This is a genomic window from Leptolyngbya sp. Cla-17 (assembly GCF_016807185.1).
GTDB lineage: Bacteria > Cyanobacteriota > Cyanobacteriia > Leptolyngbyales > Leptolyngbyaceae > ULC077BIN1.
In genome coordinates this window covers 517,639-575,309 of the sequence record NZ_JAEVYN010000001.1, presented here as the reverse complement: position 1 = coordinate 575,309, position 57,671 = coordinate 517,639, and the positions used below count along the sequence as shown (strand labels likewise).

The window sequence follows — 57,671 nt, the reverse complement described above, 5'->3', positions numbered from 1 at the left end:
CTGGAGAGCGCTGTTCCGATCTCAAGAAGTTGCTCAATCAACTCGGCGCGATCGGTTGCCACTTGAAAGACATTTTGACTGTCTGACATACTCAACCCCAAGCTGGCGAGTGGTAATTTCCCTAACATGCTGTGATAAATGGACAAAATATAGGATTAGATCATAAAAAATTTAGGAGGCATCTATAGAGCAATCATCTAGGCTGGTTAAAGCACCGCCTCTCTACAGCATTAACAGGCGACAGTATTAACAAGTAACTCAGTTTTTATTGTTTGTTCTATCCCAAGCATATCCGAGCAGTTCGGCATCCGGATCTCTCGGCGGAGTCAAAGCGATGTAGATATGAACAAGATTCGCTGGTATGGATGGTTCGGCTGTGGCGATCGCGTTCAAGCTAGTTACAAAACAGGATAAAACCATGACTATCCAGCAATCAACAATCGTGTGGGCATTCCTATCAGGGCTATTTCTGCTGTGGCTTCCCTGTGATGCCCGTGCGCTCAACCCAGAAGCTGGCTTAAAACCTACTATTCATCGCCCCAACCAGCAAGTTGAATCATCTGCTGTCGTTTTGCAAGATCTAGCGCAAGCAGAAGTGGTGTATTTGGCGGAAACCCACGATCGCCCAGAAGATCATCAAGCACAGCTTTATATTCTTCAAGAATTGCATCGGTTGCGCCCCAATCTGGCGATCGCCCTAGAAATGTTTCAGCGTCCTTACCAACCTGCGATTGATCGCTACTTAGCAGGAAATCTATCAGAAGCAGAGCTACAAAGCCAAACCCAATATCAACAACGATGGGGCTATCCCTGGGAATTTTACGCCCCCATTTTGCGATTTGCTAAAGAGCGGAAACTACCCGTTGTAGCACTGAACACACCCACGGAAATCACTCGAAAAGTGGCGCGCACTGGGCTAGATAGCTTAACCCTGGCAGAGCAACAGTGGATTCCACCGAAATCTGCCATTCGCTTGGAACCCGAAGCCTATCGCCAGCGCGTCCGCCAGATTTATGACGAGATTCATTCAGGAACAAGCCGCAGCGCCAATTTTGAGAAATTTTTCTTGGCGCAAGTGCTGTGGGATGAAACGATGGCAGATCGAATCGCTTTTACTCTGCAAAAACGCCCAGATAGTCTGATAGTAGTATTGGTAGGGCAAGGGCATGTGCTGTATGGAGACGGCATTCCCAATCGAGTAGCCCGCCGCACTGGAACCGAAGGCTTTTTGCGTCGCCCCGTGCAGCAACGATCAGTACTATTAAATCCACCTCAAGACATGCAGAAACAGGAAAATCCCGCGGCTGATTATTTTTGGAACTCCCATGCGGGCGATAGGAGTTAGCACCACCTACGCGGTTACGCCAGTGTTTTTCCTAACCTTAGCCCGTTCTTAAAACTCATATCGTTATTACAGTCACTATGAATTTGCCAACCTGGGTTACTGTCTCTCGCCTATTGGCTGTGCCACCGATTTTGTATGGACTTGCTCAATCTGGTGCCGCTCCCCGCTGGATTGTGTTGGTTCTTTTTTTGCTAAGCGCAGGAACCGATTGGCTCGATGGCTATCTGGCACGCAAACTGAACCAGGTAACAGAACTTGGGAAATTTCTTGATCCTTTAGTAGACAAGCTTTTGGTATTAGCGCCGCTGCTAGCTTTGGTAGAACTGGGGCAAGTTCCTGCTTGGGGGGTGTTTTTGATTTTGGCGCGAGAATTGACGATCGCAGGATGGCGCGTCACGCCTGCATTACAGGGAAGTACAGAAATTTTGGGTGCCAACTTTTGGGGCAAGCTGAAAACCGTCAGTCAAGTTGGCGCGATCGCTCTGCTAATTGCGCCGCTTCCCGCAGATTGGCAGGTTTGGGGACAGGTTGCCTTTTGGTTTTCGGTGGCCCTCACGTTGGTCTCTGGGCTGATTTATCTAGTGCCCTCAAAAGCGCGCCCAGATTACCCATCGGCAAGCTCATAAAAAAACCACAGTATTGCCTTTAGATGGGAATACTAGCCATAGGAAATGAGAATACCGCCGTGAACAACCCAGAGTGACTATGGATGATTGGCTGCCGGATGCCCACCCCACCGCTCAAACACCGAAACAAGATATCGTTTTATGTGAAGTTCTAGCCAAAACGGTACTGAAGTTTCGCGGACTGACAGCTCGCACCTTGGTGGAGGAACTGACGACCGTTCCGACGGTTTCAGCGATCGCAGCGACTGCAATGCACACGCTGGTCAAGCAGATCAGCATTCTGCGATCGCCCCAGGGCGGCTGGAACAAAACGAGTGAACCGACTCCCGAAACCTTAAACCCCTATCTAAGCGACGAAGTTCACGAAGTTTTGGAGAGCTTAGGGCAATCAACCCATTTAAGCCCTTTTTTAGCCCCTAGCTCCCAACCTTTTCTAACCCTTCTCGAAAGCTTGATCTCACCCCTTCTGTGGTCAGTTGCCCGCAATTCCTATCCCATCATGCAACTCATTGAAGGGGTTCGAGTGTGCGTTGGGCAACCGGAACAGTGGGTGCCAGGAATATTACGGCTAGCCGTGATATTGAATATCACCACTCCACAAGTTCAATGCGAGTGTGATCTGGTGACTCTCCGCACTCCAAGCCCAAGGATGGATCGAACCCTTCAGGTTCAAGCTGAACTGGATGATTTTCTGAGTGTTACGTCGAATGCAGATTCATCAAGCGGGTGGATAGACCATCAATTAACCGCGATCGCCGATCTCCTACAAACTATTCCTGCCCTCAAAGACCTACAGCAAGGACTTGCCGCGGATATACTCTTGCCTGGATGGGATTGGCAAGTTGGAAAGATTCAACTCAAGCTAGATTTCGAGTTTCTGCCCCAATCGCTTCAAGAATCCGGGTTGAATCAGCGGGAATACCTGAACTTGGTTGAAGCAGAATTGGTAGAAGAAATCGATTCTAAAACCTGCGTGAATCACTCTGATTGGGCCCATCCTCTTACCCAAATATCTGTGACGGCAATACCCGATCCGTCATTTATAGCAGCAGCCATCGTGCGGTTAGCCACAAATCACGAGGACTACGCCCAGTTTGCGCTTCAGCAAGCTTTCACTCAACCGCTTCATAGGATTCAACATGCTGAGCAAATTTCGCCAGAAAAACGGGCGATCGCGGTCATAAACGAAGCCTATCGCCTCTCAAACCTCACCTACAGTTCCGTTGGAAATAGCTTTTGTCTACTGCAACCAGAACTATTGATGGATGAATTGATTCCTAAACTTTTATGGCACATCACTCGTAGTGCTTACAGCACAGCCAATTGGATTGGAGGACTGACCTATCAATTGCTTCAGCCAAAATCAGATTGGGTTTTGGGAACATTGCGACTATTGGCGGTTTTGGAAGTTGCCGCGGGTGATACGCCTTGGTTTATTGATCTTGGAAGCGGTCGGTTTGTGACACGTGACAGCTGGCAGCCCCCTCTAGGCGCGATCTCCAAGTCATCAACTCAAGCACCCATTTTGCTCCAAACACTAGCGGATCAACTGATTCAAAATCTGCAATCAACCGCCCCTGAAATAGGGCAAATGATGGATGGAATGGCAGTTGAATGGCTAACTACAGAACAAGACTGGCAACCAGGGTATTTGCAACTTCATCTTGGCTTAGAATTTATTCCACAGAGTTTTTACAATCAAGCTAGCTAGAAAGTGGGTCAGTTTTTGGCAAGGTTTGCGGAATTTGGCAAAAGGTAGTGTTTCTACCACTGAAGCACTCATAGGTACATCAAACCCGCAACTCTATTAGCGGGTTTTTTTGTTGGCTATTTTTGTTGGCGTTGTTAATAAAATGGTTAAGGTCGAACGCTGAGAAACACGCTAGCCTGAAAGCATTGTGCTTTTAGACGGAAGAGTAATGAAAACGCTGCCAATTTTATTGATTGCACTGATCGTTGCTATGTGGATTGGCGCGATCGCAATTCTTTCTGTCCAAAACTTCACTTCAGTTCCTCTAAACTTATTGACCTTTCGGTCAATTGAGATTCCACTGGGTCTAGTTTTGGCCTTTAGTGTTGGGATTGGCGTAGTTGGCATGGCGATCGTTCAACTGTTGCTAACTTCTTCCCAAAGCCCCAGCAAAGACGATTAATTGAGTCATTAAAGACCTGAAGCAACACTTTTTACTTCCGCTCGTCTAGCTCAACTATTCTTCGCTAACAGTCAACGCATACACTCGTCCATCAATTAGCAGACGGGAAATACCTTTTGCTTTGAGATGAGAATAGGTTTTCTGTAAGATTTTGCCGTCCGGAAGCTTGATCACTCGTTGGGTTCGAGGATTGGAATACCGTTTTGCAATTCGATGATTGTCAAACACTGGCAGGATTTTATTCTGGGTCTCTTCTTCAGGAATTTGACCCAGATCGCCGAAATCTCGAAGAGGTGGCGCAATCAGTTCAGAAGCGCGATCGATCACCAGGTAGCAAGTGTGGGGAATCAGAGCCTCTGCTAGTGGCAAAATTTGGATGATTGCCCCATCTGCTAATTTGTTGGTTCCAAATAGAGGCTTGGGCAAACCATCCTCAAAATCATCGTCGTCTTCCAGATCGTCGTCTTCCTCTAGATCGTCATCAAGATCGTCTTCCTCGTCTAGATCAAGAATTTCTTCTGCAAGGATCTCCTTTAATACCTCAGCTTCAGACTCAAACGTTTTTCCTGTACTTGCTTCAACAGTCAGACCTAACGAATCTTCGCGTCTAGCAGACACATCCAATTCGCTTTCATCTTCATCGTTTGGCACAACTATTGGCGATCGCCGTTTTAGAATCGGACCACTCTTTAGATCGGATGGCTTAACTGCTACGGGCTGTTCAACGGGTGCAGCAATAGGCTCCTCAATGGATTCAATGATTGCAGATTCAACTACAGGCTGAGCATTGGCGGTTTCCAATACAATAGGCTGCTCCATTACCACCGTTTCTGACTCAGCAGCTTCTGGCTCAGCAGTTACAATTACAGGTTTCGATTTGATAAGTTTAGGCGACTCACTTAACCCATTTACCGCAGGTGTTTGCAGCAAGGGCAGATCTTCAGGTGAGCGAGCAGATTGGCGCTTTTGCTGAATGAGCGCTTCGTATTCATCTGGCGGCAATGTGCTTTTTAAGATGCGGCTAATGGTAGAAGTACTCACGCTATATCGACCCGCAACGGTTGAGGTTGTCTCACCCAATTGCCGATAAAGCTCAATTACTTCATGTTTCTCAGAGTCGGAAAGTTTTTTAGCAATCATTTAGAGCAAGCTATGAAAAAGCGGCGATCGCCTGTTTTATTGTATTCCGAATTTACAATCTAACAGGAGATTGACGGGCGAATTCGATAAAACTTAAGCGCGGCGACGAGAACCAGTCCGACGAGAGCGGCTGGAGAGATCGTACTCTAGCGCAGCACCGATCCCAAACAGCACCCCGCTAAATACCCAGAAGACTTCTGGCAATCCGCCGCTCTTGTAATCGGGCAAAATTGTCGTCGCATATTTAAACCAAATGTCTGCGATATATAGACAGAAAGCGGCAGCAGCGATCATTCGCCAAGACTGGGAGAATCGCCCTCCCCAAAACGCCAGCAGCAAAGTAGTTGCCAAAACTAGCAGCAGCACATCACAGAGCAGATAAAACCAGTTGATCGGCAATTCCACAGGTTTAAGCTGTTGTTCCAAACTGACCGCCCACTCAGGTGGCTGAGATTTTGGCTCTGTAGCAGGAGGAGATTGTGCTACCGCGTCTGTCAAAGACTCTGCCGTCATGTCAGGAAGCTTGAAAGCTGGAAAATTTAACGTTTGAGCAGTTGAAAAGAGCGCCGAGACAGGTTCTACAAATGGAAAGTCGATGCTTGCTTTGAGGCTTGGTGCTTCAGCCATGTACCCAGAATCTAGCTTTGAGGCTGGTGGCTCCGCAGGTTTTGCGGTGGAAAGCACAATTGCAATGGCGATGCCAACAATGGCGATCGCGCCAATGATTCCTTTCTGCCAAAGCTCCAAATTTAACCGCCTAGAAAACACTGCCTGAAACATACCCCAGAGCAAAAATACATAGGTCAGAATAAAGAACAAATCTGCTGGAGAAACTGTCGGCTCCAATCCTAAGCCCAATTCCCAGTAGCTGAACAGCAAATTTCCAAGGAAGTAAAAAAACATACCCAGCCCAATGCCCAGCCAGACCCCGCGTCCACTAACAATTTGGGAGCTTCGCCAGTTGCGAAAACAAAGTAATGCAGCAATGAGATAAGAAGTTGCCTCAAAAATGGAGGTTCCCAGTGAATACCAAAATGGACGCACTTCCCTTTCAGCCGTCACACCAAATAAGAGAAAAAATAACAAAGCTGAGACTGCCCAGCCAATCTCAGCTAGAACAATGGCTTGAACAGATAGAAATGGTTTATCAGATGACTTGTCTGCACTGCTCATAGATTAATTCCTGGGGGTAGCTGCGTCAGAAGCGGGACGACTTGCAAAAATAAAAACATATCCAGCAAGAGTCGCACAAAGTCGGATGTTTGCAGCACATTTATCAAAGATTCTTTAACCTATCGATAATTTATCGCCACAGCTTGCCCAGTGGGGATCGATTTAACCAAGCGGAAACTTGATTTTGTTCGATAGAGGGCAGATCCTGCAATGCATCAATTGACCGCTGAGCAAAACTAGTATTTCCGAAATACGATTTACCAATCCGATGGAGTTCTTGCAACAAAGTATTAAGATGGTGCTCCTGCCAAGCTGGAAGACTAGCTGCATTCAGAGGGTCTACGGTGATCAAATACTTCACTGCATCTGGAGTGTCTGCTTGGGGAAAGCGCCATTGCTTAAACATCTCAGAAATATCTTTTTGAAAAAGACCGGCTTGTCGATTGCCCAGCAGATCTTCAATGTCAATAAACACGGCTTGTAGCATGAGTAAAGCACCTTTAACATAAGCAGGATTTAGAGAAGTTTCATGTTCTGCTTCAGTTGCAAATTGCTCTAATCTAATCTTGCCCCAGACGCTATAGCGATCGGGTTCTTCCAATAAAACGCAGGCTTTTCCCTGGTTATCAGTCAAATCTCGCCAAAACGCTTTTGCATCTTCTTCCTGAGCAGCATTAAACACACTAATCAAGCGGAACGTTTGCCCCTGATAGGTCAGGATGGGGACTTGTTGATCTCGCTTGGGGTGCTGAACGCTAGAAATCTCAACATCCTGCCGCTTCAGAATAAACATGACGCTAGCAATTACTCCTGATCAGGGCTTCGTTGGCTTGTTTTAAGAGATGGGCAATCTTATCATACCGATGACCCGTCAAGGACAAAGGTTAGGTTTAGTTGAGGGGCTTATCCCAAGCTTTACCTCAAGGAATTCCCATTTTTTGGCACCAAACTTACAACAGGCTCAAAATCTTGGATGCATTGTGTTAATTTCTCCGAAATCCTGCTAATCGTAACGCAAGACTTTTCTAAAGACCTAAACTAAACGGCAATATTGTAAGCTGGTAAGCTGAGTGGATGGCTTTGTTAAAAGCAATTGATGTTTCAATAGATTTGACTATCTACCCAAGCAGGTTTAAACATCGCGTTTCTACAGTTTGATTAAATCCTTGATTAAACTCCTGCTGTTTAAATGGACGATTTAATATATTAAGACTACGTTTTTGAGTTCAGATGCAAAAGTTTATGTTTATTCTAACTTTGCTGATGAGTATGGATCCTTAGCTCAGTGGATAGAGCAATCGCCTTCTAAGCGATCGGTCACAGGTTCGAATCCTGTAGGATCCGTTAAAACTGGCTAATTACGCACAACGATTGGAGTTCCAACGCTTGCCCAATTGTAAATCCAGCGGGCATGGTTGACTGCAACGTTGGTGCAACCATGGCTGACTGGAGTACCAAAACTGTTATGCCAGTCAGCACCATGAATTGCATAGCCGCGATGATAGAACATGGCATAAGGCACAGATGGAATATCGTAGCCATCTCCGCTCATTCGAGTTGTGCGATAGCGTGTTTGGATGGAAAATACCCCTGTTGGTGTAGGGGTAGAAGCTTTGCCTGTAGATACGATGACGGCATAAACAGGGCGATTGCCTTCCCAGGCAATTAGCCGCTGCTTAGATAAATCAATTTCGATCCAGCGTTCTTCGGATTGCTTTAACTTCTTAAGCTGCGGGATGGGTGTCTGCTGGGCAAGTAAGAAAGAAGGCTCTTGCGTCCAAACGAGTTCGGCTGATAAAGGCACTAGACCGATCGCAATCAATGAACGAATCCAAACACCACAGCGTCGAAAAAATTGGCTATTCACAGGCTTGATTCATGGCTTCATGACTATCGTAGGCTAAGGGATCTAGCAGATGGTAGATGGCGATCGCAAAGCTTAAGAATTATCAAACAAATCGCGGTGATTCTCCGTTTGAAGTTGAATTCTTAAACTCAAACGGCGTAGTGGAATGCAAGTATGATTTGCCCTCTGAATAATATGCAACTAAATATGCGACAAGAAATTCTGAGCTATCCTTACGTTGAAACGATTGGGTAGTTTTCCGGTTGAACCGATGCAGGAATTTGATGTGGTGGTGGTAGGCGGTGGCCCAGCGGGGGGGCAATGTGCGCGATCGCTGGCAAAAGCCGGACGCAGCGTTTTGTTGGTAGAACGGCATAAAGATTTTGCCATCAACAGCTTTTCTAGCGCAGGTACACCGCTGGAAACGTTGAGCCAATATGACCTGCCAGATAGCGTTGTAGGCACTTATTGGAATAAATTTGTGGTCGTCACCTCAAACCAGCAGGGCGAATGGAAAACCCCATCTGCGATCGGTGCGGTATTGGATTTTGGCAAACTGCGGGAATTTTTGGCAAGCGACATCAAAGCGATCGGTGGCAAGGTATGGATGAACTGCCGCTATGTTAGCCATAGTCACAGCAGTGACCAAAGCAATGGGCAAACAGTCGTGTCATTGGTGCGAAATGGGGAAGCCGTGACCGTTGGCGCTCGTGTGGTCGTGGATGCTACGGGTCCGTTTCGGGCGGTGATGTATGGCAAAAATGACCCGAAGCCAGAATTTCTCTCAGGGACGGGCATCGAATATCTAATTGAAGTCTCTGATGAGGTCTATCAGCGGTATAGCGACGCGCTCACCTTCTTTTTAGGCTACAAGTGGATGCCCAAAGGCTATTCGTGGATTTTTCCGATGGCACCCAATCGGCTGAAAGTAGGGGCAGGTATTATCAATGCCGAACATGAAGTTGTCAAGGAAACAGAGCCACTGAAGCACTACATTCACTTAATCTTGCAAGACTACATGCACCTCTCTGATTACAGGCTAATTGAGGTGCATGGCGCAACGCTGAAATATAGCTGTGGTTTGCAAGATGTCTATTATCGAGAGAGTGCGATCGCGATCGGCGATGCCGTTTCTACGGTTAATTTCTTGGGTGGCGAGGGCATCCGTCATGCAATGCAGGGCGCAGAAATTGCTAGCAAGCATATTCAAAAATATCTTGATCGCCAAACCGATAGTTTTCAGGATTATCAAACCGAGATGCATCGAGTGTTTCTCAAAACCTGGAACCTATCCGAAAAGTTTGGCATGAAGAAATATTTGCAAGACTGCGACGAAATTGTCGATAAAGTCGTCGCCTATCTTCGTCCGCTCAGTTTGGAAGATGTGGTGGATATTCTTTTCTTCTATCGGTTTGAAAAAGTCTCGAAGGGGCTACCTCAATATTTCCTGCGAAAACTTGATTCCTTGTGGACTCGCTTGACCTCTCGCTTACGGAAACTGACTCACTGAGCATTTGGCTTTGCCATCTCGTAGGGAATCCCAGTAGTGGTGCAAAGTACCCGCAAAGCAGCCTGAAAAGTGACTTTAGTAGAAATTCGTAACTAAAAATTGCAATTCTAGAGCTTACTTAATAATTTTCTCTAAAAGATCAGTAATTGTTCGATCCGTAGTCAGGCAGGGGGCTGAAGATTCCGTAATTGCGACACGTTGTTTTAGGGATCAGCCTGTTTATTCTATGAACGTGGAAGTCAATAACCTCTGAAAACCAACTCGGTTTCCTCAGGGTGATCATCGAGTTCCTGTTATTCAAAAAGAGGCATAAAACAATGGCTGTTGAAAAAGTAAATTCGTCATCTAGCTTGGCTGAAGTCGTTGATCGCATTTTAGACAAAGGCATTGTGATTGATGCATGGGTTCGCGTATCACTGGTTGGGATCGAACTGTTGGCGATCGAAGCTCGGATTGTCATCGCGTCTGTTGAAACTTACCTGAAGTATGCGGAAGCGGTTGGTTTAACCTCTCAAGCGGCAGTTCCCGCTAGCTAAGCGACTAATCTTGTTAGTTTCTAAACCCCCTTTTTCTAAATTTTTGCAGATTGGGGGTTTGGATTCTTTCAAGAAAAACCGTGGTTTTAGCGAATGGAAATCAACCAAACGAAAAAGTCCTAGGTAATTTCCTAGATGATTTAGGAGACAAGAGTATGGCTTTAAGAGATTCCTGGCAATCAGAACGGCTGCAACGCCAACAGAGCCACTTGGATAGGCAACACCAAGTTCAGCAATTTTTATCGGAAGCGCATCAATCTCGGCAACTGACCGCATCCCGTTGCCACAGTAGTTTGAGCCTATTTCGAGAAGGATTGATGCAGCAGAACGAGGAGCGCCGGAGTGAGTTTCAAATCTTTCAAGCAACGCTACAAGATTTTCATACCGAACTGCAAGCCACTGTAAGTCTGCTACGTCAGTCATTTCAGGTTGATTTATCCGACCTGTCGGCAAGCACGCAGGTATTTTTAGCCCAGTGCCAACAGGAGCGCATTCAAAACCAGCAAGCTCTGCGCCAGGAGTTAGGCACCTTCATCGAAACACTGCGATCGGATGTGCAAAGCTACTTGTCTGAACTGGAAACTCTGCGTCTCCATCAAGCAGATCTGCTGCGCCAAAACTTGCAGCAAAATCGGGCGGCGTTGACTGCGGATAATCAAACATTTTTTGCTCAGCTAGCCCCCTTCCGGGAAGAGTTGCGCCATTTTCACCAGTCTTTGCAATCATCCGTTTGGGGGCAGGCATCATCTGATGAATGTGTGATTGAATCTGCACCTGAAGTTATACCGACTGCCATTATAAACACGGCTATCCCCCTGGAAGTTGCCGCATCCACTCCAGAGGCGATCGCGGCGAAACCTTCAGCCACAATGACGACTACGAAAGCGCCTGCTAAAAGGGTCGCTTTTCCTCGCACTCGTGCCGCTGCCAGTGCTCCAGCGAAATCTCCAAAAGTCTTTTCTAAAACTAAAGAAAGCACAGAAGCTGCAAATTCTGAAAAAGCAGTATACAACTTTCTGCATAAAAGCCAGGGTGCGCGTCTTACCCAAATCGAATCTTCCCTTCAGATCAACCGTTTTCAAGCCGTAGACGCTCTGCGATCGCTGATTAAAAAAGGACTTATTACTCAACGCGATCGCATTTATTTGATTCAAGAGGACTTGGTGCAGAAATAGAAAATGGGAAAGAGATAGGGCTAAACCCTCCCCACTCCCAACTCCGCACTCCTGACGTAACTCCCTTCTCTACGAGGTTTCCATTGTGACTACTGTCCTTCGAGTTAGCCCCCGTCGATTTGTCAGCACTCCATCCGTAGAACGGATTATTGTTCGTGCATTGCGCTATTTGCAGTCGGGATATTCAATTCATTTGCGAGGTCCAGCCGGAACCGGAAAAACAACTCTAGCGCTGCATTTAGCAGATCTGGTCGCCCGTCCATTGATGTTGGTGTATGGCGATGATGAGTTCAAAACCTCTGACTTGATTGGCGGACAAACGGGCTACACCCGCAAAAAAGTTGTGGATAACTACATCCACAGTGTCGTCAAGGTGGAAGATGAGTTTCGCCAAAATTGGACGGATTCTCGTCTAACTTTGGCATGTCGGGAAGGGTTCACCTTGGTCTATGACGAATTCAACCGTTCTCGCCCGGAAGTGAATAATGTGCTGCTGTCAGCCCTGGAAGAAAAGCTGCTGGTGCTGCCACCCAGCAACAATCGCAGTGAATATTTGCGGGTGAGTCCTGATTTCCGCGCGATTCTCACGTCCAATCCTGAAGAATATTGCGGCGTTCACGATACGCAGGATGCGTTGATGGATCGGCTAATTACTATCAATATTCCAGAGCCGGATGAGTTGACCCAGCAAGAAATTTTGGTGCAAAAAGCAGAGTGCGATCGCGCCAGCGCTGTGATTGTGACTCGCCTAGTCCGTACTTTTCGACGAAAAACCCAGTCTGAGAAAATATCTGGACTGCGCTCCTGCTTGATGATTGCTAAGATCGCCCAGGAACATGGGATTCCCGTCGCGCCTGAAAATGTAGACTTCCGCGATATCTGCTCTGATATTCTGCTTTCCCGCGCCAGTACTTCGCTTGAGGCTGCTACTAAAGCGCTATGGGAAGTGTTAAATGACCTGATCCAAGAGGGCGTTGGTGCGGTGCCAGAACTGACAGAAAATGTGTCAGAAGCAGATTGCTTAAATGGCGTTGGTGTCGTAACAGCTGCCGTATCCGTCGCTGACACGATTGCTCAAGATTTGGCAGTGCTGGCAAGTGAGGTAGATACCTCCGAGAAATTGCCCCCGCATACTGATGACGCGATCGCCCTAGCGCAAAGCGAATCTCTTGGGACCCTTGCAGAGCCGGAGCCTCAAACGACAGCATCCTCTGAGCAAGCCATTTTGGACTACTTGCAGCGCAGCAAAGGCTCCAAACTTTCGGAAATTGAACGGGCACTGCGGCTCGATCGATTCCAAACAGTGGATACCCTACGCTTGCTAATGGAAGGTAGCAAAATTGTCTTGCGAAATCGCCTTTACGTGTTGATGGAGAATGCATCATGACGACCAAACTTTCTGGGGCACCCCTTTCAACCAAAGATTCAGCGCGATCGATCGTTAACTCCACTCAAGGCTCTAGCCTGGCAGACGTGCTAGAGCGTGTGTTGGATAAAGGCATTGTGATTGCTGGTGATATTTCGATTTCTGTCGCCGATACCGAACTGATTAACATCCGCATTCGCTTACTGATTTCCTCGGTGGATAAAGCCCGCGAAATTGGCATTAACTGGTGGGAAAACAATCCCCACTTTAACTCCCAGGCAAGTAGCTTAATCGAAGCAAATCATAAGCTGATGGAGCGGGTGGAAAACCTAGAGGCGGAACTAAAGACCCTGCGATCACTCCCCGCCACACCTGTCGCTGCCACCCCTCCTGCACCTGCTTGGTCGTCATTGGATTCTCTCGCTCAAGATTTATAGAATCCTGGCTTGTCTTCCCAACTCCGAACTGTTGTTTTTCTCGTTTTACTTTTCTCTCCTAGACTCAGCGGTTTACCCATCCATCCCCCACAATGGAGGTTAAGCCGCTTTTTTAACGGGCGATCGCAATACCCATGACTTCACCCGACCTTCCCATCCACGCCATTTCCTCAAACCCTAAAGTCAGTAAAGACGCTGGACTCGCGCCCCTGTTGCTGACCGTGGTGGAACTACTGCGGCAACTGATGGAAGCCCAGGTCATTCGCCGCATGGAAGCTGACGAACTGAGCGATGAAGACCTCGATCGCGCATCTGAAAGCCTCCGCAAACTAGAAGCACAGGTGATCCAGACCTGTGAGACCTTTGACATCGACCCCAAAGACTTAAACATCGACCTGGGAGAAGTGGGCACCCTCCTCCCCACAAACGGTGGCTACTATCCTGGCGAAAAATCCACTAGCCCCACCATCCTGGAACTGCTCGATCGCCTGCTCAACACGGGCATCGTCGTTCAAGGGCAGGTGGATATCGGACTCGCTGACATTGACTTGATTCATGCCAAGCTCCAGTTAGTCCTCACCTCCAAACCAATCTGACGAACAACAACTTCAGCAGGGGTGAGTTAGGCTAGCGCTAACAGTTTTTTACAAGCATGAGCGACTATGACCGGAACGGAATTGATTGGTCCCGGAGTCAGCCTTGCCAAACTCCTTTTTGATGTCGCGAAAAGTGGTGGAGGCTCAATTTTTCAGGCAGTTGGCGACCAAGCCAAAGCCGCCGCTGCCCTGAAAAAATATGCCGACAAATATACGGATCGCTATGGTGCAATTCGGTTACTGGGAATGCGTCAGGGCATGCCGCTGGAGTTGATTTATACCAAAGTCAAATTTCTAGATGATTTGAGCATTCGTCAATTTTTGTCGCTAGAAACCTTGGAGCAAACCTACCGCAAAACAGCGAAGCGGCGATTTCAAATTCAAGAACCTGCCCGATTAGACGCGCCAAAGGTGGTGGATGACCATCAATTTCTGATGGTGTTGGGTGGACCGGGAGCGGGCAAGTCTACCTTTTTGCGGCGAACTGGGTTGGAAGCGCTCAAAGGGGAAAAAGGCGTATTTAAACATCGCTGCATTCCGGTGATGCTGGAATTGAAACGATTCAATGTGGATGCCGTTGATTTGGTGAAAGCGATTTCAGAGGAACTGGCAAACTTTGGCTTTCCGGAGGCTGACAAATTTGCCATCAACCTATTGGAGCAAGGCAAACTGTTGATTTTGCTAGATGGGCTGGATGAAGTTCCCACCGCTAACCTGAACACCGTCATTAATGAGATTCAAAACTTTGTCACGAAGTACGACAAAAATCGCTATATTGCCTCTTGCCGTATTGCCGCCCACCGCAGCACCTGGAACCGTTTTCGCGACATTGAGCTTGCCGATTTTGACGATGAGCAGATTCAGCGCTTTATCCAAAACTGGTTTCACGCCGATCTGGATATTTTGACTAAAACCGCTGACAAATGCTGGGAAACCTTGAATGACTCCAGCAACGATGCCGCCAAAGAACTGGCACAAACGCCCCTGCTGCTGACCTTTCTCTGCATGGTCTATGACCGCACCCAGGGCTTTCCCACCAACCGCGCTACCCTCTACCGCAAAGCGTTGGATATTTTGCTAGAGGAATGGGCAGCCGAAAAACGCATCCAGCAAAGCGAAATTTACAAAGGACTCAACCCCGACCTGGAAAAAGTGCTGCTGGCGGAAATTGCCTACAACAGCTTTGTCAACGATCAACTCTTTTTTACCCAGCAAGAACTGGTGGAGCAAATCAAAGCCTTTTTGGCGGATACCGTGGATAAGCCCAAATATTTGGATGGCAAAGCCGTTTTGGATGCCATCACGATTCAGCAGGGTATCTTGGTTGCACGGGCTGAAGGCATTTTCTCCTTTTCCCACCTGACACTGCACGAATATTTGGCTGCTTACCATGTGGCTCAGCAGCCAGACTTGATGCAAGCACTGGTGGAGCAACACCTGACGGATGACCGCTGGCGAGAAGTGTTTTTGCTGGTAGCAGGTTGCCTTAGGAATGCCAACTCGTTGCTAGAACCAATGGCGGCAAAAGCTCCGACTCTGCTTACCACCGAGAAACTGAAAGCATTGGTGAACTGGGTAGATCGTTCCACCGCAGGCTCTCCAGGCGACTACAAACCCGCTGCCAAACGAGTCGCAGCTCTCTTCTTTTCCCTTTCCCTCGACCTCTCCTTTTCTCTCTTCCTCTCCCTTACCCTCTCTCGCTCCCTTTCTTTGCACCTCTCTCTTCCCCTTCCCCTTGACTTTGACCTTTCCCCGGGACTCGACCTTTCTCCCGCACTCACCCTCTCCTGCTCCCTCTTGCGCTGTCTCGAATTTGAAAGAATAAAAATCTTTAAGCAGGTTGACTTTACAGGCTTAATAGATCGCTTGGAAGGACTAAAAGCACGAATTCCAGAAGGTGGTCCATCTAAAGAAATCTACCAAAAATTTGTAAAGCAATTGGTTCAAATCTGGTGTGCTGCGCTGCATCTGCAACCGGAATGGCTGGAGTTGTCTAAGCAGGAAGCAGAATCTCTGGAAAAGTATTTGTCTGCCAATCTGTTAATGGTGCAGTGCAAGGAAGCGGCAGTGCGGGTATCGCGGGAGACTTGGGCAGGCATTGAGCAGCGAATGTTGACGGTTGAGGACGGGGAAAGGGACAACGGTTAAGCACTGTAGCAAAGTGTGGAATAAGGCATTGGGGGATGCCCCCAAAACCCCATCGAGGGACAATTGTGTCCCTCAAACTCCCTCCAAACCGGAGTCCTATTGATTGAATATAAAACAGTTGCACTGGGGCTTGGTGCTCTACCCCAGAACTCTTATGCGGGGGGTTTGGGGGAGTGATATCAAGTCAGGATGAATACCCATAATTAAGATACAGCCTTTACATCTGGCAACCAGTAGTAAGAGGTGAGTCCACGAATCAATTCTTGCTGCTTGAGTAAGCTTTGACAGCGCTGGTAGATAATCTGTTCAACCTGTGCAATGGAGTCAAACGCTGTATTGACCAATGGCTCATCCACAAGCACCCACAAGCGCTCGGCGGGTTGTAATTCTGGTGAATAGGGTGGCAGGGGGAACAAATGAATGCCTTCTGGCACCTGCAAGGCTTTGCTCAGATGCCATCCTGCCTGATCAACCGAGAGAATCACTTGCTTGGTTATGCCCACCTTGAAATGCTCAGCAAAGTCCTGGAGCACTTGATTGAATAGGTCCGTGTTGACATAGGGTAACAGCCACCAGTAGGTTTCTCCGGTTTGAGGGTGGACAAAGGCATACAGCCATAACCATTCGCGTTTCCAGTTGACGGTAGCAATCGGTTGCTCATCTTGTTCCACCCACACCCGTCGCAACACCGGTTGCAAGCCCAGTCGATGTTCGTCTTCAAACCAGGTTTCAACGTCGTCGTCGGGATGGTCGGCTTGCACTTGCTCCACTTTCTGGTGCAGTTTTTTTTTCCACGCCTGTTGCTCATCTAGGTCTGCTTCCTGATGCATCGGTCGGGGCACTCGTAAGCGCAGTCCCATCTGCTTGAGCAATTCCCACCCTTGTTGACGACTGATTGGGCGAGTGAGCAATTCACTGAGATAATCGGCGACTTTGCGTCCATTCCACAATCCACCGTCCGGGGCAGACCCTCGTATCACCTGCAACAGTTGGGCTTGCTGCACTTCATCGAGCAATGGTGGTGCTCCAGGGTTGCGATGTCGTCCATCTCCCAGGCTTGCCGGACCCATGCGGTTGTAGCCCCAGACTAATTCATAGATCCAACTGCGACTGTACCCAGTTATCGCTGCCACCTCTTCAGTCGGTCGTCCTTGAACCAGTAGCCAGATAATTTGGTAATGCGATCGCTCAATCGGATCGCTTGCTTGGCGGTATCGGGTTACCAATTCCTCTGGACTCAAATGAGGTTGAATGGTGATGCGTTTCGGCATAAGGTAACCAAGATAAGAGCCTATCTCTATATTATGGTCATTTAAGCCGACCTGATATGAGTCCCCTAAGTAGTGGGGGAACGGGGGAAAGTCCCCCGACACAGATGCTTACCAAGATCGAGATGTGTGCATACCGTAGTTTTTGGGAAAAGAGTTAAAAGTGAAACCAGCAAAAAACTTACGTTCTGGCAAAATTTTGTCCTACGCTTTTGAGATCGCCCCCTTCAACGCCCGCAATTTCCGCTTCCGTCACATCAATATGTTCCTCATCCGCGCCAGAGCCAACCCCGAACTGACAAGTCAGCGCAAGCGATCGCGCCGATGATTTCGCCATCTAACCCAATTGGCAAGCCTCCCACAATCGTGGCAAAGCGATCGCCCAATGACTAAACAGTGATTAGTAAGAACGACCGTCTTTGTGGGTAAAACTCCAGCGGGTGGAGTGAGTAGCTGCCAAATCATCATCTGGATAAACAACCTCGTCACCCGGCAAGCGATCGCCCACTTCCAAATACACCGCATCTGCCTGCGATCGATTCACTAATTGATGACCATCTGCCTTGCCCGCTGGAAACCCCGCCGCCATACCTGCTTGCAACACCTGCTCTCCAGCATTGGTGATTAGCGTTAGTTCACCCTCCAGCACATAGATAAACTCATCCTGGCGAGAGTGCCAATGCCGAATGGAGGAAGCGGCTCCAGGTGCCAGATGAACTCGATTCACTCCAAAGTTTTTTAGCCCAACTGCGTCTCCCAGCGATCGCTTGCTGCGCCCAGCCACCCTTGCCTTCAGCGGCTCAGGATAAGTTGATCCCGTTCTGGGTAAAACAGCTCTGGGGTTCAAGGCTGGCGGAAATAATTCTTCAGGTGGCATGGTTTTGCTCCAAAATCCATTGGGCAGCATCAGCAAGGTCTTTAGCGATGTAATCGGGTTGAGTTTCGTGCTGGTAGTCGCCACTGAGCACTTGTTCCCCAAACCCGGTTTGCACCAAAATCCCAACACAGCCTGCGTTGTGTGCCATATCAATATCGGTGGCTTTGTCGCCCACCATATAGCTTTGGGAAATATCCAAATCGTGCTCCCAAGCAGCAGCAACAAACATGCCCGTGTTGGGTTTGCGCCAGGTGCTGTAGCGCGTGTATTGCGGATCGGTGCCGCCTTCTAGACGGCTTAAGTAGGGACAATAGTAGAGAGCATCCAACCGTGCGCCAGCTTCGTCCTGTAACAGGTGGCAAAGACGCTCATGCAGGGCATCTACATGGCTAGCGGGATAGTAGCCACGGGCGGGACCGGATTGGTTGGAAACAAGGCAGCAAAAGAGGCCGCGATCATTGAGTTGACGCACTGCCTGGGCAACTCCCGGTATCAAATGCAGATCGTCTACAGTGCGGATGTAGCCTGCTTCAATGTTGAGAACTCCATCGCGATCGAGAAATACGGCGGCTCTGCTCATGGACTTTTTTTGATGATCATCAACACCGCCATTTTCGGCGATCGCAGACCCTTTGCGCTGAATAAATAACTGAATAAATAACTGGGTACATCGGGCATTTCAACAAAATGAGTGGCATAGATTAGCGCGATGAAATCGTTTTACCTCTAGGCAAATATCCTTCAATCAGTAAATCTGAACCGATCGCTCGCCAGCTTACTTGCTGCAAGGTGAGAGCTTCGGTCATTTTTTTCAACCCCAAATCTCCTACGGGAGAAGGAGCCGTCACACCACCAATGATTTTGGGAGCAATAAAGGCAAGGACTTTTTGCACAGCCCCTTCGGCGATCGCACGGGCTGCCAACGTGCCCCCACATTCCCACAGCACCGTTAAAAATCCGCGGTTATAGAGGTGTGCCATGACTGTGCGGGGGGTGAGAGGCTCTAGTTCTACTACTTCCACACCCCGCTGCTTTAATGCAGCTTGAAACCCAGGTTGAACGCCCACTTGGGTAAAGACCAGAGTAGATGCAACGCTGGTATTCCACACATTGGCGGAATCTGGGAGATCCAGCGTGCGACTCATGATCACGCGTAGCGGGGTGTGTCCGGGTTGGCGACTGGTGAGCAAGGGATCATCGGCGCGAACGGTATTGCCACCCACAATCACCGCATCGCAGGTTGCCCGCAGTTGATGAACTTCGCCACGAGCGGCTTCGCTAGTGACCCAAGCGCTATGGCGAGTCACAGCAGCGATTTTGCCATCTAAGGTCATGGCATACTTCAAAATACCAAAGGGTCGATGGTACAAAATGCGATGCACAAAGGCTTCATTTAACGTTTGACACGCGGCTGCTTCAATGCCAACAGCAACCTCAATGCCCGCTTGTTTGAGACGATCGCAGCCTGTACCCGCAACTTTAGGGTTGGGATCGATCATGCCAATCACGACGCGGTGAATTCCGGCAGCAATCACCGCTTCTGAGCAGGGAGGAGTGCGTCCATAATGATTGCAGGGTTCTAGATTGACATACAGGGTTGCGCCCGTGGCGCGATCGCCTGCCTGCCGCAGCGCAAACACCTCCCCATGGGGTTCGCCTGCCTTGGGATGAAAGCCTTCCCCCACAATCTCGCCGTCATTCACAATCACGCACCCTACCAGCGGATTGGGGGCAGTTTTGCCTGCTGCTTGCCGCGCTAATTCTACACAACGCTGCATCATGGCGCGATCAATAGTTTCAGCCATCTAAGCTCTAACCGAAAGAACTGTTTTCAGATCCTAGACCGACTCTAGAGGTCGCTACATTGATCAAGCCAATCTTGATAGGACTGGACGAGGCTATTATCATCCAATTCAATCTCAATCCGAATGCTTTTGCACTGCTGGCGCAGAGTTTTGGAGATCGCATCTATCACGGCGCTAGCTGTTTTGGCCGACTTAAACTCACCGCTCACCGTCGGCTTTCCAGCCAACGCTGGCATCTCGGCTTCGCTAAAGGTGCCCTGACTCAAGTCAACTTCTGCCAGAGTTTTTTGCTCTGAACCAACCTGCTCAATTACCAGAACTTCGTAGCGAACGGGCACCTGAATCATGCGCGTCTCGATTTTTTTGCGAATGATCACTTCCCCAACTTTGCGCCGTTCGTATTCCACTTGCAAACGTTCTTCTAGCAATGGCACCATCTCATCTAGAGAGGCAAGCCTAGGTTCCGAGTTTGGTTGAATCGATACATTGGGGCTTGGAGCGATCTCCTCAGGTTCAGATATAGAAAATGCCGGATCGCTTGCAGGCAGCGCTTCTTGAGCAGAATCATCGCTCATATCTGAAATGTCTGCAATGTCTAAAGGATGTGGCTCCTCAGCCGGAACAGATGAGCGGTTGAGTGCCGCCCTTCCTGCCAAACCCGCTAAAATTCCAGATGCCGCTGCCATTCCTGCTGCCGGATCTACAAAGCCCATGGTGGGGCTAGAAAAATTGAACTCATCTGAAGCACTTTGAGGATTCTCGACCGGATTATCAAACAAGTTATCTAGAGCAAAGTCACTTGTTTCAAACCCAGATCTCAAATCCGTTAGATCTGCAAACTCTCCCTCTTCCGCAAAGGATAGATCAGCACTGCTGCCAAATGTATTCGTTAGGTCATCTGTAGGCAGCCTGTCTTCAGGCAGAGCGTCTGCAAATTCAAGATCGGTCAGGCTAGCAATGATATTTGGTTCAGGTTCCGTATTTTCGTTCTGAAGGGTAAACGCTTCGCTGTCATTCGGTTCTGCGATCGCAAAGTTTTCTGCCCCAAACTCGTCCTCCAAGGATAAATCCACGTCAAAGGCGGTATCAAGCTCCAAATTTGCTTCATCAGAATCTATAGCCGAAGTCGCGTCTATAGGAACCTCTGTAAACGAGGTGGGGATCTCACCCATACTTAAATCCATGATTGGCGAAGACTGCTCAGCAAAATTTAAGGAGTCATCATCCAGAGAAAAATCTAGATCAGGTAGCGGCGCGATCGCTTCCATTTCAAACGCCGATTCTTCGGACTGCCCAAACGCCATGTCTTCAGACTGCCCAACAGATGACAAGTCGTCATCCAAAGAAAAATCTAAATCAGGTAGCGGCGAGATCGCTTCCGTTTCAAACGCTACGTCTTCAGACTGCTCAACAGATAACAGGTCGTCATCTAGAGAAAAATCTAGATCGGGTAGCGGCGAGATCGCTTCCGTTTCAAACGCCACGTCTTCAGACTGCCCAAACGCTAAGTCTTCAGACTGCTCAACAGATAAAAAATCTTCACCCAAAGAAAAATCTAAATCAGGTAGCGGCGAGATCGCTTCCGTTTCAAGATCTAAGCCTGAAGATTCGGTTTCAAACTCTAAATCTGTGGATGTAGTTGCCGATAGATCGAGATCAGCTAATTCTTCAGCTAATTCCAAATCTAGATCACTACTTGCCAATTCCAACCCAAGTTCATCGGCTGTCTCCGTTTGAGGCTGATTGAAATCATCAAGGGTCAATTCAGACAACTTGTCTGTTGTTGGCTCATCAGTCCACGATAAGTCTGAGTCATCACCTAGGCTTTCACCAAAATTTGCATCTAAGGTCATCGGATTGGCTAAGGCATCATCAGTGGTTAAGGTGTCTGAGAATCCAAAGTCATCCAAAGACTCTTCTGTGATTGCTGTATCTGAAAACCCAAAATTATCTAAAGATACTTCTGAAGGTGGGTCAAGATCGGACAAACTTTCAAAAGTGAAATCAGTGGTAGACCCAGCTTCGCCAAAATCAGATGGCAGCAAAAACTCTTCAGCATCTTCATTCAAGGCATCTACTGAAAAATCGTTTGCCAAGGAACTAATGTCAGGCAAGTCCTCATTCAGGGCATCTACTGAAAAATCGTTTGCCAAGGAACTAATGTCAGGCAAGTCCTCATTCAGGGCATCTACTGAAAAATCGTTTGCCAAGGAACTAATATCGGGCAAGTCTTCAAGCTCACTTTCGATTTCTGCATCAGTTGATGGATCTAATAAACCGCTAGAAAGGGAATCAGTGGGTTGAGAAGTCTGTTCCCACGAAGCAAATCCGAGTTCCGAACCAAGTCCGAGTTCTGAGATCTCATCTGCTTCAGCTAGTGAGAATAGAGTTTCTAGGTCGTTGTTAGCCAGTTCAGGTAAGGAACTGGTTTCGGAGGAAAGGGCGTAGTCTAAACCAGGTTGGTCTGTAGGGCTGACCAAATCAGACCAATCATCCAGGGAGTTATTGGTCGTGATGAATTCTGACGTGGGTTCGCTTTCTAAGGAAGGGTCTTCTAAAGGCGAAAGTTCTTGTTCAGGAAGTTCCAAAGACATTGCCAGATCGTCTTGATCGTCTGCAAACCAATCATCATCTAAAGAGTTTAATGATTCCATAGATGACATCTCGCCCAAGGCGGCGAAATCATCAGCAGGTTCGGACAATGATGGATCGGATGCAAATAAGTCATCCTCTAGAGCGGTGAAATCATCCGCGGGTTCGGCGAACAGGGGATCGGATATGAACAAATCGTCTTCTAGAGCGGCGAAATCATCCGCGGGTTCAGAGAACAGGGGATCGGATGCGAATGAGTCATCTTCTAAAGTGGTGGAATCATCCGCAGGTTCGGCGAGCAGGGAATCGGATGTGAATAAGTCATCTTCTGGTGAAATAGCCTCTTCTACTGACGGAAGTGTACTATCGCTGATGACTGCGCTTCCTCCCATTAACGCTGCTGCCGCTGCTACCGCCTCGCTATAGGAGAGCGGTTCTTGATCATCAGATGATGGTGCGGAACTGCTCATGTCGGCGCGATTCGTGAAACTATCCCCACGGGAATCGCTGGATTCTAAGGGCGTGTATTTTGGCAAAAAGTCAACATCGGCTTTGACAATATCAACAAATACCGCATGGGTCTGAACGCTAACCTTTTTGATTCGACGACCATTCAGTAAAACAGACGGATTATCCGCCGCCGCGCCTGATAGAGCAATGACTAAATTAAGCTGATGGGTGTCATCTAAGATTAAGTCTTGAATTTCACCGATGGGCTGACCTAGCTCATCCATCACAGTGAAGTTGTTCAGCTTACTTTTCAAATTGTTGAGATTGTCCATCAAAGTGGTGATGCGAATGGCTTCATCGCGCTCAGTGCGATCGCCTTCCGACATATCTAATGATTCCGATGGGTTTGGAGAAGATGGATGAGTCATTGTTTGGCGTTTTAAAGGGGATAACGGTCAGTCCACCAGCGGTTGAAATAGAATAAATAACTTACTTAGTCAGTTTTTTGTTCAGCCAAATATTGCTTAATAGGCACATTCTCTCGAACCACTGTTTGTCGATGAATGACCGGTATCTCTGTGTAAAGCTCAACGCGAATCACCTCATTTTCCTGCAAGGTTGATTGATTCATCAAGATTAAGCTTTCTGAAGGACTGGTTGTCTCTGCTTGCTGAATCGGCAGCTCAGAATTTGACAACACTTGAATAAGATTATCGGAAAGATTGGGTTGAGTCATGCTGCTTGCTTTTCCTTTGTTGAATTGAACAAGCGATCGCGAAAAATTCGTTCTAAAAATTGATTAATTAAATGGCATTCAGAGGGTGCGATCTCAAACATTACATTCACTGCTTTTGAGCAGAATGATTTTGGCTATCTAAATGTTTGTGACCTTAAAATTTTACTGTTAAAAAGCAAAACTGTTTTCTTTAGTCCTTTACATCAATAGCAACTAGGGGAATGACTCCTAAGGTCGTTACCATGATATTAAAGATTTGCGATTCAGGCGTTTTCCTATAGTAAGTCGGTCGAGATATTTCGAGTTCATTAAGTTTTATTGATTGCTCCTTAAAAGTTGTTTGAGCAAACTTACAAATTTGCTCGTTCTAACTTTATTAACGATTTAGACAGAATTCCCAAAAAATTAGGAATTTTGTCATTTGAGAGGTGGTGAGTATGAACGCTCGGTTCTGGTTGTCGTTAGTTCAGCAGCAGGGTGTGATTGCGGTAGTTCGCACTAGCCGATTTGAACAGGGTATTCAAATGGCAAAAGCGGTTGCTACTGGAGGAATTCAACTGATAGAAGTGACCTGGAATAGCGATCGCGCTCCCGATATGATTGCCCAATTGCGTGCCGAGTTGCCTCATTGTTGGATCGGTGCAGGCACCTTGCTCACGTTAACGCAGCAACAACAGGCGATCGCCGTAGGCGCACAGTTCCTTTTCACACCGCATGTAGATATTGAAATGATCAAGGCTGCCGCTGAACAGGAAATACCTCTGGTTGCAGGTGCCCTTTCTCCAACCGAAATTGTGCAAGCATGGCAAGCGGGTGCAGCAAGTGTCAAAGTTTTCCCTATAGAAGTTATGGGTGGAGTGACCTACATTCAAGCGTTACACGCTCCTTTAGGTAATATTCCCCTTATTCCGACGGGCGGCATTACCATCGAAAACACTCCGGCATTTTTGCAGGCTGGTGCGATTGCAGTGGGGCTATCTAGCGATCTGTTTCCCCGGATAGCTCTATCACAAGGGAATTGGGACGCGATCTCGTTGAGAACACAACTGCTGGTGCAACGGGTCGAGAGTATTAGGTTAGAACTAACGCATTGAAGGGAGATGATGTATCCGTATCGTAAACACGATCTGATTTTGAGCAGACTCCTTCTTTGATATCACGCTATCAGTCTCTCTGATGCTCGATTTAAGGCTTTTGAGGGTCGAAGCGATTTTAGACATAGTAGGGCTTCTTGTTTTCTTGCCCAAGAAGCCCTGGCAATAGTTGAAGCAAGTCATTGCCACATCATCGGCGTTGGCTAAGCAAGAGCGTGTGGGCAGCAGCAAAGTCATCCATTGCAATTTGAATCTGACCAGGGTCAGAGAAGCCTTGGGCACGATAGCGGCGAATCGCTTGCAGGGCAGCTTGGTTGCTGAGCAGGGCAAGATCGGCTCCATTCCAGCCGTCGGTGTGGGCTGCCCAGTGGGTTAGATCCACGGTGGAGAGGGGGCGATCGCGGTTGTGAACCTGCAAAATGGCGAGTCGGCTATCCAGATCCGGCAAATCAACCTTTAGCTGCAAATCCAATCGTCCAGAGCGGAGAATGGCAGGATCGAGAGCATCAGGGCGATTTGTGGCACCAATCAGCAGCACATTGAGGCAATCTTGTAAGCCATCCAGTTCGGTGAGCAGTTGCCCCACCACGCGATCGCTCACGCCGGAATCACCCTGAAAATTGCCCCGCACCGGAACTAACGTATCGATTTCGTCAATGAACACCACACAGGGTGCCGCCTGCCGAGCTTTAGTAAACAGTTCTCGCACGGATTGTTCAGCGGCACCAACCCAGCGGCTCATCAATTCAGCCCCATTCACCGCAATGAAGTTAGCCCGTGCTTGGGAAGCGACCGCTTTTGCCAGCAAGGTTTTGCCCGTTCCGGGTGGTCCCCAGAGCAAAATGCCACGGGGCGCTTTGGCTCCAGTTGTGGCGTAGAGTTCGGGGTAAAGTAAGGCACCCTCCACGGATTCTTGCAGGGTGCGCTTGATGTCGGGTAAGCCACCGATCTCATCCCACGGCACGTTGGGTGATTCCACTTCCACCGATCGCAGCACCGAGGGCTTGATCTCTCGCTGTGCCAAGCCAAAATCTTCAGCGCTAACGATCAGCCCGTCAGGGATTGGATCTTGTAGAGAAACCACCTGTCGCCGTAGGGCAATGTATGCCGCCTTTTGGCACACCGCTTTCAGGTCGGCACCTACCATTCCCACCGTTAGATCAGCGATCGCGCCCAAATCGACCGAACCCTCTAGCGGCATAGCGCGGGTGAGGATATTGAGAATTTCTAGGCGACCCTTGCGATCGGGCACACGAAACTGGACTTCTCGATCAAACCTGCCGGGGCGACGGAGCGCTGGATCGAGATGATCGGGACGGTTGGTGGCGGCAAGTACGATCACGCCTGTAGCGGTGGCAAATCCATCCATCAGGCTCAGAAGTTGGGCAACAATGCGCTTTTCCACTTCGCCTTCCACCTTGCCGCGATCGGGCACCAGGCTATCGATTTCGTCGATGAAAATTAGGCAGGGCGCAGATTTCGCCGCTTTTTCAAATACGCTGCGCAGTCGCCCCTCGGCTTCGCCATAGTACTTACCCATGATTTCGGGTCCGGCGATCGCAATGTAGCTGACTCCTAAGGTTTCTGCCAGCGATCGCGCCGTCAGCGTTTTGCCTGTCCCTGGAGGACCGACCAGCAAAACGCCTCGTGGGGGTTCCAACCCCAACTTTGCCAGCACATCCGGACGTTTCAGCGGCAGTTCCACCAGTTCTCGTAGTTCTTGCAACACATCAGATAATCCCCCGACTTCCTGTAGAAATGTCTGCGACCCTTCACCAGACGGCGTAACAATCACTGTGGGATCTGGATTGCTTTCTTTGCCCCTGGGTTCCGTCGTTGTTTCTGCTCCCTCGCTCCTAACCCGACTCACCCCAACATTAGTGGGAATGTTGCCCCGCCGCGGAATGCTGCTGAAACTGCGGGAATTCACCTGAAACTCTGTTTTCAGTTCGCCGTTTTCTGCTTTTTCTTCCAACCGTTTGGCCAGTTCTAACAGTTGCTCAAAGCCTTTAAATAAGTCGCTCATGGGAAAAAGTTGGGGGTGAGGGCTGAGAGTGAGGAGCGTTATGTTATTCCCTACCCCTGCCGTTGTGTGATCTAGTTATTCCCGTTTTGGCGACTGGCTGATCATTTTGCAAAAACTGTTTGGTAAACGGGAATCTCGATGCGAAACTCCACGCCCTGACCGGGCAGAGAGCAACACTTGAGCTGACCACCGTGGGTGTTGGTCACGATTTGATAGCTGATGTAGAGACCTAATCCGGTGCCCCGCCCAACGGGTTTAGTGGTGAAAAAGGGATCAAATAGGCGATCGCACAGGCTATCAGCAATGCTGTCTCCATTGTTGTGAATGGATATAGCAACCTGGTTCGGTGAAATCTGCTCGGTATGAATGGTGATGAGCAGGTCAGAAGGAGGAGGTACGAGGTATGACGTTCGCTCAGATACCTCCATACTTTGCACTGGTTCGGCTGAAAGCTCACGCCGCAGTCCGCAGTCCGAACTTTCTTCCAATGCGTCGATCGCATTGCTCAAAATATTCATAAACACCTGGTTGAGTTGCCCTGCATAGCATTCCACGAGGGGTAAATCACCGTATTGTTTAATCACTTCAATATCGGGCTGGCTCCCTTTAGCTTTCAGCCGATTTTGCAAAATCATCAACGTGTTGTCGATGCCTTCATGAATATTGACGGGCTTCATGGCTGCTTCGTCTAGCCGGGAGAAGTTGCGGAGCGACAACACAATTTGCCGAATCCGCTCCGCACCCATTTTGAGCGATCGCAGCAGATCTAATAAATCTTGCTGCACAAACTCCAGATCTATGACTTCCATTTCTGCCTGAATTTCGGGCAGAGGCTCAGGATAGTGCTGCTGATAGAGGTGCAGTAGAGTACATAAATCTCGAATATGGCTTTCGGCAGGAGCAATATTGCCATAGATGAAATTAACTGGATTGTTGATTTCGTGGGCAACTCCCGCAACTAATTGCCCCAAACTCGACATTTTTTCAGTCTGCACTAATTGCGCTTGGGTTTTTCCTAACTCTCTCAGGGTTTGCGTCAGCGTTTCGGCTTGTTGGCGCGATTGCGTTTCTGAAGTGCGAAGTGCTGTCTCAGTCAGTTTTAAGGAGGTAATGTTGTGGAAAACAGCCACGGCTCCTTTAAGGGTGCCGTGATCATCTTTGAGCGATCGCGCCGTCACACTCAGCCAAGTACCGACCGGGTCACGGGCTGGATAAACCAAAATTTCAGCCCCGTCGATCAGTTTGCCACCCATTGCTTGCAGCAATGGAAACGCCTCAATAGGGCAGGGTGTTTTGGCATCCGCTAGATAGATTGATTGGGAGGCGCTGCCTGCTTCAATCCAATCCTGTAAAGACGTGTGAGTGGGAGCGATCGCTAAAAGCTGTTGAGCATCTGGGTTAAGAAACAGAAACTTTCCGGTTTCATCAACCACTACAACTCCATCCCCCATGCTGCTCAAAATGGACTTCAGCACCCGCAGCGCATCTTCTGAATACGCCAATTCTTTGAGGGTTTTTTCTAGATACCCTGATTTTTCTAACGTTTCTTGTTCATACACTTCGAGCAATTCTTCTAAAGCACTCACCTGAGCTTTTAGCTGCTCCACTTCTGGGTTTGTAGCTACCTCATTCACAGCCAGATTGTCTGCATACATGTAATGTTTCTGTCCTTAACTGGGCGATCGCGAATGATGCACACTACTGAACTCAACGACTGACCAAAGGTTGCTCATCAAACACCGCACCCTGATCAAACGGCAGCACCGCCAGTTTCACGTTCAACGCCAACGTCTTAAACATATCCGCCGTTTCCCGTGAGATCGGCACCTTCGAGAACACAATAATGGCGATCAGGTTTCCTGAAGGTAGCATTCCCCCAAACCCCAGCACCGATCGCACCGCCAACGGTACAACAAACTCCTGCTGGGCTGGCACATGTGGGCTGTCAACGGCATCCAGCACATGGAACACATTAAATGTTTTCTGCTCTAAATCAACGATCAGCGATGGGTCAGGATCTAGCACGGCATGGATGGGTAACCCAAACTGAGAAATTAGTTGAGAAATCATGGGCGATTGGGCAACCAACTGTTCGCTGATGAGAGGAATTGCCTGATGCCCAATGGATGCCTGTCGAGATTGCCACTCCGGGCGATCGCCCTGGGTCGCTAGCAGCGTGAGGCACTTTGTCGCGGCTGGAACCTCTTGCTTCAGCATCGTTTGCGCATACGCTTGCAAATCGGTTGGCAACTGACCCAACGGATGAGTTTTGAAAAACCGAACCAGCGCAAGTGCATTTACGCTGGTGTGTGGATCGACAAATTGGCGATAGAAAAAACTGACAACTTGGTCAGCCACTTTCTCCATGCTGTCTGCGCCTGCACTAAGCTTGCGGAGGGTTGCTCCACAGTTGATCATGTCAGTCAGGGTAAATTTTGCTGGGTTATACATCTAAGGGGTGCAGTAGAAAAAATCACCTCTAGTTTGAAAAGAAAAGCCTAGAGAAAGTGACAAAAATGTAACAGTTTTATAGTTCCTTCAATGCTGTTTGAACTAACTTTCAAACTGAAAATACCCTGTAAAAGTGTGACGGTGGTATTTACGCTGTGCAGAAATCAATCAGGCAATGGAAGTAAGAGTTGCACCTGATTGACTGACACAGGCTCTAAAAGTCGTAAAAAATATGTCAGGTAATCAGAAGTCATGGCTAGTTTGCCAATGAGCGCTTTGTGCAGGTTTAGGGAATGACTAGGTAATCAACATGAGAGGTACTGGCATGGATGAAACAACGTTGCACCAGTACAAGAGCTTGCAGCTAGCACTATTTAGCGGTAAGGGTGGAGTTGGCAAAACAACACTATCCTGTGGATTTGCCCGACAGTGGGCACAGCAGTTTCCTCAAGAGCGGATTTTGCTGCTTTCTACCGATCCAGCGCACTCCTTGGGCGATGTGTTGCAAATGGCCGTGGGTGATGTGCCTGTTGCCATGGCAACGCTGCCTAATTTGCAGGTGAGATCGCTGGATGCGAGATCGCTCTTAGAAACCTTCAAAAATCGCTATGGCTCGGTGCTGGAATTGCTGGCAGAGCGGGGCAGCTTTGCCCAGCGAGAAGATCTTGCGCCCGTGTGGGATTTAAGCTTTCCTGGGCTGGATGAACTGATGGGCATTCTGGAAATCCAGCGGTTGCTGCACGATGCTGAAGCTGATCGCGTGGTGGTGGATATGGCTCCCAGTGGACATACGCTCAACCTGTTTGGGCTGATGGATTTTTTAGATGAACTGCTGGCAGCCTTAGAACTCTTTCAGGAAAAACATCGTGCCATGCAGCGCTCCTTCACAGGCAAGGAAACCGCCGACGAAGCCGATGATTTTTTGCGCTCCATGAAAGCAGAACTGACCGATGGCAGACAGTTGTTGCAAGACACCACCCGCACCGCCTGTTTAGTGGTGGCGATCGCCGAACCCATGAGCCTGCTAGAAAGCGATCGCTTCATCACCGCCCTCGCAGAGCTTCAAATTCCCTTCAGCGGCTTATTTATCAACCGTATCCTTCCCCTATCTGACATTCCACACTCTTCGTCCGACCTTGATCGCTTCGCCGAACAGCAAACCCTCCTTGCCAAATTTTTTGCCCTTGTTGATCCGACTCCGATTTTTACAACCCCACAGCAGAGACAAGAACCCATCGGCGCAACTGCATTGGATGCTTTAATCACTCAACTGCAACCTCTGACTGAACCCCCTGTAGTCGCCGCGCCGCCTCCCCTGTGGATGCCGACTAAAGTATCACCGGGGTTTGCTGATTTTGTAGCAGAAGAACGCAAGCTGATTTTAGTTGGCGGCAAGGGAGGCGTAGGCAAAACTACCGTAGCCGCCGCGATCGCTTGGGGCATGGCAGAACGATACCCCGATCGTCAAATTCGCGTGATCTCCATTGATCCAGCCCATTCCTTGGGTGATGCCGTCGGTCAGCCATTGGGACACGCACCCAGTGCAATCGCGCCCAACCTGACTGGGCAAGAAATCGATGCCGAGCAAATGCTCGATCAGTTTCGCGCAGAGTATTTGTGGGAGCTGGCAGCGATGATGAGTGGTGAATCCAGCGACGGAGACACCACCCTGAAAATTGCCTACACCCCGGAAGCATGGCGGAAAATTGTTGCTCAAGCACTCCCTGGCATTGATGAAATGCTGTCGCTGATTCGCATCATTGAGCTACTGGAAGCCAAAACCCAGGATTTGATTATTCTAGATACCGCCCCCACTGGACATCTACTTCGCTTTTTAGAAATGCCAACGGCAATGGCAGACTGGCTCTCCTGGATATTTAAGCTGTGGATTAAGTATCAAGATGTGCTGGGGCGCACGGAATTTATGGGACGACTGCGATCGCTTAGGCAACGGGTCATGCAAGCCCAAAAGCTGCTCAAAAATCCTCAGCACACCGAATTTATTGGCGTGGTGCAGGCACAATCCGCCATCACTGCCGAAGCTCAACGCTTGACAGACTCTCTTACCACCTTAGGAATTTTTCAGCGCTACATTGTGCACAATCGACACGAAGCCAACCAACCCGCGATCGCGGCCCTTTTCCCGCAACAAACCATCGTTGCCTTGCCCAATCTGCCCCGCTGCATTTCTCCCCTAGAACGAGTTCAGCTAGCGGCTACGTTGATTGTGTAAAGCATAAAAAATCGAGGGCAGGAATCAGGGGGCAAAAACTCAGAACTCAAAAGATCTCCGACAGATAACACTACACGTTGGCAAAGCCGTCCGAAGGACTTACAAAACTCGAAACTCCTCTTCTCATCTGCCTGCATAGAATAGGATGCAAAGCAGTGATTGATCTGTTCTACAGCGTTGGGGACTATCGATAGTTATGAATTTTGGAGTCTTGCCACTACGGGCGATCGCGTTTCAAGGGTTGTTTCTGCTAATTGCGATCGCGCTTGAGGCGATCGTTTACTTTAGGCAGCTCGGTTTCGACTACAAAACGAGTGTCCGCTATGCGGCATCGATCAACCTGTTTTCTACCGTTGTCGGTTGGTTGATCTGCTTTAATTTGCAGGCACTCTTACCCCAGGCTTTAAAGGATCAATTGCTTAGCTACTTCTTTTTTGAACGGTTTTTTTCAAATCCCTGGGCATCCAGTATTGCGCCTTTGGTAGCCCTGTCAGGATTGATTGTTTTTATCGGGGTCTTTCTTCTAGAGTTTAAAGGCTTAGACCTTTTAGATTTTTTATTAGGAAACGTTAAGCCCGAAGATGCTTTGCAAAGTAGAGATAACTCCCGAATATCGCGCCTACGACAGCAAGGCGTGATTAAGTCGAACAGTCGAGCCTATGCCGTTCTTGTTGCTAATGCTTATAGCTTTAGTGCAACATTGTTTCTGCTTATTGTTCGTTCGGTTGAAAGAACCCGTTAGCGTTTCGCATCAAAATGCTTGATTTTTTAGGGCAGTTTATATCCTTATTTCCTCCAGCTCTAATTCCTCTGGTGATATTAGCGATTATCTTATTATTCGCAGCCCCTTTAGGATATTTTGCCTTTAACTTTTTAGCGATTCAAAAACTTTTTGAAGAGCTTAGCAAAATCTTTCAAGATATTTTTAAGCTGATTATTCCTAAAAAGTGGGATTCTGCAAAAACTCTAATCTGGTTAAGCGTTTTTTCTTGGGTGATGTCTTTACCGACACGATCGTATGTTCAAAACTTTATTGCATTTTGTGGGTGGCTTTTTTTAATTCCAGGCATCCATTGGTTAATGTATGAAGAGAAAAAAATTAAAGAATCTCTTACTATTGAAAAGATCTTTTTTGCTCCTTGGATTACGGGCGCATTAATTTGCTTCTTCCTATTTGCAACCCCAGAAGATTTGCCTGCCATTATGGTTGTGAGTTGGCCAATTATTTCTGCAATTATTGCTGCGTCGCCCAAGTTTATTAAATCAGGTCCTGCTTTTCAAGTGCCTAAACCTTCGGTTCGGCAAGATTTGATCATCATGGTGTTGTTTAACCTGTTGCTAAGCTGTTGGATTCAGCTGTGTTATTCAACTCAGGTTTGGTTGGCGCAGTATCCTAGCGTGCAGGCAGATAGTTTAACCAATAGTTCTTTTGTCGTTAAAACGCAATCCACTGAGATTGCTGATTTTCAAGGTTTTGATATTTTGATGCAGGCTGAAACGGAGTTAAAAGAATCATTGCAAGGACAATCTTGGTCGCAGGTGGAGCGGTGGTTACTCAATTTTGACGATCGCATCCGCGATTTGAATGAGCAAATTATTGACCGACTCCCAGCAAAAGCAGAGAATGCCTATTGGCAAGTTGAAGGGCGTGTTTTAGCGGGCGAGTATAATGTTGAACTGTTTGCTGTGTGGAAAGGTCCGTCTTCCAATAATTTGGGATATCACCTGGCGAGAACCTGTCAGATTGTACAGGTGGGTCCAACCGACTCAGGAATAACGTCACCTGTAGGGAGTATTGCTCTCAATACTGCTCAAGTTGGCACAGCAAAAGTATCCTGTGATTCAATAACAGGACCCACTCAGGGACAGCCGAATATGGCAAAGTGAATTGAACAGGCTGAAAGGGTCGTGAGGGGCTAACGGTATGAACATCGGCAGAATATTTGCGATCGCATCGAATGTATTTCGGGAAGTGATTCGCGACCGCGTCCTATATCTGATTGGGCTGTTCGCTCTAGTTTTAGTTGCTTGCTTTCGCTTGCTGCCCGAAGTTGCGGCGGCAACAGAAAACAAAATCATTTTAGATATGGGCTTAGCCGCCATGAACCTGCTGGGGTTGGTGGTGGCTGTTTTTGTTGGCACAGGCTTGGTAAATAAAGAGATCGAAAAACGCACCGTACTAATGCTGATGGCAAAGCCCATCAGCCGCACGGAATTTATTGTGGGTAAGCATTTAGGGCTGACGGCAGTGCTAGCGGTGCTGGTGGCAGCAATGACGGCAATTTTCATAGCACTGCTAGCGTTCAACCGGGTCGCTTATCCACTGGGTGATCTTTTAGTTTCATCCTTGTTTCTCTGGTTACAGTTGTCTCTCATCACAGCAGTCGCGATCGCCTTTGGAGTGTTCACAGGCTCTCTGCTTGCCACCTTGCTCACCTTTATGATTTTTCTGATGGGTAGCTTTAGCGCCAATTTAGTGACCTTAGGAGCGCAAAGTAAGGATGCCACCATTACCACCGTCACCCGCAATCTATATCTAGTACTGCCTGACTTGTCGCGACTCGACCTAAAAAATCAGGCAGTGTATGGATTGCTGCCACCGTTAAATACCTTGCTGCTCAATGCAGGCTATGGTGTGCTTTACATTATTCTGCTGTTGGCGATCGCCACTCTGCTCTTTTCTCGCCGCGAGTTTTAGGCAGACTACCTATTTCGCCATGTCAAACAGCAACACTTCAGCGGGGACGATCGCCTGGAGACGAAGCAACGATTCTTGTGCGATCGCGGCTCCATCACCCGCTGCAAGCACTTGATCATTCAATTGCACTTCACCCCGCGCCACTTGTAACCAGGCAACTCGACCTTCTGCCAAAATATGGCTCACCGTTTCACCCTCCGCTAAAGCCGTGGCATATAAATCCACATTTTGATGAATTGTGACCGAGCCGTCTCGTCCATCACGAGAGCCAACGAGACGCAGGTTGCCCGACTTTTCGGCTTCAGTAAAAGTCTTTTGTTCATAGCTAGGTTCAATTCCTGTTTGATCGGGCAAAATCCAAATTTGCAAAAGGTGAACTGGCTCAGTTTTGGAAGCATTAAACTCACTGTGCCGAATGCCCGTTCCAGCAGACATTCGCTGCACATCGCCCGGTCGAATGATCGACCCGGTACCAAGGCTGTCTTTGTGTTCTAAGGCACCTGCCAAAACATAGGTAATAATTTCCATGTCACGATGCCCGTGGGTCGGAAACCCCTTGCTAGGAATGACTTTATCTTCGTTAATCACTCGCAGAGTCGCAAAACCCATGTGGTCAGGGTCGTAGTACTCTCCAAAGGAAAATGTGTGCTGACTATCAAGCCAGCCAATATCTACAGCACCCCGTGCTTGAGCCGGACGGATGGTAATCATTTTGAAGACCTCTTAATGGATGGCATAACTGATTTCATCGATAGTATGATTATGGATTGAATCCAAATAAAAGACAATATGCTGTTAAGTTGACACATTGTATCTAGAAGAGCGACAATCCTGGATTATGGATAGGTTTGAACAAATTCGTGCTTTCACTCAAGTCGTTGCCTTTGCAGGGTTTGCAGCGGCTTCGCGGGAAATGGGGCTATCGCGATCGGCGGTCAATAAGCTGGTGATTGCACTTGAAAATGATCTAGGAGTGCAGCTTCTACATCGCAGTACGAGGGTGGTGACTCCAACGGAGACTGGGCTGGCGTTTTATGCACAATGCTTGGAAATTTTGGCAAGTCTTGAAGAAGCAGAACGATCGCTAACCCAGCTGCAAGAGGAGCCACGCGGCAGGCTGCGGGTAAATGCGCCTATGTCTTTCGGTACGCTGCATTTGGCTCCTGCTTTAGCCAACTTTCTGATCCACTACCCAGATTTGCAGCTGCAACTGACCCTCAGCGATCGCTTCATTGATCCTATTGAGGAAGGCTTTGACATCACCATTCGGATTGCAGCCCCTCAAACGGTTGCCAGCTTGATTGTGCATCCGTTAGCTCCAGCTCCACGAGTGCTGTGTGCGACATCGACCTATTTATCAACCCATGGAAGTCCCACCCATCCAAATGATCTGCACGCCCATTCTTGTCTGCACTATGGGCAACTTGCCGTTGAAAATCAGTGGACCCTTCTTGGACCCGATGGAACACACACCATTTCCGTGGCTGGCGCGCTGTGTTCAAACAATGGCGAGGTGCTAAGAGACGCAGCCGTTCGTGGTTTAGGGATTGCGCTACTGCCTCGCTTTATCATTGAAGCCGAGCTTCAACAAGGAACGTTGCAGGTCGTTTTGCCCGATTACCATCCGCCTGAACTCACCCTTTCGGTGATCTATCCCGTTAACCGCCATCTTTCTACCAAAGTTCGGTTACTGGTTAGTTTTCTACAAGAACGGTTTGGTCAAAATACAGGATGATTAGAAGCCTCTCGCTGAAGGTCAACATCACACTGAAGGCAGCGATGTTTGAAGCCTGATCAGGTTTATTGTGCTGGAACTTCAGGCTGTTCTGATTTCTGCTCCATTAATGAGGGCGTTTCTGTCAAAGGAACCTTTGAAGAAGACGAGGTTTGCGGGTTTGTATGTGCAGTGGTGTCCCGACGCAACCGTTGCCGCAATTGATTGAGTTGCGACATAAAGCCCGATTTCAATTTGTCGGTTTTTTCGCTCAGCGGCGATCGCTCATCTTTTTGCTCAACCGCATCCTTCGGCAACAGTGGCGATCGTGTTGCCTCAGTCCCGGTGGATTGAGTCGATTCACTCGCTTTCAATTTTACGGGTGGCTCCGGCGCAATTAAACGAGGCTCAACTGTTGTACTTGGTTCAATAGGGCTAGTTGAGCGATCCGGATTGGCTGGATTCGATTGGGTTGAGTCTTTCAGAATTAGCTTCGGCTCAGGACTGGGCGTTGGCTTGACCGTAGGCGCGGTTGAAGGCGTGACTAAAAGCGGTGTAGGAGACGGTGTGGGAGATGGTTTGACCACCTCTTTTGGAGCTTTGCTTTGAGGTACGGGAGTTTGAATCGGTGTGGGAGTTGGCTTGGCGATTGGGGCTACGGGTTCTGCACTAGGCGATCGCATTGGTGCAGGTGGTGTGTAGTTTGGCTCTACGAGTCCCTGAGCATCGGTTGCCAAAATCTCACCCCGTACCAACTTGGAAAGCGTATCTGTGCCGCCGGGTTCATAGTTAATTACCCGCACAGTATTGTTAAAGGTATTTTTAACCAGGTCGCCGTTTTCATCTAAAAATTCTAGCTGCACCCAATTTTTTCCGGGTTTGAAGCCTTTGAGATAAATGGGCTGCCATTGATCCAATATAAAGCTGCTGCCATTCACCGTGCAGCGAATTCGCCAATCGGCAATGTCATCTTTTTTGGTTTCGCGGGCAATCAGGTGGAGGGGCGCATTCGTTAAGTAAAAATCCAGCATGATGGGTTCTGCGCCATAAGTGCCTTGCGGGCGGCTGTAAGTCAGCAATGGCAGGTCGGAACTTGGGCTATTGTCCTGAGTTTTGGTGAAAATATGAAACGTTGTCTGAGCATAGGCTCCTTCATTTTTAAAGCTTTCGTGCCAAGGACGGGAAGCAAACACTCGAATGGTATGAGTTCCGGGTGCAAGATTGTCGAATGTGAGGGGCTTCGTCGTGTCGTAAACCGCTTGATAAGTCTGGTTATCTAGCAACACATGCAAATGAGTGCCTAATCCCAAGGTCGCATCTTTGAAGATAGGCAAGTCCTTGACCTGAAACTGAACAGAAACCTTGTCATCTTCCAGAATCTGGTTGGGCTTAGGACTTAGTATAAAAACTTGTGGTTGGTAACCGTCCAAGGCTGGTCGCAGGTTTTGAATTGCTCCAGGAGGAGCCACTTCCGTTAGTTTGCCAGCGGCTTTTTCTGATTTGGCTGCATCAGGGGCAGCTTTTTTAGTGCGGGCTGCTAATGCACCAGGCGGAGCGATCACCGTGAGCAAAAACAGCACCATCAATAGAAAAGCAGTTGAAGCGTTAGCAATTCTGCCCCAGTTAATTCTGCTCCAGTTAATTCCAAGCACCAGCATCCTCCTCGCAGCTTTTTATAGGGAACTATAGCGGAATCTAGGACAGACTATCCAAGTGATAGATAAACCACGATCCAGGACGAACTGTCCACATATAGCTAATCCATACTTCAATTCGTTGATTGATCACGAACTGGTATCACAAGACGAGTAAAGAAAGCGATCGCTGCTTGTTGCTTAATAAGAAGTTTTAAAATGGAAAGTTTACAATTACCAAACCTCAAATTTGTCATGCACTACGAGCCTAAGTAAACTTTGGTAAAGCTAATACGTTGGTTTTAACAAACCATCTAGCTACTTTAAAGCCTCAATGCTGCCCTCAATCCCTTATCCATAAGGCAAATCAAGGATAGATAGAGGATTTCTACTTTTTATATAAGTCAAACTCGATTTTTCGATTATTCTCACTGCGTAATATCGTTGAAGCCCTTTTCTAAAAAGAGTTCTAGCGATTTTGCAGCGCTCCGTTTGTTCAATGTCGCTACAGTAGGTCTTGACTTTCGTGGTCTTTCCTGGATATGCAACCTAGGCTACATCTGCACTTGAGCGGTTTTTAATTATTGTTAACCCTCCACAATCGGGTCAGCAGCGATCCTATAATGTCACGATGAGAACCCCGATTAGGCTTCCACTCTGCTTTTTGGACTTTTCCAAGGTTTAACTAGCAAAAGCCGCTCTGATTCCCTCGAATCTCTCGAAGTGATGCTGAGTTGTTCTATCCCAAAAGCCATGCATCCGAACTGAATCAATCTTGTCTTTTAGATTTGTATTGACGAGGTTCATATGTTGGTGAAATTAAGTAGAGAAACGCAACTTAGCCATCAGAGCAAACCTATTTCAGGGGGGATTCCTCGTTGCCTTGTCTAGAGAGAGGAGAGTCTCAATGACAACTACCCCACAGCGAGAAGCAAAAGTGAGAGTCGTTGTCGATAGGAATCCGGTTCCTACTTCTTTCGAGAAGTGGTCCCAACCGGGGCACTTTGACCGCACCCTTGCCAGAGGACCCAAAACCACCACTTGGATTTGGAATCTTCACGCTCTCGCCCATGACTTTGATAGCCATACTTCTGATTTAGAAGACGTATCCCGTAAGATCTTTAGCGCTCACTTTGGTCATTTAGCCGTTGTTTTCATCTGGCTAAGTGGCATGTATTTTCATGGCGCAAAATTTTCAAACTATGAAGCTTGGTTGACCAATCCGACCGTTATTAAACCTAGCGCTCAGGTTGTGTGGCCAATCGTTGGTCAAGAAATTTTGAATGCTGATGTTGGCGGTGGCTTCCACGGAATCCAGATTACTTCTGGATTGTTCTATCTGTGGCGAGCTTCTGGCTTCACGAATAGCTTCCAGCTTTACTGCACCGCGATCGGTGGTCTAGTAATGGCAGGCTTGATGTTGTTTGCAGGGTGGTTCCATTACCACAAAGCAGCACCCAAGTTGGAGTGGTTCCAAAATGCCGAGTCAATGCTCAACCATCATCTAGCTGGTTTGTTTGGTTTGGGGTCATTGGGCTGGGCAGGTCACCAGATCCATGTTTCCTTGCCAATCAACGAGCTATTAGATAGAGGCGTTGCTGCAAAGGATATTCCTCTGCCTCATGAGTTCATCCTGAACTCCAAGCTGATGGCAGATATTTATCCAAGCTTTGCTCAAGGCTTAACTCCTTTTTTCACCTTGAACTGGGGTGCTTATTCAGACTTCCTTACCTTTAAGGGAGGCTTGAACCCCGTTACCGGTGGACTTTGGCTGACTGATAGCGCACACCATCACTTAGCGATCGCGGTGATGTTTATTGTCGCGGGTCACATGTACCGTACCAACTGGGGTATTGGTCACAGCATCAAAGAGATCTTAGAAGCTCATAAAGATCCCATCATCATTACTGGTGAAGGGCACAAAGGTCTCTATGAAGTTCTAACGACCTCTTGGCACGCGCAACTGGCAATTAACCTGGCAATGGTTGGCTCTATCAGTATCATCGTTGCTCAGCATATGTACGCTATGCCGCCTTATCCTTATATGGCGACAGACTACGCGACTCAGATCTCTCTGTTCACGCACCACATGTGGATTGGAGCATTCTTCATTGTTGGCGGAGCCGCTCATGGTGCCATCTTTATGGTGCGGGATTATGATCCTGCTGTGAATCGTGGCAATGTGCTGGATAATATGCTTCGTCACAGAGATGCCATCATCTCTCACCTAAACTGGGTTTGCATTTTCTTGGGCTTCCATAGCTTTGGCTTGTACGTTCACAACGACACTATGCGTGCGTTGGGTCGTCCTCAAGATATGTTCTCCGATACGGCGATTCAGTTACAGCCTATTTTTGCTCAGTGGGTTCAAAACCTCCATACCCTTGCCCCCGGCGCTACTGCCCCCAATGCTCTAGCTCCTGCTAGCTATGCATTTGGTGGTGGCATTGTTGCGGTAGGCGGTAAGGTAGCGATGATGCCTATTGCGTTGGGCACAGCAGATTTCATGGTTCACCATATTCATGCCTTCACAATCCACGTCACCGTGTTGATCTTGCTGAAGGGTGTTCTGTTTGCTCGTAGCTCACGCTTAGTTCCAGATAAAGCAAACCTCGGATTCCGTTTCCCTTGCGATGGACCCGGTCGCGGTGGTACCTGTCAAGTTTCAGGCTGGGATCACGTGTTTCTTGGCTTGTTCTGGATGTACAACTGCATTTCCATTGTGATTTTCCACTTCAGTTGGAAGATGCAGTCGGATGTGTGGGGAACTCTTAACGCGGATGGTTCTGTCGCTCATATCGCGGGTGGTAATTTTGCTCAAAGCGCAATTACTATCAACGGTTGGTTGCGTGACTTCCTGTGGGCGCAAGCGGCTCAGGTGATCACATCCTATGGGACTGCCCTATCTGCTTACGGTCTTCTGTTTTTGGGTGCTCACTTTGTTTGGGCATTCAGTCTAATGTTCTTGTTTAGTGGTCGCGGCTACTGGCAAGAATTAATCGAGTCGATTGTTTGGGCACACAACAAGCTGAAAGTGGCTCCTGCAATCCAACCTCGCGCTCTGAGTATTATTCAGGGTCGAGCAGTTGGCGTTGCTCACTACTTATTAGGCGGAATTGTGACAACCTGGGCATTCTTCCTGGCTCGTACACTTGCACTTGGCTAAGCGAGGAGAACACATTAAATGGCAACTAAATTTCCAAAATTTAGCCAAGACCTCGCTCAAGACCCGACAACTCGTCGGCTCTGGTACGGAATTGCAACAGCCCATGACTTTGAAAGTCATGACGGTATGACGGAAGAAAATCTTTACCAAAAGATTTTCGCTTCCCACTTTGGTCATATCGCCATCATCTTTCTATGGACTTCTGGCAGTCTGTTCCACGTAGCGTGGCAAGGCAACTTTGAACAGTGGATCAAAGATCCACTGAACATTCGTCCTATCGCCCATGCGATTTGGGACCCTCAATTTGGCAAGGCTGCAGTTGAAGCATTTTCTCAAGGTGGTGCTTCCTATCCTGTAAACATTGCTTACTCTGGTGTGTACCACTGGTGGTACACCATCGGGATGCGAACCAATGGCGACTTGTACAGTGGCGCGATCTTCTTACTGATCCTGTCTTCCTTGTTCTTGTTTGCGGGTTGGCTACACTTGCAGCCTAAGTTTCGTCCTAGTTTGTCCTGGTTTAAGAATGCTGAGTCTCGCCTAAACCACCACCTGGCTGGTCTATTTGGAGTTAGCTCTCTTGCTTGGACAGGTCATCTGGTGCATGTAGCAATTCCTGAAGCTCGTGGTCAGCATGTGGGTTGGGATAACTTCCTATCAACATTGCCTCACCCGGCGGGTTTAGCTCCATTTTTCACTGGTAACTGGGGCGTTTATGCAGAAAATCCTGATACGGCTAGCCACGTCTTTGGCACGGCTCAAGGATCTGGAACTGCTATTCTGACCTTCTTGGGTGGCTTTCATCCTCAGACTGATTCGCTTTGGTTGACGGATATTGCTCACCACCATCTTGCGATCGCTGTTCTATTCATTGTTGCGGGTCACATGTACCGTACCAACTTTGGTATCGGTCACAGCATCAAAGAAATGCTAGACAGTAAAGCTGGCTTGGTGGGTGGTCGTAGTGAAGGTCAGTTCAACTTGCCTCACCAGGGCTTGTACGAAACCTACAACAACTCTCTACACTTCCAGTTGGGCATCCACTTGGCAGCGTTGGGTGTGATCACTTCTTTGGTAGCGCAGCATATGTACTCGCTGCCTCCCTATGCCTTTATGTCAAAGGATTTCACCACTCAAGCAGCGCTTTACACCCATCACCAGTACATTGCTGGATTCCTGATGGTTGGTGCGTTTGCTCACGGTGCGATCTTCTTAGTTCGGGATTACGATCCTGAGCAAAATAAAGGCAATGTGTTGGCGCGGATGCTAGACCACAAAGAGGCGATTATTTCCCACTTAAGTTGGGTTTCTCTCTTCCTCGGCTTCCACACTTTGGGTCTATACGTTCATAACGATGTAGTCGTTGCCTTTGGCACCCCTGAGAAACAAATTTTGGTTGAGCCTGTGTTTGCACAGTTCATCCAAGCCTCTCACGGTAAACTGCTGTACGGCATGAACACGCTGCTGTCAAATCCTGATAGTATTGCGACCACCGCATGGCCCAATTACGGCAACGTATGGCTACCTGGTTGGTTGGATGCGATTAACAGCGGTACGAACTCCTTGTTCCTAAGCATTGGGCCTGGCGATTTCTTGGTTCACCATGCGATCGCGTTGGGTCTGCACACCACCACCTTGGTCTTAGTCAAGGGTGCGTTGGATGCTCGCGGTTCTAAGCTGATGCCCGATAAGAAAGACTTTGGCTATTCCTTCCCTTGCGATGGTCCGGGCCGTGGCGGTACGTGCGATATCTCAGCATGGGATTCGTTCTACCTTGCGATGTTCTGGATGTTGAACACCTTGGGTTGGGTTACCTTTTACTGGCACTGGAAGCATTTAGCGCTCTGGTCTGGTAACGCTGCGTCTTTCAATGAGGGTTCAACGTATCTAATGGGCTGGCTCCGTGATTATCTATGGCTCTACTCAGGTCCATTGATCAACGGCTACAACCCATACGGCATGAACAATCTGGCGGTCTGGTCATGGATGTTCCTTTTTGGACACCTAGTTTGGGCGACAGGCTTTATGTTCTTGATCTCTTGGAGAGGCTATTGGCAAGAGCTGATCGAAACCTTAGTTTGGGCACACGAGCGCACTCCTCTAGCGAACTTGATTCGTTGGAAAGACAAGCCTGTGGCGATGTCCATTGTCCAAGGTCGCGTAGTGGGTCTAGCTCACTTTACGGTGGGTTACGTCTTAACTTACGCTGCCTTTGTTATTGCCTCAACAGCCGCGAAATTTGGTTAGCGCTAAATTAGCCCTGTAGGCAAGCTATAAAAAATCCCCTACCTTTAACCAGGTAGGGGATTTTTATGTTTGAATTCTACTTTTTGCAGTTGAATAATCATGTATGCGAGCATGACCCTTTTCAAGCGGGGTGTAGGCTGTGATACGAACATAAAAAAGGATAAGAGGCTAAGCGATGTCCAAACGATCAACTCAATTATTTGCTGCATTAATTGCCGCTGTTGCAGCAGCGCTGGTTTGTTTGCAACCCTTGGACACAAAGATTGCAGTATCTAAAATGCCAGATGTATCACTACTGAGTCAGCAAACTCTCATTGCGACTGCTGCTGCTCCTCCTGCACTCATACCTGCCAAATTGGGAGGCAAACCAGGATATGTGCTGTATGTCACTCGTGCTGAAGATACTGTGCTGGTGCGTTGCTATCCTGGATATCAGCCCACGATCGCAGTTCGGGCAATGGGTGGCAAACCGGGTGCAGACACGCAAAAGGAAGGCGTGATGACTTGTAAGTCGGGTGGCTAGCCGCGTGCATTAAAATCAAATTCCTGCCATCGACGGTACAGTATCAAACCCTAAAACAGCCTGCACGTCATTAGAAATTAAGGCTTCACTATGGGGAAAGTATTTTTTCAAAAAGAGAATTAACGTTTTCAAGGTGGGAAAGTTCCATTGAGCTTTGCAACGAGCATACCCATTGCTGCCAATTTCGGAAATTTGAAGCTGGTAGCGGCCTTGAGGATTGGTGCTACCGTGAAACCGAATAGTATGCCGAAAATGGGAACTCATATTAATCAACTTTTTGTCTAGAGGCTTATATCTTTATCTTCTTAGAGTTTTCTGATTTTGAAAGTGAGTGTAGGCTGTGCTTCTAGCTGATCCTAAACTTCTTATCAAGTGAGACAGAGGCTCTGTTTGGTTGATGTAAATCACAAGCAAGCGGTTCCATAAAAAATCAGGTGTTAGAAATTTAATTTCTAACACCTGATACTTTTGAATCTCCTATTTTTGATGGCTTTAAGCTTCGTTTCGCGCTTGACGAGCTATTTCTAATAGATTTCCCCAACGCTTCTGAAATTGTTTGGCAGTGAGTTTGAGCTTGCTGGCAATTTCAGCATCGTCTGTCTGGGCTTGCTTTAGTTGCAGCATTTGACGTTGTTCAGAGGTGAGGCGAGCAAGGAAGCTATCCCATTGAGAGGTTGCCATGCCCAAGTTTTGGTCGAGGTCAGCACCAAGCCATTGATGAACCAGTTTCCAGTTGCGAGAAAGGGTAAATTTTTCGACGTGATATTTGAAGCGCTGCTGCAAGTAGTCGCGTTGACGGGGAGTGAGTCCCAAAACATCGTCAATTTCAGGGGCTGACATGTCTTGCAGTTTCAGCACAAGATAGTCCACACACTCAGTTTGACCTTCCGATTCTAAATATTGCACCAGTTCAGAAATCACGCGATCGCGCAACACTGCTTCCGAAGAATCCACCGTATCAGATACCATCCGTTCTCGTAGCTGCTGCACGATGGGCATCCGATTGTGCATTTCTGCTTCTTCGCCGCGTGCCGACTCCAACGCTTGTTCAATATCCACCGATACTTCGAGGGGTTGGCGTTGCCCAAAGCGCTGCGATCTCAGCACAATTAACTGTTGATTTTGTCCAGCAGGGAGGGAAATGCGACGTTTAGCATACTGTTCGGTAAACGCCATATATTCTGCTAGTTCTAATCGGCTACGGGGTTGATAGGTTTCTGGCAATACATTCTCACGCCGAAACGCTTTGAGCGACTCAGTATAAAACCCTTGCAAAAAATCTTCAATCAGGGTGTAGCGTGCCTGAAATCCAAGCTGCATCCGAGAAGGAGCCACATAGCGGTAGACCATCGAACCTAGGGTGCTATGCAGTTCAGTGCGCCCCCGTTGAGAGCCCAGTTGATAATAGTTAATGCATTTTTGCAAGCGATGGCGCGCCAAAGAAATTTGCCAGGATTGCGCTTGTCCAGAGGCTTGAATTCGTCCGCTTTTTTGGCAAACTCGCTCAACTTCAGCCGCAATCCGTCCAGCGAGGCTCTCTACGCTCCCATTCAGGTTGCTAACTTCTTCTCGAAATTCCTGTGCCAGCAGTTGAACTAGAGCAGCTTGATCGAGGAAATGAACGGTTGTGGGTCGAGAAATAGAAGAAACTTGACGACTGCGTTGGGTTGATTGGGGGAGGTCAGCGATCGTCCGACAATCTGATTGGACAGAATGAACAGCAACCGATCGAGCGCAAGGCGGTGGAGATTCAATATTCATGGCTTGGTAATGCACACTTAGGGGAGTTGTTAAGACAGAAGAAGCTTTAGGGCTCTGCTGCTCTTGTTTCCTGACGTTTTGCTCAGCAACTGTCATAACTATCTACACAGGCAGGTTTGTAAATTACGGGTAGCTTTCAATTAACCTAGGGCACTTCTCATCAGGGTTTACCAAATAAAAACTGGTTAGGTTCCCAGGCTTTATGCTAGTTGGATAAAAATACTCTTAAAACTAGAAGCAGTAAGCAAGATAGCCCTGTTCATTCCTTTTAGACAGTACAGATCCGCATTTGCCGGTGAACAGTTGATCGACTGATTTAACGTAATTGCTTTCAAAAGAAGCTACTGTCCATTAGCCAGTTTGGGGGGTAGGCATCCGGATAGTTATGACGGTAAATAAATGAAAAAAGTTCATTTTGCTAAATCCAATCTCAGAATCCCTCAATTTGAAGGATTTTCGCAGATTTTGTCAGCGCCCCGGATTTGTCCACAGTTCTGCGGCTTCCCATCCAAGACCCTTCCGAACTAGCGTAGGTTCCTCACTACTCAAATCTAAAATAGTGGATACCTCATAGCCCGGTTCTTGCTCATCGTCCACAATCACATCCACCAATTTATCTAAACATTCAAATAAATCTAAGCGGGATGGATAGTCGATCGCGCTTTGGCTGCGAGAGGAACCGTCATCTAAGAAATGAGCGGAGGTAGAAATAATCGGATTACCCAAGCCTTCTAGTAATGCCTGACAAATGGGGCGATCGGGCACCCGAATACCTGTGGTGTGGCGTTTAGGATTCATCACCAGTTTCGGTACTAATTTGGTGGTCGGCAATAGGAATGTATACGGTCCAGGAATCAATCGCCGCATAATTCTGTAAGCCTCGTCACTCACGATCGCGTACTGAGCAATATTAGATAAAGACGAACACAAAAATGTCAGCGGCTTATCATTGGAAAGCTGCTTAATTTGCCTGACCCTTTGCACTGCACTTTTAGAGTTCAAATCGCAGCCGATCGCATACACCGTATCCGTTGGATAGAGTAGCACCGCCCCATCTTTTAGGGCTTTGACAATACGGTCTACCGTTCGAGTTTGAGGATTTTTGGGATGAAGCGTGTAGAGGGTTGCCATGATAAAGAAGGAAGAAAGAGTGCGGAGTGAAGAGTATGGAGTGTAGGGTAGACAACTCAAAACTCAAAATTAAAAACTCAAAATTAGAAATTGACTCAATTAAACAATTAAACAAAAGCCGCTAACGCCAATGACCAAAATTGCTTACTTACAGTGCCCGACGGGAATTGCTGGCGATATGTGCCTAGGTGCGCTTGTAGATTTGGGCGTACCTATATCCTATTTAATTGAGCAACTGGGGCGGTTGGGAATTTCGCAGGAATATAAACTGTGGACAGAATCAGTTGATCGCAATGGGCAACGAGCAACAAAATTTCATGTTGATCTGGTGTTCGAGTCAGGGGAAGTAGGGAACCCAGATGAGTTTACAACGTTCGATCCCCATCCTTATCACCTTCATTCTGCTACAGAAGGAGCCGTTTCCAAGAATTTAATTGCAGCCCAGCCTCACGAACATGGGCACTCTTACCCTCACAACTATACTTCCGTCAAAGATTCCGCCCATTCCCTTCCACCCATTCGCCACTTACCAGAAATTGAACGGTTGATTGTGGCGGCGCTTCTACCCACCCAGGCAGAAGCTTGGAGCCTGGCAGTATTTCGGCAATTGGCGACAGCAGAAGCGGCAGTGCATGGGGTGTCGATCGAGCAAGTCCATTTTCACGAGGTCGGCGCAACTGATGCGATCGTTGATATTGTAGGCACTTGTCTCGGATTGGATTGGCTGGGCATTGAGGAACTGCACTGTTCTGCATTACCTGTAGGTGGCGGCACCATTCGAGCAGCGCATGGACGGCTGCCCGTGCCAACTCCTGCGGTGCTAAAGCTATTTGAAATGCGCCAAGTTCCGATTTATTACAATGACATCGATCGCGAGCTAGTGACCCCCACAGGAGCCGCGATCGCCACTACGATCGCCACTCACTTTGGTTCACCTCCCATGATGACCCTACATAAAGTTGGCTTAGGTGCCGGGACTCAAAACTTGTCCATAGCAAATATGCTGCGACTATGGGTCGGAGAGATGAGGTCAGAGTCCGGAGGTCGGAAAGAGGAGGTTGAAGTTGGAAACCAACAATCCCATACACCGCACGCTGCACACCGCACACCGCACTCTGGATCTGAAGCCATCACCGTGTTAGAAACTCAGATTGATGATTTAAATCCTCAGGCGATCGCTTATGTGATGGGGCGATTGCTAGCGATGGGGGCGTTGGATGTATTTACGCAAGCGATCACAATGAAAAAATCTCGTTTGGGAACGCTGCTGACCGTGATCTGTCGGCTTGGAGATGAGGATGCTTGTGAGGCGATGATTTTTCGAGAAACAACAACGTTGGGAATTCGGCGATCGCAGCAGCAGCGCCGAGTTTTACCCCGTGAAATTGAGTCCGTGGAGACAAACTATGGCACAGTGCGGGTGAAGGTTGCTTGGGCAACAGGGCGCGATCGAGTTCCTACCAACGTGCAGCCCGAATATGATGACTGTGCCCAAATCGCACATCAGCAAAACATTCCTTGGCGTGAAGTCCATCGAGCAACTTTGGAGAAATGGCGGCAGATGCATGAGAAACAGGAGATGGAAGGTAAGAGCTAGGACTTTGTGGCTAAACCTGGAAGGACTCGTTTCCAGTTAATGTTGCCATTGCCATCCGTGGTGACCAAAATCTTCTCGGTTTGGCTAACCTCAATGGGGGGCTTAGGCTTGTTGGGCTTACCTTTCATGAGTTTAGGCATTGGCACAGGTTTCATCACTTTATAAGCAACCTGACACTCAAAGCCTTCACTGGGTTTAACGGCACGGTAAACGCCGCCACAGGCAACAACTGGGCGCGTGCCGATCTCGCTGGCTACGGCATCCTGCATTGACGCTTCTAATTTTGGGATATTGATTAGTCCTTTGGCGTTGGGCACATCCCAAACGATCGCCCCTCTAGCATCCTGCTGTTTTACAGGAATGGTAAAGGTGTAGCCGTTATCCATTTCACCCACACAGGTAAAGGTTTTGCCAGCTTGCGGCAGCACGTTTCCAGGGCAAGTAACCTCTTTCACGGAAGTACCGCCCTGTTTGATAATATTTTGCTGAATCGCGTTTGCAACTTTACGATGGTCAACGGTATTAGCACAGCCTGCGATCGCGACTATGCATAGCCCAATCACCGAGCCATAGTTGAACCGGTGTTCTCGTCTCAAGACCAGTTCAGGCTCAGTACTTGCTGTAAACCGACGAGGCTCAGGCAACTTATTCATCGAATTGAGGCATTAGAAATCGTGTTTCAAAATGCTACCGTTTCGGTGCCTGATTCAAGGTAAAGCCAACGTTAAATTGCTGTTTTCGAGTTACTTCTATGCCTCACTCCTCAGTTCTCCCGCTTGGGGTGATGCATAGATATCTCGACCACGACCAAAAGCATATCCAATCGAATGAGCCAAATCTTTGCTGCACAGGGTCACAAAACTGATAACTGCAAGTGATGCAATGCCTGCGGCCAGTCCAAATAGTCCTCGATAGCCGATCATCTCGGCAAAATAACCCATTACAGGACCTGCGATCGCCATGCCACAGTCAAAGCCGGCCAAGCACAGCCCAAACACACGACCGCGCTCATGAGGCTGAGAGCGATCCGCTGTCAGCACCACTATCATGGGGATAAAGATGCCACCGCCTGCTCCTTCTAAAAAGCCAGCTAAAAGGAACTCAGGAGCACTGTGAGCTTGCCACAGCAAAACCATTGAGACGGCATAAAGTAGCAGACTAATGGTAATAAAACGTCCTCGCCCGTAGCGATCAGACGCGCGACCCGTCAGCAGCCTTACCCCAAAACTGGCGATCGCGGCAGCGGTGTAAAACAAACCTGCGTTTAAATTCACACCCGTTTCTTGAATGTAAAGCGGTACAAATACCGCTAAAGTACCAAACGAGATCCCGATCAATGTCAGCACTAATGCGGGAATGCGTAGACGAGGATTCCACAAAAATTTCCAAAAGGGAATATCGTGAGCTTTTTGAGAAGCAGCAGACGATGCCAATTCAATCGGGGGCGCTTTAATGTGAATTGCACAAAGAATTCCGGCAAAGCCTAACCCCGCAGAGAACACAAACAATGGCGTATAGCCTGCCCACACCTGCAAAAAACCACCAATTGCGGGTCCCAATGCCATGCCGATTGGATTTACCAAAGTCATGTAACCCAACACTTCGCCGCGATTTTGAGGGGGAGCTAGATCGGTCACTAAGGCACTGAAAGCGGTGGTGAATGCGGCAATGCTCAAACCATGAAAAGCACGGATGGCAAACAATATGGGAATAGATTGAGTCATTAGGTAGCCCAAAGGCGCGATCGCCACCGCCACTAGCCCAATCATTAGCACTTCGGTACGACTTTTTTGATCGACTCTGCGCCCTAACCAAGGGCGAAAAATTAGCAGCCCAATGGCAAATGCTCCCATGACAACACCCACTTCCCGATCCGTTGCTCCTGCCTGCTTAATGTAAGGCGATAGGGTTGGCAGCAACGATGCTAAGCTTGCCCAAAACAACAGCCCAGACGCAAACAAAAACACCAAATTGCGGCGTTGCTTTGGTTGAAGGGTTTGAAATACTTTCAATCGGATAACCTCTGCGATCGCTCACCTTAATGATGAAGATATTTTAAGTATTTGACTATCCTCCGATTGGGCAGAAAGAACTGCGATCGTGGGTGAGTTATACGGAAGGGGCGATCGAGTGCAGAACTTGATTCTGCGGGTAACAGCATTGATCAGGTTCTGCCCCAGCTTTTAACTCCGGTCGATGAAGGGTAATAGATTGCATCCTTTTAAGGATGATATTTTCTTCCTCCGTCAAAATTTTGATGTATCATCCAGAATTCTGCTGGAGTTTTCGTGCTGTTCAAGGGGGGCATGATCTCTAATTTGCCTTGGTAGTAGGTCAGCCTAGTAGCAGCCCTGATTCTCTCCTAATGCTTCCAAAATCATTTCGTAAGAAGCCCAACTGATGTTATGAAGCGTTATGCGCTTTTCAGCAAGGGATATTTGAAATGGGGGAGCTGAAGTTTTAGTGCTGACCATACTTAGACGGCGAGTAGTGTTTTTATGATACGCATATTGCCCATGAAAAAGCGGCAGATAAATATCACCTGCCGCCTGAAATAAATTGAGCTTTCTCACCTGCGAGATCGCAGTTTATACCATTGAGTAAATGTGACTGGCTTCCTCTTTTAGTAAGGCTGCTTTATCGATTTGCTCCCAGGGTAAGTCGAGATCCGTCCGTCCCAAATGACCATATGCCGCTATCTCCTGGTAAAAGCGACCGCCGCGCTCAGCAGGTAACTTCCGCAGATTGAAAGTTTGAATGATGCCAGCAGGGCGAAGCTCAAAATGCTTTTGTACTAGCTCCAGTAGGCGATCGTCATCAATTTTGCCGGTGCCAAAGGTGTCAATCATGATGCTGACTGGGCGTGCTACTCCAATCGCATAGCTAAGTTGCACTTCGCACTTGTCTGCCAAACCAGCCGCCACAATGTTCTTTGCAACATGTCGGCAAGCATAAGCAGCACTGCGATCGACCTTTGTAGGATCTTTGCCAGAGAATGCACCACCTCCGTGACGAGAATAGCCACCATAAGTATCCACAATAATTTTGCGACCGGTTAATCCTGCATCTCCTTGAGGACCCCCAATCACAAATTTTCCGGTTGGATTTACCAAAAAGCGAGTTTTGTCATCTGGTTTGACAGCAATATCTGCGAATACAGGTTGAACAACGGACTCCCACAAATCGGCTTTAATTTTTGCCTGAATTTCTTCGTTAGCAGTAATACTACCGATTTCTGGAGCATGTTGAGTAGAAACTAAAATTGTATCAATGCCAACAGGGCGATTATCCTCATAGGCGACGGTGACCTGAGTTTTCCCATCAGGACGCAGGTAGGAAAGTTGCCCTGTTTTACGCACGGCTGCCAATTTTCGCGAGATACGGTGCGCCAAGGAAATAGGCATAGGCATTAATTCAGGCGTTTCATTGCAAGCAAACCCAAACATAATGCCCTGATCGCCAGCACCGATACTATCTAATTCATCACTGGACAACTCGCGTGCTTCTTGAGCCGTGTTGACCCCTTGCGCAATATCAGGAGATTGGTCGTCCAACGCGACTAAAACTGAACAGCTACTAGCACAAAAGCCATTATCAACGCCGTTGTAGCCAATTTCAGCAATTTTCTGGCGTGTAATATCGATGTAATTCACTTTCGCCTTGGAGGTGATTTCACCTGTAATCAAGACTAGACCAGTGTTCACCACAACCTCTGCAGCAACTCTGCTCATTGGATCCTGAGCTAGCAGTGCATCTAGAATAGTGTCTGAAATTTGATCACAAATCTTGTCAGGGTGACCTTCAGTAACAGATTCGGACGTAAAAAGGTAACGACGGGCCAAGGATAACTCCTCTCTTCACACTAGAGTTAACAAACAAAGTTGAGTCTTTAAAAACCAGCAAACATATTTGCTAGTCAATCGGGCGTTATACCTAATTTATCTGTAAATATACAAAATGATTAGACTTCAGCGGATCATAGCATTTGTGGGCACTCGGATGAAGTGAAGGTTGAAAGGTAGATAAGAACTCAAAGAATGTAACCTTAGCGCTCCCCCAAAAGTTGTTAGGTTGAAACAATTTGAATGGCTGTGAAGGTATGTACTAAAGCATTCGCTTGTTTAAGAGAGGCTGGATTAATTTGCTCCCACATCACGCCAATACACCCAGCAGCATTTGCGGCGCAAGCCATTTCTATGTCGGCAGCAGAGTCTCCAATGACGATCGCGTGTTCAGGCAACACATCTAAAGCTGCACAAGCTTGTCGAAGCAGTTCTGGATTAGGTTTACTTAATCCGGTATCACTTCCCATGGCAAGTTGAACGAGCGTATTTAACTCGTATTTATCCACAAAATCTTGCACGTTAGCGGTGGTATCTGAAGATAAAATACCGATTTTGAGATTGGCTTGAGCGATCGCTTGCATCAGTTCTTTTGCCCCTGCATAAAGGGGTGTGCTATCTGCTTTGCGGTCAAAAACTCGATCCGCCTCCAGAAAAGCAGATCGGACAACGCTCAGCGCTTCCATCCAATCGCGTCCAGTTTCAGCCACATAAGCGGCGGCAGCAATTTCGTTTTCCAAACGTGTTCCTACTGCCATTAATCCAGCCGGATTAAGACGATCGCCCTCCACCCCAAAGGCCATCAGCAGAGGCTCTTGAACTCCAGGAATTTGAGCATCAATCAATCGAGCACGCTTTTGAGCCAAATTCCTCGAAAAAACGTGAGAATTCGCCAACGTCCCATCTTTATCAAAAATAACAGCTTCAATGTTCTCAAAGCACGCTGTTTCACACTGAATTAAGGTCATAAAGTTCTTTTTGGGAAACACTGCAAAAAAAAAGAAGAGGAAAGATACCTCTTCTTAAAAAAACGAATTAAATACAGGCTTGAGAAGCTACAAAATTACTCTTCAACAGAGGCAGAAACTTTCTCAACCTCAGTTGTTGTAGCAGGACTTTCTTCCTCTATTGCATCAGGAACGTCCTCTTCAATGGCTGGGGGAACCTCAGCTTCCTCCATAGCACTAGGAATTTCAGCTTCCTCCATGGCACTAGGAACATCATCTTCAACAGATGGAGAAATTTCTTCAATCAAAATTCCCTGCTGTTTTGCCAAGATCTGTTCCCGATATTTCACCGCCATCTCCTCAGCCTTGTCATAGACTACCTGAGGATTCTTCACCATATCACCGGGTTCTGGCTCAAGCTGCTTAGTGGAAAGAGAAATCCGCCCGCGATCAGCATCCAGATCAATAATCATGACCTTTAGTTCGTCATTGACATTGAAAACACTATGAGGCGTATCAATATGATCGTGGGAAATCTCTGAAATATGCAGCAACCCACTGACACCACCAATATCAATAAACGCACCGTATGGCTTGATACCGCGCACGGTTCCAATTACCACTTCGCCCACTTCGAGTTTGTTCATCTTACGCTCAACCAGCGCACGACGATGGCTCAATACAAGGCGATTACGCTCTTCATCTACTTCCAAAAACTTGAGGGGCAACTCTTCACCGACGAGCTCCTCCTTGGGTTTACGGGTGCTAATATGAGAGCCAGGAATAAAGCCTCTCAGCCCTTCGATTCTGACTAGAGCACCACCTCTATTAGTTGCAAAAACCAGAGACCGGACTGTAGCGTCTTCTGTCTGAAGTTGACGAACTCGTTCCCATGCTCGCATATATTCAATGCGGCGAATAGAAAGCGTTAACTGCCCATCTTCGTTTTCGTCTGCAAGAATGTAAAACTCACGAGTTTCGTTAGACTGCAGAACTTCTTCAGGAGTATCAATCCGGTTAATTGACATCTCTTGAATTGGAATGTAGGCAGCCGTTTTAGCGCCTATATCAATCAGAGCGCCTCGTGGCTCTAGACTAAACACTGTCCCTGCGACTACGTCGCCTGGGTTGAAGTGATAATCATAATCATCTAGTTTTGAAGCGAAGTCTTCGTAAGTGAAGCCAATATCTAGCGTTAATGTGTCCTGATTGACCATGCGAATCGTTTCCTGGTAGTTATCTCCGTGTAAAGTTTGCCTCCTTGATGGGTAAGCACGCCATAACGGGTTACCACACCTGGAAATCTCCTATTCACAGTGTAGAAGATCTAAACGTTCAAATCGATTTAGGCTCGGAAGGACTATCATACCTTAACCACTCGCCCTATGCACGCCCTAGGAAAAATAGATCAGAGAAAAGTTTTTTGAGGCAGTGCTTTTCACGTTGTAGAGACGGTATGCACAGAGTTATCGTCTGGTTCAGACAGATCTATGGATACAGCTTGGTTTGCACCATCTGTAGGTCTAATTTTTGTCTCAGCTTTAGGGTGACTGCTTTGCAAGTGCGCAAGGGTATCAACAAAATCACGAATGCCTTGAAATTTTCGGTATACTGATGCGAAGCGAATGTAAGCTACTTCACTTAGGGCTTTCAGGTTATTTAAAACGAGTTCACCGATTTCGCTGCTGGGAACTTCTCGAATCAAACGCTGCTGTAGGTCAGATTCGATTTCATCTACGATGTTTTCCATTCGAGGAGCAGAAATTCCTGTTTTTTCGCAGGCGCGAACGATTCCTTTCAGGAGTTTGTATCGATCGAATGATTGGCGATCGCCATTGCGCTTGATTACGGTGACGGGGATAAATTCAATCCGTTCGTAGGTTGTAAATCGACGAGAACATTTCAAACATTCGCGCCGTCGCCGAACACTCTGACCCGCTTCTGCGGAACGCGATTCAAGGACACGGTTGTCGCCGTGCTGACAAAAAGGACAGCGCATGTTATTGAAGCACTCTAGGCAAAATGAACAGCGGCAAGGTTTTCTGATTCCTAAAGTCTTAAAAAATACTTTGCGAAGTACGTCTATTATCCAACTTTAAATTCAGATTAAAAAGCTCTTACACTTTAGTTGAAGGTATGAACTAACCCAAAATGATTATGCCCGATTTACTTTAATCGCATTAATATTTTTTCTGATATTCATTTCAGCAAAGTCAGTGAACTAGTTGATACTGCGTTACAAACTGCTTTGGAAAGGGCAATCTAAAAAGCAAGGCTCATCCCTGACGCTTCTATTCAAGTTACATTTTGTAATCTTTGTAGATTTTAATCCAGGAGTTGGATGGCTCTGGAATCCGTACTAAATAATCTTGACCTAACCTTGTAGATGCCATAGTGGTATACAAGATTAAAATAATTGGGGTGCAATCTGGGTGCTGAAACAGTTGAAGAACAGATTATTTAACCTTTTGCTTTGGAAGACTTCCTGTTTGACCAAAGGATTTTTGATCCAACTGCCCTTATAACAGGAGAGCGGTTCATGAAAGCCCAGCCGAATAGCAAACCAAAAATTCTGGTGGTGGATGATGAACCAGACAATTTAGACCTGCTTTACCGCACGTTCTACCGAGAATTTAAAGTGTTGCGTGCGGAAAACGGCCCAGCCGCACTAGAGATTTTATCTAATGAGGGCGATGTCGCTGTCATCATTTCTGATCAGCGAATGCCACATATGAGCGGTACTGAGTTTCTTAGCTTAACGGCTACTCAGTATCCAGACATTATCCGAATTATTTTGACAGGCTACACAGATGTAGAAGATTTGGTAGAAGCCATCAATTCCGGCAAGGTATTTAAGTATGTTACGAAGCCTTGGGATGATGAAGAATTGAAGGTAGTGGTGCGGCAGGCAGCAGACACCCATACCGTGCTCAAAACTCGCACGCAGGAGTTGCGGCGATCGCTCCGGCAAGAATCCCTATTAAATGCAGTCACCAGCACTATTCGCAGTGCTCTTAGCTATCGGCAAATCTTGCAAACTATTGGTCAAACCGTTGGTCATATTTTTGAAACTAGCTACTGCTTGGTATCACCTTTTCAAGATGGACGCTTTGATGAAGACAATTTTGTCTATGTCAGCGCATACGAAGAGCAGGGAACGGAATCAACGTCTTTGGTTCCTCGGATAGATTCGATTGAACAGGCCGCCCATGCGCGATCAACTCCATTGCGAGATGCGCTTTTTCAGACGATTTGGGCAACACAAGATATTCAAATCATTCAAAATGCTGGAACAGACGATCGCCTACAGCTAGACACTACACAAGCTCAACAACTGCGACAGGCTTATCACGAAGTCAACATCCAATCCAGCTTGATTGTCCCTTTGTGCTATCAACACGAATTAATTGCAATTTTAGCGCTGCATCAATGTGGACACTCGCGCCCTTGGCAGGATGACGAAGTGCAGCTTTTAACGATGGTGGCTGATCAAGCAGCTTTAACACTGGCACAAGCCCGCGCTTATGAACAATTGCAAGCACTGGCAAAACGGGAAGCGCTAATTAACACCATTACAACCGCCATTCGTTCGAGTCTTGATCCTCAAGATATTTTTGCTGCGATTACTCAACAGCTTGGACAGGTCCTTCGGGCTGATGGCTGTGCTTTGTCTTTATGGACCGAAACGGATGAATATGTGCAGTGTGTTGGCTTGCATGATGCGGCTTATCCAGGATATTCCCTTTCTCAAAAAGAAATTCCCGTAAACGAGGCAACTACTACAGCAATTAATTCAGCTTTTCAGCCTCAGCAAAATAGTTCGTTGGACTTGGAGGATGATACTCGTCCTTTGCCAAAATCTGTTGTGCCAATTGAGCGCAACCCAGTACTAAGGCAATTAATGCTAACGAAGCAGCCTGTAGTGCTGAACGATTTGGAACTGTATCCCGAAATGCAGGTGGAGGAGCAAACCTTCCGCAACCCGACGCGGGCACTGCTCGTGGTGCCACTGTTGTCGGATGGCAAGATTATTGGCAGCATTTCCTTACGACAAAATCATCAGCCTCGACGGTGGAGTTTGTCCGAAATTGAGTTGACGCAGGCAGTGGCAGCCCAAGCCGCGATCGCCGTTCAGCAAGCGCGATTGTACCAAAAGACTCGACAACAGGCAGAACAACTATTAGAACTCGATCGCCAAAAGACTGAATTCTTCCAAAATATTTCCCATGAATTTCGCACACCCTTGACTCTAACAATTGGTCCCTTAGAAGGGGCCGTTGCCAAAGAGCAAGGACTTTCCTATGAACAATCCGTCATTGCTCTGCGAAACTCTCGCCGTTTGCTGCGGTTGGTCAATCAGCTTTTAGATTTACAGCGATTGGATGCAAAACGGATGCAGCCCAGTTTTCGCCCTGCCGACTTGGTGGAATTTGTTAGCCAAACGGTGGATTCCTTTCGCGCCTACTGCGATCGCAAAGATATTCGTCTAATTACCCAGCTTCAATCCTGTCCAGAGGCTTATCTAGACCTAGAAAAATTTGACAAGGTGCTTTACAACCTCTTGTCCAACGCCATGAAATTTACTCCCACGGGTGGCTCCATCACAGTTTTGCTAAAACCTGCTGGGGATCACTGCTTACTTCAAGTGATTGATACGGGCATTGGTATCCGTCCAGACCAAATTCCCCATTTATTTGAGCGGTTCCGTCAGGCAGAGGGTTCTGCTAATCGCAGCCATGAAGGCAGCGGTTTAGGACTAGCGCTAGTCAAAGAACTGGTTGAACTCCATGGGGGGCAGATTTCGGTAGACTCGACCTATGGCGAAGGA

The 57,671-nt window shown here is 47.8% G+C and carries 47 protein-coding genes, 1 tRNA gene and 1 pseudogene (2 of these 49 only partly in view); 23 read left to right on the top strand and 26 right to left on the bottom strand.

Annotation, left to right across the window (positions count from 1 at the left end):
* Positions 1 to 89, bottom strand: partial view of an HD domain-containing phosphohydrolase gene (locus JOY44_RS02735; protein ID WP_171572211.1) — the 5' end (the start) only. It extends 1,546 nt beyond the left edge of the window; 89 of the gene's 1,635 nt are visible here — the first part of the coding sequence; it begins with the start codon at positions 87 to 89; its stop codon lies off the left edge, out of view.
* Positions 90 to 361: 272 nt separating this feature from the next.
* On the opposite strand from JOY44_RS02735, the gene JOY44_RS02730 reads away from it, so the two are divergent.
* The 4 genes from JOY44_RS02730 to JOY44_RS02715 all read left to right on the top strand — a co-directional run bounded on the left by JOY44_RS02730 (position 362) and on the right by JOY44_RS02715 (position 4,124).
* Positions 362 to 1,345: a ChaN family lipoprotein gene (locus JOY44_RS02730; RefSeq protein ID WP_197984907.1), complete on the top strand. Its 984-nt coding sequence runs from the start codon at positions 362 to 364 to the stop codon at positions 1,343 to 1,345.
* 77 nt (positions 1,346 to 1,422) lie between these two features.
* The gene (gene pgsA / locus JOY44_RS02725; RefSeq protein WP_171572210.1) at positions 1,423 to 1,971 is read left to right on the top strand and encodes a CDP-diacylglycerol--glycerol-3-phosphate 3-phosphatidyltransferase; all 549 of its coding nucleotides are present in this window, start codon (positions 1,423 to 1,425) and stop codon (positions 1,969 to 1,971) included.
* A 79-nt stretch (positions 1,972 to 2,050) separates the two neighbouring features.
* Positions 2,051 to 3,682: a hypothetical protein gene (locus JOY44_RS02720; RefSeq protein WP_171572209.1), complete on the top strand. Its 1,632-nt coding sequence runs from the start codon at positions 2,051 to 2,053 to the stop codon at positions 3,680 to 3,682.
* Between the two features lie 208 nt (positions 3,683 to 3,890).
* Positions 3,891 to 4,124 (top strand): lipopolysaccharide assembly protein LapA domain-containing protein, encoded by a 234-nt coding sequence (locus JOY44_RS02715; protein ID WP_171572208.1) that lies wholly within the window; start codon positions 3,891 to 3,893, stop codon positions 4,122 to 4,124.
* 54 nt (positions 4,125 to 4,178) lie between these two features.
* Here JOY44_RS02715 and JOY44_RS02710 read toward each other — a convergent pair whose 3' ends face one another.
* The 3 genes from JOY44_RS02710 to JOY44_RS02700 form a co-directional block, all read right to left on the bottom strand.
* On the bottom strand, positions 4,179 to 5,264 hold the full coding sequence (locus tag JOY44_RS02710) for a helix-turn-helix domain-containing protein (protein ID WP_171572207.1): 1,086 nt from the start codon (positions 5,262 to 5,264) through the stop codon (positions 4,179 to 4,181).
* 93 nt (positions 5,265 to 5,357) lie between these two features.
* On the bottom strand, positions 5,358 to 6,437 hold the full coding sequence (locus tag JOY44_RS02705; RefSeq protein WP_171572206.1) for a hypothetical protein: 1,080 nt from the start codon (positions 6,435 to 6,437) through the stop codon (positions 5,358 to 5,360).
* Between the two features lie 130 nt (positions 6,438 to 6,567).
* Complete coding sequence (locus JOY44_RS02700; protein WP_171572205.1) at positions 6,568 to 7,230, bottom strand: Npun_F0813 family protein; 663 nt, start codon at positions 7,228 to 7,230, stop codon at positions 6,568 to 6,570.
* A 478-nt stretch (positions 7,231 to 7,708) separates the two neighbouring features.
* Between JOY44_RS02700 and JOY44_RS02695 the strand changes: the two genes are divergently transcribed.
* Positions 7,709 to 7,781 (top strand) — tRNA-Arg (locus tag JOY44_RS02695).
* A gap of 10 nt (positions 7,782 to 7,791) precedes the next feature.
* Here JOY44_RS02695 and JOY44_RS02690 read toward each other — a convergent pair.
* Positions 7,792 to 8,304, bottom strand: coding sequence for a L,D-transpeptidase (locus JOY44_RS02690; RefSeq protein ID WP_171572204.1), 513 nt, complete (start codon positions 8,302 to 8,304; stop codon positions 7,792 to 7,794).
* A 250-nt stretch (positions 8,305 to 8,554) separates the two neighbouring features.
* Here JOY44_RS02690 and JOY44_RS02685 point away from each other — a divergent pair, with 250 nt between their 5' ends.
* The 7 genes from JOY44_RS02685 to JOY44_RS02655 all read left to right on the top strand — a co-directional run bounded on the left by JOY44_RS02685 (position 8,555) and on the right by JOY44_RS02655 (position 16,051).
* Positions 8,555 to 9,793, top strand: a complete 1,239-nt coding sequence (locus tag JOY44_RS02685; RefSeq protein ID WP_171573657.1) for an NAD(P)/FAD-dependent oxidoreductase — start codon at positions 8,555 to 8,557, stop codon at positions 9,791 to 9,793.
* A gap of 317 nt (positions 9,794 to 10,110) precedes the next feature.
* Complete coding sequence (gene gvpA / locus JOY44_RS02680) at positions 10,111 to 10,329, top strand: gas vesicle structural protein GvpA (protein WP_171572203.1); 219 nt, start codon at positions 10,111 to 10,113, stop codon at positions 10,327 to 10,329.
* A 155-nt stretch (positions 10,330 to 10,484) separates the two neighbouring features.
* Positions 10,485 to 11,504 (top strand): hypothetical protein, encoded by a 1,020-nt coding sequence (locus JOY44_RS02675; RefSeq protein WP_171572202.1) that lies wholly within the window; start codon positions 10,485 to 10,487, stop codon positions 11,502 to 11,504.
* Between the two features lie 85 nt (positions 11,505 to 11,589).
* On the top strand, positions 11,590 to 12,891 hold the full coding sequence (gvpN, locus tag JOY44_RS02670; protein WP_171572201.1) for a gas vesicle protein GvpN: 1,302 nt from the start codon (positions 11,590 to 11,592) through the stop codon (positions 12,889 to 12,891).
* Positions 12,888 to 13,307, top strand: coding sequence for a gas vesicle protein (locus tag JOY44_RS02665; protein WP_171572200.1), 420 nt, complete (start codon positions 12,888 to 12,890; stop codon positions 13,305 to 13,307). Before gvpN ends, JOY44_RS02665 begins: the two co-directional genes overlap by 4 nt.
* A 134-nt stretch (positions 13,308 to 13,441) precedes the next feature.
* Entirely contained in the window at positions 13,442 to 13,903 is a 462-nt protein-coding gene (locus tag JOY44_RS02660) for a gas vesicle protein K (protein WP_171572199.1), read from the top strand.
* Between the two features lie 66 nt (positions 13,904 to 13,969).
* Positions 13,970 to 16,051: an NACHT domain-containing protein gene (locus tag JOY44_RS02655; RefSeq protein ID WP_171572198.1), complete on the top strand. Its 2,082-nt coding sequence runs from the start codon at positions 13,970 to 13,972 to the stop codon at positions 16,049 to 16,051.
* A gap of 263 nt (positions 16,052 to 16,314) precedes the next feature.
* On the opposite strand, the pseudogene JOY44_RS02650 reads toward JOY44_RS02655, so the two are convergent.
* The 7 genes and pseudogenes from JOY44_RS02650 to JOY44_RS02620 all read right to left on the bottom strand — a co-directional run.
* Positions 16,315 to 17,322, bottom strand: a pseudogene (locus JOY44_RS02650) (IS630 family transposase); the annotation flags it as partial.
* Positions 17,323 to 17,500: 178 nt separating this feature from the next.
* Positions 17,501 to 17,656: a hypothetical protein gene (locus JOY44_RS02645; RefSeq protein WP_171572196.1), complete on the bottom strand. Its 156-nt coding sequence runs from the start codon at positions 17,654 to 17,656 to the stop codon at positions 17,501 to 17,503.
* Between the two features lie 63 nt (positions 17,657 to 17,719).
* Positions 17,720 to 18,196: a cupin domain-containing protein gene (locus JOY44_RS02640; protein WP_171572195.1), complete on the bottom strand. Its 477-nt coding sequence runs from the start codon at positions 18,194 to 18,196 to the stop codon at positions 17,720 to 17,722.
* Positions 18,186 to 18,776, bottom strand: a complete 591-nt coding sequence (locus JOY44_RS02635) for a D-glycero-alpha-D-manno-heptose-1,7-bisphosphate 7-phosphatase (RefSeq protein ID WP_171572194.1) — start codon at positions 18,774 to 18,776, stop codon at positions 18,186 to 18,188. Before JOY44_RS02635 ends, JOY44_RS02640 begins: the two co-directional genes overlap by 11 nt.
* Positions 18,777 to 18,897: 121 nt before the next feature.
* Positions 18,898 to 20,001 carry a bifunctional diaminohydroxyphosphoribosylaminopyrimidine deaminase/5-amino-6-(5-phosphoribosylamino)uracil reductase RibD gene (gene ribD, locus JOY44_RS02630; protein WP_171572193.1) on the bottom strand — a complete coding sequence of 368 codons (1,104 nt, stop codon included), beginning with the start codon at positions 19,999 to 20,001 and terminating at the stop codon, positions 18,898 to 18,900.
* A 44-nt stretch (positions 20,002 to 20,045) separates the two neighbouring features.
* A complete protein-coding gene (locus JOY44_RS02625) occupies positions 20,046 to 23,471 on the bottom strand; it encodes a YsnF/AvaK domain-containing protein (RefSeq protein WP_171572192.1) in 3,426 nt (1,141 codons plus the stop codon).
* A 65-nt stretch (positions 23,472 to 23,536) separates the two neighbouring features.
* Complete coding sequence (locus JOY44_RS02620; RefSeq protein WP_171572191.1) at positions 23,537 to 23,779, bottom strand: DUF2382 domain-containing protein; 243 nt, start codon at positions 23,777 to 23,779, stop codon at positions 23,537 to 23,539.
* Positions 23,780 to 24,216: 437 nt separating this feature from the next.
* On the opposite strand from JOY44_RS02620, the gene JOY44_RS02615 reads away from it, so the two are divergent.
* Positions 24,217 to 24,873 carry a bifunctional 4-hydroxy-2-oxoglutarate aldolase/2-dehydro-3-deoxy-phosphogluconate aldolase gene (locus JOY44_RS02615; RefSeq protein WP_171572190.1) on the top strand — a complete coding sequence of 219 codons (657 nt, stop codon included), beginning with the start codon at positions 24,217 to 24,219 and terminating at the stop codon, positions 24,871 to 24,873.
* A gap of 190 nt (positions 24,874 to 25,063) precedes the next feature.
* Here JOY44_RS02615 and JOY44_RS02610 read toward each other — a convergent pair whose 3' ends face one another.
* From JOY44_RS02610 to JOY44_RS02600, 3 genes are all read right to left on the bottom strand, one after another.
* The gene (locus JOY44_RS02610; protein WP_171572189.1) at positions 25,064 to 26,899 is read right to left on the bottom strand and encodes an AAA family ATPase; all 1,836 of its coding nucleotides are present in this window, start codon (positions 26,897 to 26,899) and stop codon (positions 25,064 to 25,066) included.
* A 101-nt stretch (positions 26,900 to 27,000) separates the two neighbouring features.
* On the bottom strand, positions 27,001 to 28,554 hold the full coding sequence (locus JOY44_RS02605) for an ATP-binding protein (RefSeq protein ID WP_171572188.1): 1,554 nt from the start codon (positions 28,552 to 28,554) through the stop codon (positions 27,001 to 27,003).
* A 52-nt stretch (positions 28,555 to 28,606) separates the two neighbouring features.
* Positions 28,607 to 29,350 (bottom strand): hypothetical protein, encoded by a 744-nt coding sequence (locus JOY44_RS02600; protein WP_171572187.1) that lies wholly within the window; start codon positions 29,348 to 29,350, stop codon positions 28,607 to 28,609.
* A 325-nt stretch (positions 29,351 to 29,675) separates the two neighbouring features.
* Here JOY44_RS02600 and JOY44_RS02595 point away from each other — a divergent pair, with 325 nt between their 5' ends.
* From JOY44_RS02595 to JOY44_RS02580, 4 genes are all read left to right on the top strand, one after another.
* The gene (locus JOY44_RS02595) at positions 29,676 to 31,583 is read left to right on the top strand and encodes an ArsA family ATPase (RefSeq protein WP_171572186.1); all 1,908 of its coding nucleotides are present in this window, start codon (positions 29,676 to 29,678) and stop codon (positions 31,581 to 31,583) included.
* Between the two features lie 196 nt (positions 31,584 to 31,779).
* On the top strand, positions 31,780 to 32,325 hold the full coding sequence (fraC, locus tag JOY44_RS02590) for a filament integrity protein FraC (RefSeq protein ID WP_171572185.1): 546 nt from the start codon (positions 31,780 to 31,782) through the stop codon (positions 32,323 to 32,325).
* A gap of 14 nt (positions 32,326 to 32,339) precedes the next feature.
* On the top strand, positions 32,340 to 33,470 hold the full coding sequence (locus tag JOY44_RS02585; RefSeq protein ID WP_171572184.1) for a DUF5357 family protein: 1,131 nt from the start codon (positions 32,340 to 32,342) through the stop codon (positions 33,468 to 33,470).
* 37 nt (positions 33,471 to 33,507) lie between these two features.
* The gene (locus JOY44_RS02580; RefSeq protein ID WP_171572183.1) at positions 33,508 to 34,281 is read left to right on the top strand and encodes an ABC transporter permease; all 774 of its coding nucleotides are present in this window, start codon (positions 33,508 to 33,510) and stop codon (positions 34,279 to 34,281) included.
* A gap of 9 nt (positions 34,282 to 34,290) precedes the next feature.
* Here the strand turns inward: JOY44_RS02580 and JOY44_RS02575 are convergent, their stop codons facing one another.
* A complete protein-coding gene (locus JOY44_RS02575; RefSeq protein WP_171572182.1) occupies positions 34,291 to 34,992 on the bottom strand; it encodes a pirin family protein in 702 nt (233 codons plus the stop codon).
* A gap of 127 nt (positions 34,993 to 35,119) precedes the next feature.
* On the opposite strand from JOY44_RS02575, the gene JOY44_RS02570 reads away from it, so the two are divergent.
* Entirely contained in the window at positions 35,120 to 36,016 is an 897-nt protein-coding gene (locus tag JOY44_RS02570) for a LysR family transcriptional regulator (RefSeq protein ID WP_171572181.1), read from the top strand.
* Positions 36,017 to 36,081: 65 nt separating this feature from the next.
* Here the strand turns inward: JOY44_RS02570 and JOY44_RS02565 are convergent, their stop codons facing one another.
* Positions 36,082 to 37,647, bottom strand: a complete 1,566-nt coding sequence (locus tag JOY44_RS02565) for a hypothetical protein (RefSeq protein ID WP_171572180.1) — start codon at positions 37,645 to 37,647, stop codon at positions 36,082 to 36,084.
* An 889-nt stretch (positions 37,648 to 38,536) separates the two neighbouring features.
* Between JOY44_RS02565 and psaA the strand changes: the two genes are divergently transcribed.
* The 3 genes from psaA to JOY44_RS02550 all read left to right on the top strand — a co-directional run bounded on the left by psaA (position 38,537) and on the right by JOY44_RS02550 (position 43,565).
* Entirely contained in the window at positions 38,537 to 40,795 is a 2,259-nt protein-coding gene (gene psaA, locus JOY44_RS02560; protein ID WP_171572179.1) for a photosystem I core protein PsaA, read from the top strand.
* 18 nt (positions 40,796 to 40,813) lie between these two features.
* Positions 40,814 to 43,042: a photosystem I core protein PsaB gene (gene psaB / locus JOY44_RS02555; protein ID WP_171572178.1), complete on the top strand. Its 2,229-nt coding sequence runs from the start codon at positions 40,814 to 40,816 to the stop codon at positions 43,040 to 43,042.
* Between the two features lie 175 nt (positions 43,043 to 43,217).
* Positions 43,218 to 43,565, top strand: a complete 348-nt coding sequence (locus tag JOY44_RS02550; RefSeq protein WP_171572177.1) for a hypothetical protein — start codon at positions 43,218 to 43,220, stop codon at positions 43,563 to 43,565.
* A 15-nt stretch (positions 43,566 to 43,580) separates the two neighbouring features.
* Here JOY44_RS02550 and JOY44_RS02545 read toward each other — a convergent pair whose 3' ends face one another.
* The 3 genes from JOY44_RS02545 to JOY44_RS02535 form a co-directional block, all read right to left on the bottom strand.
* Positions 43,581 to 43,829, bottom strand: coding sequence for a hypothetical protein (locus tag JOY44_RS02545; RefSeq protein WP_171572176.1), 249 nt, complete (start codon positions 43,827 to 43,829; stop codon positions 43,581 to 43,583).
* A 228-nt stretch (positions 43,830 to 44,057) separates the two neighbouring features.
* Positions 44,058 to 45,326: a HetZ-related protein gene (locus tag JOY44_RS02540; RefSeq protein WP_207211152.1), complete on the bottom strand. Its 1,269-nt coding sequence runs from the start codon at positions 45,324 to 45,326 to the stop codon at positions 44,058 to 44,060.
* Positions 45,327 to 45,794: 468 nt separating this feature from the next.
* Positions 45,795 to 46,457: an L-threonylcarbamoyladenylate synthase gene (locus JOY44_RS02535; protein ID WP_171572174.1), complete on the bottom strand. Its 663-nt coding sequence runs from the start codon at positions 46,455 to 46,457 to the stop codon at positions 45,795 to 45,797.
* Between the two features lie 130 nt (positions 46,458 to 46,587).
* On the opposite strand from JOY44_RS02535, the gene larC reads away from it, so the two are divergent.
* Entirely contained in the window at positions 46,588 to 48,054 is a 1,467-nt protein-coding gene (larC, locus tag JOY44_RS02530; protein ID WP_171572173.1) for a nickel pincer cofactor biosynthesis protein LarC, read from the top strand.
* On the opposite strand, the gene JOY44_RS02525 is transcribed toward larC, so the two are convergent.
* The 6 genes from JOY44_RS02525 to nrdR form a co-directional block, all read right to left on the bottom strand.
* Positions 48,051 to 48,707, bottom strand: a complete 657-nt coding sequence (locus JOY44_RS02525) for a DUF4333 domain-containing protein (RefSeq protein ID WP_171572172.1) — start codon at positions 48,705 to 48,707, stop codon at positions 48,051 to 48,053. The genes larC and JOY44_RS02525 overlap by 4 nt on opposite strands.
* A gap of 96 nt (positions 48,708 to 48,803) precedes the next feature.
* Positions 48,804 to 50,066, bottom strand: a complete 1,263-nt coding sequence (locus JOY44_RS02520; RefSeq protein ID WP_171572171.1) for an MFS transporter — start codon at positions 50,064 to 50,066, stop codon at positions 48,804 to 48,806.
* Positions 50,067 to 50,642: 576 nt separating this feature from the next.
* On the bottom strand, positions 50,643 to 51,896 hold the full coding sequence (gene metK / locus JOY44_RS02515; protein WP_171572169.1) for a methionine adenosyltransferase: 1,254 nt from the start codon (positions 51,894 to 51,896) through the stop codon (positions 50,643 to 50,645).
* Between the two features lie 224 nt (positions 51,897 to 52,120).
* Positions 52,121 to 52,864: an HAD family hydrolase gene (locus JOY44_RS02510; RefSeq protein ID WP_171572168.1), complete on the bottom strand. Its 744-nt coding sequence runs from the start codon at positions 52,862 to 52,864 to the stop codon at positions 52,121 to 52,123.
* A gap of 95 nt (positions 52,865 to 52,959) precedes the next feature.
* The gene (locus JOY44_RS02505) at positions 52,960 to 54,060 is read right to left on the bottom strand and encodes a 30S ribosomal protein S1 (protein WP_171572167.1); all 1,101 of its coding nucleotides are present in this window, start codon (positions 54,058 to 54,060) and stop codon (positions 52,960 to 52,962) included.
* A gap of 221 nt (positions 54,061 to 54,281) precedes the next feature.
* Entirely contained in the window at positions 54,282 to 54,842 is a 561-nt protein-coding gene (gene nrdR / locus JOY44_RS02500) for a transcriptional regulator NrdR (RefSeq protein WP_171572166.1), read from the bottom strand.
* A 540-nt stretch (positions 54,843 to 55,382) separates the two neighbouring features.
* Between nrdR and JOY44_RS02495 the strand changes: the two genes are divergently transcribed.
* On the top strand, positions 55,383 to 57,671 hold the 5' portion of the coding sequence (locus tag JOY44_RS02495) for a response regulator (RefSeq protein WP_171572165.1). It continues 1,281 nt past the right edge of the window; only the first 2,289 of its 3,570 coding nucleotides appear in the window; its start codon is at positions 55,383 to 55,385; the stop codon falls past the right edge of the window.

Excerpts from the sequence above, each read along its gene's own strand:
- JOY44_RS02675 (WP_171572202.1), top strand. The coding sequence starts at position 10,485 with ATGGCTTTAAGAGATTCCTGGCAATCAGAACGGCTGCAACGCCAACAG.
- nrdR (WP_171572166.1), bottom strand. The coding sequence starts at position 54,842 with ATGCGCTGTCCTTTTTGTCAGCACGGCGACAACCGTGTCCTTGAATCG.
- JOY44_RS02720 (WP_171572209.1), top strand. The coding sequence starts at position 2,051 with ATGGATGATTGGCTGCCGGATGCCCACCCCACCGCTCAAACACCGAAA.
- JOY44_RS02600 (WP_171572187.1), bottom strand. The coding sequence starts at position 29,350 with ATGTATAACCCAGCAAAATTTACCCTGACTGACATGATCAACTGTGGA.
- JOY44_RS02645 (WP_171572196.1), bottom strand. The coding sequence starts at position 17,656 with ATGGCGAAATCATCGGCGCGATCGCTTGCGCTGACTTGTCAGTTCGGG.
- ribD (WP_171572193.1), bottom strand. The coding sequence starts at position 20,001 with ATGGCTGAAACTATTGATCGCGCCATGATGCAGCGTTGTGTAGAATTA.
- JOY44_RS02715 (WP_171572208.1), top strand. The coding sequence starts at position 3,891 with ATGAAAACGCTGCCAATTTTATTGATTGCACTGATCGTTGCTATGTGG.
- JOY44_RS02660 (WP_171572199.1), top strand. The coding sequence starts at position 13,442 with ATGACTTCACCCGACCTTCCCATCCACGCCATTTCCTCAAACCCTAAA.
- JOY44_RS02685 (WP_171573657.1), top strand. The coding sequence starts at position 8,555 with ATGCAGGAATTTGATGTGGTGGTGGTAGGCGGTGGCCCAGCGGGGGGG.
- JOY44_RS02550 (WP_171572177.1), top strand. The coding sequence starts at position 43,218 with ATGTCCAAACGATCAACTCAATTATTTGCTGCATTAATTGCCGCTGTT.
- JOY44_RS02625 (WP_171572192.1), bottom strand. The coding sequence starts at position 23,471 with ATGACTCATCCATCTTCTCCAAACCCATCGGAATCATTAGATATGTCG.
- JOY44_RS02610 (WP_171572189.1), bottom strand. The coding sequence starts at position 26,899 with ATGAGCGACTTATTTAAAGGCTTTGAGCAACTGTTAGAACTGGCCAAA.
- JOY44_RS02525 (WP_171572172.1), bottom strand. The coding sequence starts at position 48,707 with ATGAATAAGTTGCCTGAGCCTCGTCGGTTTACAGCAAGTACTGAGCCT.
- JOY44_RS02545 (WP_171572176.1), bottom strand. The coding sequence starts at position 43,829 with ATGAGTTCCCATTTTCGGCATACTATTCGGTTTCACGGTAGCACCAAT.
- larC (WP_171572173.1), top strand. The coding sequence starts at position 46,588 with ATGACCAAAATTGCTTACTTACAGTGCCCGACGGGAATTGCTGGCGAT.
- JOY44_RS02620 (WP_171572191.1), bottom strand. The coding sequence starts at position 23,779 with ATGACTCAACCCAATCTTTCCGATAATCTTATTCAAGTGTTGTCAAAT.
- pgsA (WP_171572210.1), top strand. The coding sequence starts at position 1,423 with ATGAATTTGCCAACCTGGGTTACTGTCTCTCGCCTATTGGCTGTGCCA.
- psaB (WP_171572178.1), top strand. The coding sequence starts at position 40,814 with ATGGCAACTAAATTTCCAAAATTTAGCCAAGACCTCGCTCAAGACCCG.
- JOY44_RS02595 (WP_171572186.1), top strand. The coding sequence starts at position 29,676 with ATGGATGAAACAACGTTGCACCAGTACAAGAGCTTGCAGCTAGCACTA.
- JOY44_RS02605 (WP_171572188.1), bottom strand. The coding sequence starts at position 28,554 with ATGTATGCAGACAATCTGGCTGTGAATGAGGTAGCTACAAACCCAGAA.
- JOY44_RS02710 (WP_171572207.1), bottom strand. The coding sequence starts at position 5,264 with ATGATTGCTAAAAAACTTTCCGACTCTGAGAAACATGAAGTAATTGAG.
- JOY44_RS02700 (WP_171572205.1), bottom strand. The coding sequence starts at position 7,230 with ATGTTTATTCTGAAGCGGCAGGATGTTGAGATTTCTAGCGTTCAGCAC.
- JOY44_RS02540 (WP_207211152.1), bottom strand. The coding sequence starts at position 45,326 with ATGAATATTGAATCTCCACCGCCTTGCGCTCGATCGGTTGCTGTTCAT.
- JOY44_RS02580 (WP_171572183.1), top strand. The coding sequence starts at position 33,508 with ATGAACATCGGCAGAATATTTGCGATCGCATCGAATGTATTTCGGGAA.
- JOY44_RS02615 (WP_171572190.1), top strand. The coding sequence starts at position 24,217 with ATGAACGCTCGGTTCTGGTTGTCGTTAGTTCAGCAGCAGGGTGTGATT.
- JOY44_RS02655 (WP_171572198.1), top strand. The coding sequence starts at position 13,970 with ATGACCGGAACGGAATTGATTGGTCCCGGAGTCAGCCTTGCCAAACTC.
- JOY44_RS02635 (WP_171572194.1), bottom strand. The coding sequence starts at position 18,776 with ATGAGCAGAGCCGCCGTATTTCTCGATCGCGATGGAGTTCTCAACATT.
- JOY44_RS02730 (WP_197984907.1), top strand. The coding sequence starts at position 362 with ATGGATGGTTCGGCTGTGGCGATCGCGTTCAAGCTAGTTACAAAACAG.
- JOY44_RS02535 (WP_171572174.1), bottom strand. The coding sequence starts at position 46,457 with ATGGCAACCCTCTACACGCTTCATCCCAAAAATCCTCAAACTCGAACG.
- JOY44_RS02705 (WP_171572206.1), bottom strand. The coding sequence starts at position 6,437 with ATGAGCAGTGCAGACAAGTCATCTGATAAACCATTTCTATCTGTTCAA.
- JOY44_RS02585 (WP_171572184.1), top strand. The coding sequence starts at position 32,340 with ATGCTTGATTTTTTAGGGCAGTTTATATCCTTATTTCCTCCAGCTCTA.
- psaA (WP_171572179.1), top strand. The coding sequence starts at position 38,537 with ATGACAACTACCCCACAGCGAGAAGCAAAAGTGAGAGTCGTTGTCGAT.
- JOY44_RS02510 (WP_171572168.1), bottom strand. The coding sequence starts at position 52,864 with ATGACCTTAATTCAGTGTGAAACAGCGTGCTTTGAGAACATTGAAGCT.
- JOY44_RS02570 (WP_171572181.1), top strand. The coding sequence starts at position 35,120 with ATGGATAGGTTTGAACAAATTCGTGCTTTCACTCAAGTCGTTGCCTTT.
- JOY44_RS02575 (WP_171572182.1), bottom strand. The coding sequence starts at position 34,992 with ATGATTACCATCCGTCCGGCTCAAGCACGGGGTGCTGTAGATATTGGC.
- JOY44_RS02665 (WP_171572200.1), top strand. The coding sequence starts at position 12,888 with ATGACGACCAAACTTTCTGGGGCACCCCTTTCAACCAAAGATTCAGCG.
- JOY44_RS02505 (WP_171572167.1), bottom strand. The coding sequence starts at position 54,060 with ATGGTCAATCAGGACACATTAACGCTAGATATTGGCTTCACTTACGAA.
- fraC (WP_171572185.1), top strand. The coding sequence starts at position 31,780 with ATGAATTTTGGAGTCTTGCCACTACGGGCGATCGCGTTTCAAGGGTTG.
- JOY44_RS02640 (WP_171572195.1), bottom strand. The coding sequence starts at position 18,196 with ATGCCACCTGAAGAATTATTTCCGCCAGCCTTGAACCCCAGAGCTGTT.
- gvpA (WP_171572203.1), top strand. The coding sequence starts at position 10,111 with ATGGCTGTTGAAAAAGTAAATTCGTCATCTAGCTTGGCTGAAGTCGTT.